Origin of the sequence: Mycolicibacterium tokaiense (genome assembly GCF_010725885.1) — a bacterium.
Lineage (GTDB): Bacteria > Actinomycetota > Actinomycetes > Mycobacteriales > Mycobacteriaceae > Mycobacterium > Mycobacterium tokaiense.
Window position 1 is genome coordinate 2,792,156 of sequence record NZ_AP022600.1, and the last position, 57,072, is coordinate 2,849,227.

52 protein-coding genes and 1 pseudogene (2 of these 53 only partly in view) are annotated in these 57,072 nt (G+C 67.7%); 26 read left to right on the top strand and 27 right to left on the bottom strand.

Annotated features, from left to right (window positions below):
* Together G6N58_RS13550 and G6N58_RS13555 are read right to left on the bottom strand one after the other, a co-directional pair.
* Positions 1-61, bottom strand: partial view of a hypothetical protein gene (locus G6N58_RS13550; RefSeq protein ID WP_068915187.1) — the beginning only. Its footprint begins 185 nt before the window's first position; only the first 61 of its 246 coding nucleotides appear in the window; the start codon lies at positions 59-61; the stop codon falls past the left edge of the window.
* An 86-nt stretch (positions 62-147) separates the two neighbouring features.
* A complete protein-coding gene (locus G6N58_RS13555; RefSeq protein ID WP_115278352.1) occupies positions 148-939 on the bottom strand; it encodes an SDR family oxidoreductase in 792 nt (263 codons plus the stop codon).
* Between the two features lie 166 nt (positions 940-1,105).
* Here G6N58_RS13555 and G6N58_RS13560 point away from each other — a divergent pair, with 166 nt between their 5' ends.
* Genes G6N58_RS13560 through G6N58_RS13570 form a run of 3 tightly spaced genes read left to right on the top strand, consistent with a single transcriptional unit; the run spans position 1,106 to position 3,697 of the window.
* On the top strand, positions 1,106-2,164 hold the full coding sequence (locus tag G6N58_RS13560) for a type III polyketide synthase (RefSeq protein WP_115278351.1): 1,059 nt from the start codon (positions 1,106-1,108) through the stop codon (positions 2,162-2,164).
* Between the two features lie 4 nt (positions 2,165-2,168).
* Positions 2,169-2,684, top strand: coding sequence for an isoprenylcysteine carboxyl methyltransferase family protein (locus G6N58_RS13565; RefSeq protein WP_115278350.1), 516 nt, complete (start codon positions 2,169-2,171; stop codon positions 2,682-2,684).
* Positions 2,681-3,697 (top strand): NAD(P)/FAD-dependent oxidoreductase, encoded by a 1,017-nt coding sequence (locus G6N58_RS13570; RefSeq protein WP_115278349.1) that lies wholly within the window; start codon positions 2,681-2,683, stop codon positions 3,695-3,697. The genes G6N58_RS13565 and G6N58_RS13570 overlap by 4 nt, the downstream gene beginning before the upstream one ends.
* Here G6N58_RS13570 and G6N58_RS13575 read toward each other — a convergent pair.
* The 8 genes from G6N58_RS13575 to G6N58_RS13610 all read right to left on the bottom strand — a co-directional run bounded on the left by G6N58_RS13575 (position 3,694) and on the right by G6N58_RS13610 (position 12,188).
* On the bottom strand, positions 3,694-4,809 hold the full coding sequence (locus G6N58_RS13575) for a CaiB/BaiF CoA transferase family protein (protein ID WP_115278348.1): 1,116 nt from the start codon (positions 4,807-4,809) through the stop codon (positions 3,694-3,696). The genes G6N58_RS13570 and G6N58_RS13575 overlap by 4 nt on opposite strands.
* Positions 4,806-6,278: an aldehyde dehydrogenase family protein gene (locus G6N58_RS13580; protein WP_115278347.1), complete on the bottom strand. Its 1,473-nt coding sequence runs from the start codon at positions 6,276-6,278 to the stop codon at positions 4,806-4,808. The genes G6N58_RS13575 and G6N58_RS13580 overlap by 4 nt, the downstream gene beginning before the upstream one ends.
* A 15-nt stretch (positions 6,279-6,293) precedes the next feature.
* Positions 6,294-7,487: an acyl-CoA dehydrogenase family protein gene (locus G6N58_RS13585; RefSeq protein WP_115278346.1), complete on the bottom strand. Its 1,194-nt coding sequence runs from the start codon at positions 7,485-7,487 to the stop codon at positions 6,294-6,296.
* Between the two features lie 404 nt (positions 7,488-7,891).
* Positions 7,892-8,839: an alpha/beta hydrolase gene (locus G6N58_RS13590; RefSeq protein WP_115278345.1), complete on the bottom strand. Its 948-nt coding sequence runs from the start codon at positions 8,837-8,839 to the stop codon at positions 7,892-7,894.
* Positions 8,840-8,903: 64 nt separating this feature from the next.
* Positions 8,904-9,917 carry a PDR/VanB family oxidoreductase gene (locus G6N58_RS13595; RefSeq protein ID WP_163908162.1) on the bottom strand — a complete coding sequence of 338 codons (1,014 nt, stop codon included), beginning with the start codon at positions 9,915-9,917 and terminating at the stop codon, positions 8,904-8,906.
* A complete protein-coding gene (locus G6N58_RS13600) occupies positions 9,917-10,729 on the bottom strand; it encodes an MOSC domain-containing protein (RefSeq protein ID WP_163908163.1) in 813 nt (270 codons plus the stop codon). The genes G6N58_RS13595 and G6N58_RS13600 overlap by 1 nt, the downstream gene beginning before the upstream one ends.
* A 168-nt stretch (positions 10,730-10,897) precedes the next feature.
* Entirely contained in the window at positions 10,898-11,650 is a 753-nt protein-coding gene (locus G6N58_RS13605) for an SDR family NAD(P)-dependent oxidoreductase (RefSeq protein WP_115278342.1), read from the bottom strand.
* Between the two features lie 13 nt (positions 11,651-11,663).
* Entirely contained in the window at positions 11,664-12,188 is a 525-nt protein-coding gene (locus G6N58_RS13610; RefSeq protein ID WP_163908637.1) for an LLM class flavin-dependent oxidoreductase, read from the bottom strand.
* Here G6N58_RS13610 and G6N58_RS13615 point away from each other — a divergent pair.
* A pseudogene (locus G6N58_RS13615) lies at positions 12,187-12,795 on the top strand (aldehyde dehydrogenase family protein); the annotation flags it as partial. The gene G6N58_RS13610 and the pseudogene G6N58_RS13615 sit on opposite strands and share 2 nt — an antisense overlap.
* 128 nt (positions 12,796-12,923) lie before the next feature.
* Positions 12,924-13,592 carry a GntR family transcriptional regulator gene (locus G6N58_RS13620; protein ID WP_115278330.1) on the top strand — a complete coding sequence of 223 codons (669 nt, stop codon included), beginning with the start codon at positions 12,924-12,926 and terminating at the stop codon, positions 13,590-13,592.
* 5 nt (positions 13,593-13,597) lie between these two features.
* On the opposite strand, the gene G6N58_RS13625 is transcribed toward G6N58_RS13620, so the two are convergent.
* The 4 genes from G6N58_RS13625 to G6N58_RS13640 are packed head-to-tail and all read right to left on the bottom strand — an operon-like array spanning position 13,598 to position 18,023.
* Entirely contained in the window at positions 13,598-14,698 is a 1,101-nt protein-coding gene (locus G6N58_RS13625) for a transporter substrate-binding domain-containing protein (RefSeq protein ID WP_115278329.1), read from the bottom strand.
* Between the two features lies 1 nt (position 14,699).
* Positions 14,700-15,656, bottom strand: coding sequence for a non-homologous end joining protein Ku (gene ku, locus G6N58_RS13630; protein ID WP_115278328.1), 957 nt, complete (start codon positions 15,654-15,656; stop codon positions 14,700-14,702).
* Between the two features lie 38 nt (positions 15,657-15,694).
* Positions 15,695-16,624, bottom strand: a complete 930-nt coding sequence (locus G6N58_RS13635; protein WP_115278327.1) for a carbohydrate kinase family protein — start codon at positions 16,622-16,624, stop codon at positions 15,695-15,697.
* Positions 16,614-18,023 (bottom strand): mannitol dehydrogenase family protein, encoded by a 1,410-nt coding sequence (locus G6N58_RS13640; protein ID WP_115278326.1) that lies wholly within the window; start codon positions 18,021-18,023, stop codon positions 16,614-16,616. Before G6N58_RS13640 ends, G6N58_RS13635 begins: the two co-directional genes overlap by 11 nt.
* A 148-nt stretch (positions 18,024-18,171) precedes the next feature.
* Between G6N58_RS13640 and G6N58_RS13645 the strand changes: the two genes are divergently transcribed.
* From G6N58_RS13645 to G6N58_RS13680, 8 genes are all read left to right on the top strand, one after another.
* Positions 18,172-19,182, top strand: coding sequence for a sugar-binding transcriptional regulator (locus G6N58_RS13645; protein WP_068919545.1), 1,011 nt, complete (start codon positions 18,172-18,174; stop codon positions 19,180-19,182).
* An 8-nt stretch (positions 19,183-19,190) separates the two neighbouring features.
* Positions 19,191-20,573, top strand: a complete 1,383-nt coding sequence (locus tag G6N58_RS13650) for an ABC transporter substrate-binding protein (protein ID WP_068919544.1) — start codon at positions 19,191-19,193, stop codon at positions 20,571-20,573.
* Positions 20,573-21,538: a carbohydrate ABC transporter permease gene (locus G6N58_RS13655; protein ID WP_115278325.1), complete on the top strand. Its 966-nt coding sequence runs from the start codon at positions 20,573-20,575 to the stop codon at positions 21,536-21,538. The genes G6N58_RS13650 and G6N58_RS13655 overlap by 1 nt, the downstream gene beginning before the upstream one ends.
* 3 nt (positions 21,539-21,541) lie before the next feature.
* Positions 21,542-22,411 carry a carbohydrate ABC transporter permease gene (locus tag G6N58_RS13660; RefSeq protein ID WP_068915200.1) on the top strand — a complete coding sequence of 290 codons (870 nt, stop codon included), beginning with the start codon at positions 21,542-21,544 and terminating at the stop codon, positions 22,409-22,411.
* Positions 22,412-22,419: 8 nt separating this feature from the next.
* A complete protein-coding gene (locus tag G6N58_RS13665) occupies positions 22,420-23,499 on the top strand; it encodes an ABC transporter ATP-binding protein (RefSeq protein ID WP_115278324.1) in 1,080 nt (359 codons plus the stop codon).
* A 79-nt stretch (positions 23,500-23,578) separates the two neighbouring features.
* Positions 23,579-24,232 (top strand): cysteine hydrolase family protein, encoded by a 654-nt coding sequence (locus G6N58_RS13670; RefSeq protein ID WP_115278323.1) that lies wholly within the window; start codon positions 23,579-23,581, stop codon positions 24,230-24,232.
* Positions 24,232-25,953, top strand: coding sequence for an MOSC and FAD-binding oxidoreductase domain-containing protein (locus G6N58_RS13675; protein WP_115281531.1), 1,722 nt, complete (start codon positions 24,232-24,234; stop codon positions 25,951-25,953). Before G6N58_RS13670 ends, G6N58_RS13675 begins: the two co-directional genes overlap by 1 nt.
* Before the next feature lie 24 nt (positions 25,954-25,977).
* Positions 25,978-28,245 carry an ATP-dependent DNA ligase gene (locus tag G6N58_RS13680; protein ID WP_115278322.1) on the top strand — a complete coding sequence of 756 codons (2,268 nt, stop codon included), beginning with the start codon at positions 25,978-25,980 and terminating at the stop codon, positions 28,243-28,245.
* Between the two features lies 1 nt (position 28,246).
* Here G6N58_RS13680 and G6N58_RS13685 read toward each other — a convergent pair whose 3' ends face one another.
* Positions 28,247-29,239: an NAD-dependent epimerase/dehydratase family protein gene (locus G6N58_RS13685; RefSeq protein WP_115278321.1), complete on the bottom strand. Its 993-nt coding sequence runs from the start codon at positions 29,237-29,239 to the stop codon at positions 28,247-28,249.
* A gap of 72 nt (positions 29,240-29,311) precedes the next feature.
* Here G6N58_RS13685 and G6N58_RS13690 point away from each other — a divergent pair, with 72 nt between their 5' ends.
* Positions 29,312-29,782 (top strand): MarR family winged helix-turn-helix transcriptional regulator, encoded by a 471-nt coding sequence (locus G6N58_RS13690; RefSeq protein WP_232067852.1) that lies wholly within the window; start codon positions 29,312-29,314, stop codon positions 29,780-29,782.
* A 15-nt stretch (positions 29,783-29,797) separates the two neighbouring features.
* Here the strand turns inward: G6N58_RS13690 and G6N58_RS13695 are convergent, their stop codons facing one another.
* Positions 29,798-30,517, bottom strand: coding sequence for a hypothetical protein (locus G6N58_RS13695; RefSeq protein WP_115278319.1), 720 nt, complete (start codon positions 30,515-30,517; stop codon positions 29,798-29,800).
* A gap of 54 nt (positions 30,518-30,571) precedes the next feature.
* Entirely contained in the window at positions 30,572-31,015 is a 444-nt protein-coding gene (locus tag G6N58_RS13700) for a winged helix-turn-helix transcriptional regulator (protein WP_232067853.1), read from the bottom strand.
* 56 nt (positions 31,016-31,071) lie between these two features.
* Between G6N58_RS13700 and G6N58_RS13705 the strand changes: the two genes are divergently transcribed.
* Together G6N58_RS13705 and G6N58_RS13710 are read left to right on the top strand one after the other, a co-directional pair.
* Positions 31,072-33,825, top strand: a complete 2,754-nt coding sequence (locus G6N58_RS13705; RefSeq protein WP_115278318.1) for an ATP-binding protein — start codon at positions 31,072-31,074, stop codon at positions 33,823-33,825.
* Positions 33,826-33,873: 48 nt separating this feature from the next.
* Entirely contained in the window at positions 33,874-34,890 is a 1,017-nt protein-coding gene (locus G6N58_RS13710; RefSeq protein ID WP_232067854.1) for an alcohol dehydrogenase, read from the top strand.
* A 6-nt stretch (positions 34,891-34,896) separates the two neighbouring features.
* On the opposite strand, the gene G6N58_RS13715 is transcribed toward G6N58_RS13710, so the two are convergent.
* Complete coding sequence (locus G6N58_RS13715) at positions 34,897-35,733, bottom strand: alpha/beta fold hydrolase (RefSeq protein WP_115278316.1); 837 nt, start codon at positions 35,731-35,733, stop codon at positions 34,897-34,899.
* Positions 35,734-35,786: 53 nt separating this feature from the next.
* Positions 35,787-38,537: a helix-turn-helix transcriptional regulator gene (locus tag G6N58_RS13720; RefSeq protein WP_115278315.1), complete on the bottom strand. Its 2,751-nt coding sequence runs from the start codon at positions 38,535-38,537 to the stop codon at positions 35,787-35,789.
* Positions 38,538-38,718: 181 nt separating this feature from the next.
* On the opposite strand from G6N58_RS13720, the gene mdlC reads away from it, so the two are divergent.
* From mdlC to G6N58_RS13750, 6 genes are all read left to right on the top strand, one after another.
* A complete protein-coding gene (mdlC, locus tag G6N58_RS13725) occupies positions 38,719-40,335 on the top strand; it encodes a benzoylformate decarboxylase (RefSeq protein ID WP_163908164.1) in 1,617 nt (538 codons plus the stop codon).
* A gap of 4 nt (positions 40,336-40,339) precedes the next feature.
* Positions 40,340-40,747 carry a tautomerase family protein gene (locus tag G6N58_RS13730; RefSeq protein WP_115278314.1) on the top strand — a complete coding sequence of 136 codons (408 nt, stop codon included), beginning with the start codon at positions 40,340-40,342 and terminating at the stop codon, positions 40,745-40,747.
* 1 nt (position 40,748) lies between these two features.
* Positions 40,749-42,602 (top strand): FAD-binding oxidoreductase, encoded by a 1,854-nt coding sequence (locus G6N58_RS13735; RefSeq protein ID WP_115278313.1) that lies wholly within the window; start codon positions 40,749-40,751, stop codon positions 42,600-42,602.
* Between the two features lie 167 nt (positions 42,603-42,769).
* Positions 42,770-43,060 carry a hypothetical protein gene (locus G6N58_RS13740; RefSeq protein ID WP_068915208.1) on the top strand — a complete coding sequence of 97 codons (291 nt, stop codon included), beginning with the start codon at positions 42,770-42,772 and terminating at the stop codon, positions 43,058-43,060.
* 97 nt (positions 43,061-43,157) lie between these two features.
* Entirely contained in the window at positions 43,158-44,732 is a 1,575-nt protein-coding gene (locus G6N58_RS13745; protein ID WP_115281529.1) for a S53 family peptidase, read from the top strand.
* On the top strand, positions 44,732-46,669 hold the full coding sequence (locus G6N58_RS13750) for a zinc ribbon domain-containing protein (protein ID WP_115278312.1): 1,938 nt from the start codon (positions 44,732-44,734) through the stop codon (positions 46,667-46,669). The genes G6N58_RS13745 and G6N58_RS13750 overlap by 1 nt, the downstream gene beginning before the upstream one ends.
* Here G6N58_RS13750 and G6N58_RS13755 read toward each other — a convergent pair.
* A complete protein-coding gene (locus G6N58_RS13755; protein WP_115278311.1) occupies positions 46,666-47,604 on the bottom strand; it encodes a DUF5996 family protein in 939 nt (312 codons plus the stop codon). The two genes, G6N58_RS13750 and G6N58_RS13755, sit on opposite strands and share 4 nt — an antisense overlap.
* Positions 47,605-47,681: 77 nt before the next feature.
* Here G6N58_RS13755 and G6N58_RS13760 point away from each other — a divergent pair, with 77 nt between their 5' ends.
* Positions 47,682-48,260, top strand: coding sequence for a TetR/AcrR family transcriptional regulator (locus G6N58_RS13760; protein WP_115278310.1), 579 nt, complete (start codon positions 47,682-47,684; stop codon positions 48,258-48,260).
* Between the two features lies 1 nt (position 48,261).
* Here the strand turns inward: G6N58_RS13760 and G6N58_RS13765 are convergent, their stop codons facing one another.
* The 4 genes from G6N58_RS13765 to rnhA form a co-directional block, all read right to left on the bottom strand.
* Positions 48,262-49,083, bottom strand: a complete 822-nt coding sequence (locus G6N58_RS13765; RefSeq protein ID WP_115278309.1) for a glycosyltransferase family 2 protein — start codon at positions 49,081-49,083, stop codon at positions 48,262-48,264.
* Positions 49,080-50,057 (bottom strand): glycosyltransferase, encoded by a 978-nt coding sequence (locus G6N58_RS13770; RefSeq protein ID WP_115278308.1) that lies wholly within the window; start codon positions 50,055-50,057, stop codon positions 49,080-49,082. Before G6N58_RS13770 ends, G6N58_RS13765 begins: the two co-directional genes overlap by 4 nt.
* Complete coding sequence (locus G6N58_RS13775) at positions 50,054-51,145, bottom strand: glycosyltransferase (RefSeq protein ID WP_115278307.1); 1,092 nt, start codon at positions 51,143-51,145, stop codon at positions 50,054-50,056. The genes G6N58_RS13770 and G6N58_RS13775 overlap by 4 nt, the downstream gene beginning before the upstream one ends.
* Positions 51,146-51,355: 210 nt before the next feature.
* Complete coding sequence (gene rnhA / locus G6N58_RS13780) at positions 51,356-51,814, bottom strand: ribonuclease HI (RefSeq protein ID WP_435406144.1); 459 nt, start codon at positions 51,812-51,814, stop codon at positions 51,356-51,358.
* Between the two features lie 73 nt (positions 51,815-51,887).
* Between rnhA and G6N58_RS13785 the strand changes: the two genes are divergently transcribed.
* Complete coding sequence (locus G6N58_RS13785) at positions 51,888-52,685, top strand: DUF1206 domain-containing protein (protein ID WP_115281528.1); 798 nt, start codon at positions 51,888-51,890, stop codon at positions 52,683-52,685.
* A 1-nt stretch (position 52,686) separates the two neighbouring features.
* Here the strand turns inward: G6N58_RS13785 and G6N58_RS13790 are convergent, their stop codons facing one another.
* On the bottom strand, positions 52,687-54,558 hold the full coding sequence (locus G6N58_RS13790) for an acetate--CoA ligase (protein WP_068915216.1): 1,872 nt from the start codon (positions 54,556-54,558) through the stop codon (positions 52,687-52,689).
* A 24-nt stretch (positions 54,559-54,582) separates the two neighbouring features.
* Complete coding sequence (locus tag G6N58_RS13795; protein WP_115278305.1) at positions 54,583-55,176, bottom strand: ANTAR domain-containing protein; 594 nt, start codon at positions 55,174-55,176, stop codon at positions 54,583-54,585.
* Positions 55,177-55,315: 139 nt separating this feature from the next.
* Between G6N58_RS13795 and G6N58_RS13800 the strand changes: the two genes are divergently transcribed.
* The gene (locus G6N58_RS13800) at positions 55,316-56,107 is read left to right on the top strand and encodes an enoyl-CoA hydratase/isomerase family protein (protein WP_115278304.1); all 792 of its coding nucleotides are present in this window, start codon (positions 55,316-55,318) and stop codon (positions 56,105-56,107) included.
* Positions 56,108-56,117: 10 nt separating this feature from the next.
* On the opposite strand, the gene G6N58_RS13805 is transcribed toward G6N58_RS13800, so the two are convergent.
* Positions 56,118-56,957: a helix-turn-helix transcriptional regulator gene (locus tag G6N58_RS13805; RefSeq protein ID WP_068915218.1), complete on the bottom strand. Its 840-nt coding sequence runs from the start codon at positions 56,955-56,957 to the stop codon at positions 56,118-56,120.
* 102 nt (positions 56,958-57,059) lie between these two features.
* On the opposite strand from G6N58_RS13805, the gene G6N58_RS13810 reads away from it, so the two are divergent.
* Positions 57,060-57,072, top strand: partial view of an aldo/keto reductase gene (locus G6N58_RS13810; protein WP_115278302.1) — the 5' portion only. It continues 974 nt past the right edge of the window; only the first 13 of its 987 coding nucleotides appear in the window; it begins with the start codon at positions 57,060-57,062; its stop codon lies off the right edge, out of view.

A 57,072-nucleotide genomic window follows, 5' to 3' on the forward strand; every position in this document is an offset into this window, starting at 1 on the left:
TGATGGCCCCGGCAGCACCAGCGGCTGCGAGCAGTGCGGCGACGGTCAGACGAGACTTCATCCCTGGGTCCTTGTCCTCGAAGGCATCAATGATGTCCAGAGCCTACAGCGCTTTGCCAGCAAGTACCGGGATGTCGGCAATCGGGCTCACAGGTCCGGGATGGGCAGGTCCAAGTTGGGAAACGTCAGTCCGCCGTCCACCTCGAGGGTCTTACCGGTGAGGTAGCTCGCGGCAGGCGAAGCCAGATACACGGCCGCCGCCGCGATGTCGTCGGGATCGCCGAGGCGGCGCATCGGCGTGGCCCGCTCCATGGGGGTCCGTAGCTCGTCGTTGGACGCCACCACCTCGAGCGCGGAGGTCAGGATGGAGCCCGGCGCGATGGCGTTGACGCGCACCCGCGGGGCCAGGTCCAACGCGGAGAGCCGGGTGTAATGAGCCAGCGCCGCCTTCGCCGTACCATAAGCGGCAAACCCGCGCCCGGCCAGACGTCCCATCGTCGACGTGATGTTGATGACGCTGCCGCCGCCGCTGTGCTCCAACATCAACGGCACCGCAGCGGAAGTCAGCGCGTGCGCCGTCATCACGTTGAACGTGAATGCATTCTTGAAGGCCTGGGTCGGGGTGTCCAGCAAAGCGCCTGGCATGGTGCCGCCGACGTTGTTGACCACGATGTCGAGTTTGCCGAACGTCTCGGCCGCGACGCGCGCCAGGCCCGCGGTGGTGTCCGGGTCGGCGAGGTCGCCCACCACGATGCGCGCGTGGCGGCCCGTCTCACGGACGGCGGCCGCGACGGTCTCCAGTTCGGATTGGGTGCGCGACGCGATCACCACATCGGCACCTGCCTGCGCGAATGCCACGGCGATCGCCGCACCGAGGCCGCGCCCCGCTCCGGTCACCACCGCCACCCGGTCGTCCAAGCGGAATTTGTCGAGGATCATCGCGGCAGACCGTAACAAGATCAACCCGCCTTGCGCAGGGCATTGCCGAAGCTTTCTAGAACTTGTTCCAATTGCCGATCCTGGCGATCTATCCTGAGGATCTGTCCAGGTGAGAGAGGCAAAACGTAGCCCCCAACCGCGAACCGAGGAGCCATAATCTGACGAGATGACCGACGCCCCAGCACTCTGCGCGGCCCCCGCAATCGCGGCAGCCGCAGTGGAATTCCCGCCGCACCGATACGCCCAGAAGGACGTGATCGGGGCGCTGGCCGACTTCGCCGGCCCGGAGTTCCACCGCTTCGCGACCGCCGCCGGTGTGGAGTACCGGAACCTTGCGCTGCCGCCGGAGCGGTACCCCACGCTGAACGGCTTCTCGGAGGCCAACGCCGCCTACCTCGAGGTGGCGCTGGACCTAGGGGAGCGGGCGCTGACGTCGGCCCTGGACAAGGCAGGACTGCAGGCCTCCGACGTCGATGTCATCTTCTCCACCACCGTCACCGGCCTGGCGGTGCCGACCGTGGAGGCGCGTCTGGCCGGTCGCATGGGACTGCGTGCGGACGTCAAACGGGTGCCGCTGTTCGGGCTGGGCTGTGTGGCCGGCGCCGCCGGAGTGGCCCGGATGCACGACTACCTCCGGGCCTACCCGGATCAGGTGGCGGTTCTATTGGCCGTCGAGCTGTGCTCACTGACAGTGCAACGGGACGACATGTCGGTGGCGAACCTGGTGGCCTCCAGCCTGTTCGGCGACGGCGCCGCAGCCGTCGTGGCCACCGGGGCCCACCGCACCCGCACCGGACCGCAGGTGCTGGCCAGCCGCAGCCGGCTCTATCCGGACACCGAGGCTGTGATGGGCTGGGACATCGGCTCACAGGGCTTCAAGATCGTGTTGTCCGCCGAGGTGCCCGACATCGCCGAGAAGTACCTGGGCGAGGATGTCGCGCTGTTCCTGTCCGAATTCGGGCTCACCCCGGCCGACATCTCCACCTGGGTGTCGCACCCCGGCGGGCCGAAGGTGATCGACGCGATCCAGGACGTCCTGGATCTGCCTGCCGATGCGTTGGACCACACCCGGAGGTCGTTGCGCGAGAACGGGAACCTGTCCTCGGCGTCGGTGCTCGACGTGCTGCGGGCCAACCTCGCCGAGCCGCCCGCCGCGGGCAGCTACGGCCTGATGATCGCCATGGGCCCGGGGTTCTGCTCCGAGCTCGTGCTGCTGAGGTGGTGACGGCGTGTATTACCTGCTGATCCTGGTGGTCGCCCTCGAGCGACTGGCCGAACTGGTGGTCTCGAAGCGAAACGCCTCGTGGGCATTCGCCAATGGCGGCAAAGAATTCGGCCGCGGGCACTACCCGGTGATGGTGGCCATCCACACCGCCCTGCTGGTCGGGTGCGTGGTCGAGGTGTGGGCGCTGGACCGGCCCTTCATCCCATGGCTGGGCTGGACCATGTTCGTGGTCGCGGTGTTGAGCCAGGTGCTGCGCTGGTGGTGCATCACCACCCTGGGTAAACGGTGGAACACCCTGGTGATCGTCATTCCCGATGCGCCGCTGGTGAAGACGGGCCCGTACAAGTACACCTGGCTGCACCACCCCAACTATCTCGTTGTGGTGATCGAGGGCATCGCGTTGCCGATGATCCACACCGCGTGGATCACCGCGATCTGCTTCACGCTGGCCAACGCCTGGTTGCTCAGTGTGCGGCTGCGGGTGGAGAATGAAGCCTTGGGTTACACCGTGAAGTCATGAGTGGCTTCGACACCGACGTTCTGGTGGTGGGTGGCGGTCCTGGTGGACTGGCCACCGCCCTGCATGCCCGCGCCCGCGGGTTGTCGGTGATCGTGGCCGAGCCGCGGGATTCCCCGATCGACAAGGCATGTGGCGAAGGGTTGATGCCCGGGGGGTTGGCCGAACTGGCCGCCCTGGGAGTGGACCCGGCCGGTATGCCGTTTCGCGGCATCGCCTATTCCGACGGCAAGCGCCGCGCCCAGGCGCTGTTCCGCGACGGGATGGGACGCGGAGTGCGTCGCACCACGCTGCACGCCGCCCTGGCCGCGCGGGCCAAAGAACAGGACACCGAGTGGGTGTCGGCGAAGGTGACCTCGGTCAGCCAGGACGCCGACGGTGTGACCGCAGGCGGGATCCGGGCCCGCTACCTGGTGGGCGCCGACGGGCTGCACTCCGCGGTGCGCCGCTCGGTGGGCATCGATGCAGCGGTCGGCAGTCCGCGACGGGTGGGGCTGCGCAGGCACTTTCACGTCCCGGTCTGGTCGGAGTTCGTCGAGGTGCACTGGTCACCGTTCGGCGAGGCCTATGTGACGCCGGTGGAGCCGGACCTGGTGGGCGTGGCGATCCTGAGCACCCACCGTGCCGACCTCAGCCGCTTTCCGTGGCTGCAGGAGCGGTTGCGCGGCGTCGAGTCCACCAGGGAGCGCGGTTGCGGACCGCTGCGGCAGGTGGTTTCGCGGCGGGTGGCCGGGCGGGTGCTGCTGGTAGGTGACGCCGCGGGCTACGAGGACGCGCTCACCGGCGAAGGCATGAGCCTGGCGGTCAAGCAGGCCGCGGCGGCTGTTGCGGCCATCGCCGCCGAGCGGCCGGCGGATTACGAGAAGGACTGGCAGCGCATCACCCGCCGCTACCGACTGCTCACGCGCGGGCTGGTGCTGGCCACCGCCACCCGGTTCGGCAAGAACGCGATCGTGCCCGCCGCCGCGTCCCTGCCGCCGGTGTTCCGGTTGGCGGTCAACACACTGGGGCACTAGTCGCTGGACTGCCCCAACCGCGGTGGGGGACAACGGTAGGTCGGCGGTGTCGCCGACAGCGTGATGGGGTTCGCCACCTGCGGTGTGGGGCTGCCGGGGATCGTCACCGTCGGCTTCAGTCCCAGCGCGTCGGCGAAGGCGAAGGCTTCGGCCATGTCGTTGATGGGTCCGGCCGGGACGCCGAGCCCGGTCAACACTATGTACCAGTGGTCGGCGCCGCGGGTACGCAGCACAGCTACCAGCTTGTCGCACAATGCCTCTCGATTTGCGACACGCAGGGCGTTGGTGCGGAAGCGGGGGTCGTCGGCCAGGTCGTCGAGTTCGAGGGCGCGACACAGCAGTGCGAACTGTTTGTCGTTGCCCACTGCCAGGGCAATCGGCCGGTCAGCGGTGTCGAACGTCTGATACGGGGTGATGCTGGGATGGCGGTTGCCCATGATGGCAGGTACCGCGCCGGCACCCAGAAATCCGGAGGCCTGGTTGACCATCGACGAGAGCAGCGTCGAGAGCAGAGTGGTCTCCACGCGCTGGCCTTCCCCGGTGCGGTTTCGATGGGACAGGGCAGCCAGGATGCCGACGGTGGCGTGCAGCCCGGCAAGCACGTCGACAACGGCAACCCCGACCTTGGTGGGCTGCCCGGCCTCGGGGCCGGTGACACTCATCAACCCGCCGACGGCCTGGATCAACAGGTCATAGCCGGGCAGTGCGGCGCCGCCGCCGTGGCCGAACCCGGTGATGGAGCAGTAGATCAGGCCGGGGCGAAGCTCGCAGAGGGTGTCATAGCCCAGGCCCAGTTTCTCCATGGTGCCGGGGCGGAAGTTCTCGACCACGACGTCGGCGGTGGCCACCAGCTCGCGGGCGCGGGCCACGTCGCCGGCATCGGTCAGGTCGAGCACCAGGGACCGCTTGTTGCGGTTGACGGCGTTGAAGTAGGTGGCTACCCCGTCGGTGTCATAGGGCGGTCCCCACTCGCGGGTGTCGTCGCCGAGCCCGGGGCGTTCGATCTTGATGACGTCGGCGCCGAGGTCGCCGAGCATCATGGTGGCGTAGGGACCGGCCAGGACGCGGCTGAAGTCGAGGACCACCAGGCCGTCGAGAGCGGCGGCGCTCATACGCTCGGCGCTCCGCCGCGCAGGTACACGGTGGTGGTGTGGGTGAAGAACTCCCGCGCCGCCGAGCCCTGCTCCTTGGGTCCCAGCCCGCTCTTCTTCGCCCCGCCGAACGGCACATGCGGGTCGGCCCCGGCCGACTCGGAATTGATGTGCAGCACACCGACATCGAGATGTTCCACGGCTTCCAGCGCACGGGTCAGGTCCTGGGTGAACACCGCTGCCGAGAGCCCGAATTCGCTGTCGTTGGCCAGCGTGAACGCCTCGTCGGCGTCGGCGGCGCGGCGCACCGCCAGCACGGGCCCGAACAGCTCGTCGGTCCAGAGATCGGCCTCGGTGCCGGGCAGCTCCAGCACGGTGGGTGCGATGAAGTACCCGTCAGCCAGCGGTCCCTCGGTGTAACGGGCCCCGCCGGTCAGCACGGACGCACCCTGGATGGTGGCGGTCTCGATGCCGCAGGTGATTGTCGTGTGCGCGGACTCGCTGACCACCGGGCCCATCTCGGTGCTGCCCTCGGTGGGGTCGCCCACCCGCAGTGTGGCGGCCCGCTCGGTCAACTGCTGCAGGAACCGGTCAGCGATACCGTCGGTGAGGATCAATCGTGATGTGGCGGTGCACTTCTGGCCGCTGGACCGGAATGCCCCGAGCATCACCTGCTCGACCGCGAGGTCGAGGTCGGCGTCGTCGAGGACGACGGCGGCGTTCTTGCCGCCCATCTCGCATTGTGCCGGGACCCCGCGCGTAGCGGCGGCGGCCGCGATCCGCCGACCGATGCCGGTCGAGCCGGTGAACGTCACCGCGTCCACCCCGGCGTGGCCGACGATCCCGTCGCCGAGTCCTGATCCGCCGATGAGCAGGTTGAGCACCCCGGGCGGTAACCCGGCCTCGTGCAGCGCCGAGGCCAGATGCATGGCCAGCAGCGGCACGGTGGATGCCGGTTTCCACACCACCGCATTGCCGTAGATCAACGCAGGCGCGATCTTCCAGGCCGGGATGGCGATGGGGAAGTTGAACGGGGTGATGACAGCAACTACGCCGACGGGTTTGCGGGTGACCAAAATCTGTTCCCCGGCACGCGGCGAGGAGTAGATGTCGCCGGCATGCCGGTCGCCTTCGTTGCCGTAGTACCGCAGGATCTGCGCGGCGCGGCGGACTTCCCCGACACCTTCGGCCAGCGTCTTGCCCTCCTCGGCGGCCAGATCACGACCCCAGGCCTCGGCGTTCCGGTCGACGATGGTGGCGGCTTGCAACAGCACCGTGCCGCGCTGGTGGATCGGGGTGCGCGCCCAGGTTCGCTGAGCGGCTGCGGCGGCCGCGACAGCAGTGTCGAGATCGGCGTCGGTGGCGCAAGCCCCGGCGGCCAGCACAGTGGTGGGCCGGGCGGGATTGAGGCTGCGCACCTCGGTGCCGCTGCCGGTGATCCATTCTCCGGCGACAAGGTGCTGCAGCGCAGCGTGGGTGGTGGCGGTCATCAGGTCCTCAGGCGGTCAGCGGAACGCGGCGTGGCCGGTGAGGGCCTTGCCGATGGACAGCATGTGCATCTCGGAGGTGCCTTCATAGGTGAGCACCGACTCGAGGTTGTTGGCGTGGCGCAGGGGCGAGTACTCCAAGGTGATACCGCTGCCGCCCAGCAGGGTGCGGCATTCCCGGGCGATGGCCAGGGCTTCGCGGACGTTGTTGAGCTTGCCCAGGGAGACCTGCTCGGGGCGGATGGCGCCGGCGTCTTTGATGCGGCCCAGATGCAGCGCCAACAGCACGCCCTTGCCCAGTTCGAGGGTCATGTTGGCCAGCTTCTCTTGCGTCAGTTGGAAACTGGACAGTGGCCGTTCGAACACCTCCCGGGACTGGGTGTAGGCCAGGGTGGTCTCCAGGCTGTCGCGAGCGGCGCCGAGCGCACCGAAGACGATGCCGAAGCGTGCCTCGTTCAAGCATGACAGCGGGGCACCCAGACCTCGGGCGTGCGGCAGTTCAGCAGATGCCGGCAGTCGCACGTTGTCCAGGACCAGTTCGGAGGTCACCGAGGCGCGCAGGGAGAGCTTCTTGTGGATCGGATTGGCGGTGAAGCCGGGGGTGTCGGTGGGCACGAGGAAGCCGCGCACACCGTCGTCGGTGTGGGCCCACACGGTCGCCACGTCGGCGAGGTTGCCGTTGGTGATCCACATCTTGGTGCCCGACAGGATCCAGTCTGAGCCGTCGCGGCGGGCGCGGGTGCGCATGCCGGCGGGGTTGGAGCCGAAGTCGGGCTCGGTGAGGCCGAAGCAGCCGATCGCCTCGCCGGCCGCCAGCCGGGGCAGCCACTCGTTCTTCTGCTCCTCGGAGCCGTAGCGGTGGATGGAGAACATCGACAGCGAGCCCTGCACGGAGACAAAGCTGCGGAAGCCGCTGTCGCCGGCTTCGAGTTCCAGACAAGCCAATCCGTAGGACACGGCGCTGGTACCGGCGCAGCCGTACCCGTCCAGGTGCATGCCGAGAACCCCGAGGTCGCCGAACTCCTTGGCCAGTTCCCTGGGCAGCGTGGCGGATTCGAACCAGTCACCGACGTGGGGTTTGAGCCGGGTGTCGACGAACTTGCGCACGGTGGCGGCAATGTCGCGTTCGTCGTCGTCGAGCAGGCGGTTGATGTCGAACAGCTCCAGCGGCGCGGTGGTGGTTGCGTCTCGCCGGGCAGTGGCGGCAGTCATGGCGGGCTCCTTTGGCGTGTCAGCAACCAGGATCTTAGAAATTCTAAAATTAGTCAAGACGAAAGCCGAGGTCGTTGAGGGAGGCTCAGCAGGGTGTGTCCAGATCAACTGTGCAGCAGTGGATCTGGACTGCACACTCCTACTCGAAAGTGAGGTGTTCGCCTGGGACCGTCACGGCGATCGGCGGCATGTCGAGCACCCCGGGATTGTCGAGGCGTCGCGCGGCAAAGAGGACGATTGCGCGAAAGCCGGACACCGCCAGCCCCATAAGCGCGCCGTAGTGACCACATCATTGTGCGCGGGTCTATGCGGGCGAGAAACTCGAACACAATGTGAGATCGCGGATTGGCGGGTTCGGGCTTGATGTCGTCTCGGCGTTCCGTAGCCCGCAACGCCCACCGACGCTAAATCTCAGTGATGACGCGGATACGATCGGCGTTGCATCGGGCGCCGAGTTCCGTGGAGCCGATCCACTCGTGCCCGTGGGGCGACCCAGGGTGAACGTGGAGTTCGGTGTCCACGCCCGCCTGCATCAGGCTCTTGGCGTAGCGGATGCTTTCGTCACGAAAAATGTCGAGGGTGCCGACTTCGATGTAGGCGGGTGCCAGTCCGTGGTGGTCGGTCAACCTCGCAGGTGCGGCCACCGGGGACACTCGATCGGTACCCACGGCGTCGCCGAGGAGCGCGTGCCAGCCGGTGTAGTTCATGTCGTATGTCCATGTTGCCAACGGTGCGATGTGCGGATCTGGAGTCGTATTCCGGTCATCCAGCATGGGATAGATCAGGATTTGCGCGGCAAGCTCGACGCCCGCATCGCGCGCGAGAATGGCGGCCCCTGCACCTACCCCGCCTCCGCCCGAGTCGCCCATGATCGCAATACGGTGCAAATCAACACCTAGCGATTCGGCGTGCTCACGTAACCATTTCAACGCTGCCAGAACGTCGCGCGCGGGAATTTCGCCGGGGTGCTCGGGGGCGAGACGGTATTCAACCGCAAGGAAGGGGACTCCGGTCCACTGCACGTACTGCCGCACCACGGGGTCGTAATTCTCCAGTGATCCGCAGATCATGCCTCCGCCGTGCACGTAGACCAGTGCCGAACCAGGCGAGCTACCCGCCTTGGTGTACCACCGAAGTTCCAGACTGGCGTCGTCTCTCGTGAGAACGCTGTGCCGTTCATAGGTGACGTCCGGTGCAGGCGCTGCGTTCGCGAAATCCACTTCGATCGCCATATTGGTCAGGTTGCGAAGCGTGCGCCAGTCTCCGCGGGCGGGCGGCGCGGGTAGGTCGGCGGGTGGATCCACTTGACTCGCCAGTGCGGCGGTGATGTCGGGATGAAGTTTCATACTCATGGGAGCTCCGTCTCGATCGGTCGGGGGAGGTGAAAAGCGTTCTGGCAATCCAATCGGTCGGAGCTCAGGTGAGCTGCTCTGTTGAGGGAAACCCGGTGTTGTTGTCGGCGTAGGGTGCGATCGTGATCGTAGAATGACCTCTCGAGACACACGATGTCAGCTGCGTCTCGCGTTGCGCGTCGTCGAGAATCACGTCGCGGTGGTCGGCATCTCCGGAAACGATTCTTACCCGGCACGTTCCGCAGGTTCCGGCGCGACACGATACTGGCACGGAGATTCCGGCAGTAGTCAAGGCGTCGTGCAGGCTGCTATCGGCCGGAACATGTATCACTTGCCCGGTGGGCTCCCAGACGGCGGTGAACGGCGAGGCGTCTCCGCCGAGCGGATCCACACCAGCGAAGTCTTCGAAATGAACTCGGGAGGCGCGCCAGTGGGCGGTCAGCGACCGAACGGCCTCGATCACCGTGGGCGACGCGCAGCAGTAGACGCGGCCGGCTGAGGGCTCTTTCAAAACCGACCACAGGTCGAACCGTTCACCGGCGTGTTCGTCCGTGGCATGGACAAACACGTGGGCCATCCCATCGGCGGCGGCGAGCAGCTCCTGCATGTACGGCGCCTCCGAGCGGCTGCGAACCAGGTACACCAAAGTGACAGATGCGTCGCCACGAGCCTGAATCGCGTAAAACATCGATCGCATTGCAGTGATGCCGATACCGCCGGCGATGAGCAGATACTGCGATGCGGGGCGAAGCGGAAAAGCGTCGACCGGTGGGGAGATCTGCATGAACATACCCACCTCCGTCGAGGTGTGCATGCTCACCGAACCGCCGCGGCTCGCGGGGGCGAGCGCCACCGCGATCACGAAGTTGCCACCACGTGCCTGCGGCCCGCCGATCAACGAGTAGCTGCGACGCTCCCCGGAGGGAGTGAGGACTGTGATGTGCGCGCCCGGGGCGGCGGGGGGGTGGACGCGTCCCGCCTCGGAATGGAAGCTGAACTCGTAAACACCTTCGGCGACGAGACGTTTCGCCATCAACCGAGCCGTGATGAAGGTGCCAGGATTCGTCGTCGCTGTCATCAATTGACATCGAGGCCGAGCGCCGCTGTCGGCTCGCACCTCAGTTCCATTCCAGACGTCAGAGAGCCAGCGGTCACAACGTTTGCGTAGATACCCATCTCGGTATGGCCGTAATGCTGTTTGAGGAGTCTCGGTATCGGGATGTCACGGATTGCGTTGTCGGGGTTGACCTCTGTGGCTGCGCATCTGGTCGACGACTGAATGCACTCGAACTCGACTTCGCCGATCGTGAATCGGCGGCCCACCCAGTTGCGCTCCACCCAAGGCTCATGGAGTTCGACATACATATTCGCCCGGAATCGTCGCGGATCGACGCGCCGGCCGCTCTGTGCTTCGAGGTCGCGGACCGATGCGAGATTCACCAGGTGGCACGCCCACATGTTGCGGGTGTCTTCCAGCCCCGGCCAGCCGTAATTGTATTGCGGTGCAGCGCGAACGAGCACTGGCCGGTCAGCTGGCTCGACGTCGAGCACATTGGCGAAGACAGCGATGGCATCCTCGACTCCTGAATCGCTGTCGAGGTGACATTCGAGAATCGAGTGCCCTTGCACTTTGACCACGAAATGTTCGGTTACCGGGTCGAATTCGGTGACGACACCGGCCAGTCGCGCATGGGTATCCAGGGCATACAGCTCGAAGAAGGACTCCAGCGTGAGCGGGGAATCGACCACGCTGCCGTAACTTCCATTTCGCCGTGCCAGGGCGATCAACCGGTCGAACGGGAAACCACGCTCGGTGACCTGGATCCGTTGTACACGTTGGCCGGTGAGCCCCTTAATCGGATAGATGAACAAGTCGATCAGAGAGTTCACGTTTCCCCGAGTCATATCTCGCTACTCGCTCCGCCTGTGCGGATCACAGTCCACCCTTCCGTAAAACCCGATTGACAACTGTGTGGCACCGAGTCAGCGCCGCCCGGTGAATGTGAGAATGATTCCGGACAGTGGTGATCGCAGATCGCGCTGACCCGTGCTCTCCGGTCACATCGCGGTGTAGCCACCATCTGCCATGACCGCCGAACCTGTCATACTCCTGGAGTCGTCCGAAGCGAGAAAGCAGGCGACCCGTGCAATGTCCTCGGGCAATCCGATTCCCAAAGGCTGGAATTTACTGACTTCCGTCAGCATCTGGTCCCGATCGCCGAACTGGGCAATCGTGCCCGCGACCATGGGTGTGTCCACAAAGCCAGGACAGATCGCATTGGCGCGGATGGCGTCCCTTGCGTGCTCAACTGCGATCGCCTTCGTCAACATCAGAACGCCGCCTTTGCTTGCGCTGTAAGCGGTTTCACCCGGGGAGGCGACCATGGAGTTGGCGGACGCCAGATTGATGATCGAACCCCCACCGGCGCGCTGCATCGCCGGAACGGCAGCTTTGCACGCGAAATACACACCGCTCAGGTTGATGTCGACTGTCCTTCGCCAGCGTTCCTCGGTGAGTTCGAGGAAAGGCACGTTGTCGTAGACGCCCGCGCAGTTGCAGATGGTCGTGAGCAGGCCGAACTCCTGCTCGGCTCGTCGAACCGCAGCGGAGAGATCGTCTGCGGTCCGCACGTCACCCGGGTGGATCAAGACGCGGTCGCCGAGCTCATCAGCGAGTCGGCGGAGATCGTCCTCGTTGAGGTCGAATGCGACGACCGCGGCGTCCTCCGCGGCGAACCGCCTCGCGACTTCGCGACCGATCCCAGAGGCGGCACCCGTGACGACCGCGACCTTGCCGTCCAACCTGCCCACGTTCTGTCCCCCGCTACTTCTGCGCGCCGACCGAACCGGTCAGCGCGCTGAGCCTCGGCGCCACCTCGGTTCCCATGAGCTCCACGGAACGCCGCCACGCACCGCCATCATTCTGGTCGCCGACCGGGATAGTGAGCATTGTCCCGAATCCGCCGGTCGTCTCATGGAGCTGCGCCACTTTCTCGGCCACAGTCTCCGGCGAACCGACCAACCATCGCTCCCGGGCCATGAAGTCGAGGATCTCCTCCTTTGACCAGGCCTCGTCGATGCCGATCATGCCGAGCGCACCCCACTGGCGGGAGACCTCCACTTCATAATTCAGCCAGACGTCGGCCAGGGGACTGTCGACCGCGTAGGCGAGGGCCTCTTTGTCCGTCTCCGCGACGAAGACGTGGGCCGCGATGCGCCAGTCGCCACGGTCTGCCGGGTGTCCGCCCTTCGCTGCGCCTTCGGCGAAGGCGTCCCAGTGACCAGCCAGGTACTCGGCGTTGTAGCAGAGGCTGAGGGGGAAAGCCCCGATCTCTCCGGCGGTCCGCAGCGTCGACGCCCGCCTCTACAACGCCGGCCAGTCGTGCAACGCTCCCAAGCGATTCATCGTCATCGACGAACTCTATGAGCCGTTCGTCGAGAAGTTGGCTGCGGCGCTCACAGCGGTCAAGGCCGGCGATCCGACGTCGTTCGACACGGCGATGGGGCCGCTGTCCTCGGCAGCCGCGACCGAGCGCCTTGACCGTCAGGTGAAGCGGGCGGTGGCCCAGGGAGCCACTCTTGTCATGGGTGGTGAGCGCGACGGGAACTTCTTTTCCCCCACGCTGCTCACCGGCATCACCCCGGACAACGATACGTACTACGAGGAGCTGTTCGGACCCGTCGCTGTGGTCTATCGCGTGTCCTCGGAGGATGAGGCAGTGGAGCTCGCCAACGACACCCCGTACGGTCTGGGCTCATTCGTGATGACGGACGATCAGGCTCAGGCGCTACGCGTCGCCGACAGAATCGACGCCGGGATGGTGTACATCAACGTGGTGGGTGCCGATGCGGTCGAACTGCCCTTCGGCGGCGTCAAGCGATCGGGATTCGGCCGCGAACTCGGTCGTTACGGTGCCGATGAGTTCGTGAACAAGAAGCTGTTCCGAATCGGTTAGCCGCCGATTCTCAAGCCACGTAAGCGTAAGAGCCGGCGGGGATTCAGTTCCGACCTGAATCCCCGCCTGTCGTGTGTGTGAGCGTCCGGACTCTGCGGGGTGGCTCGCGGCGGTATAGTTCGCACACCATGACCGCGCAATCGCCCGCCCCACGACGGCGGGAGACCGCTCAGCAGGTCGTGCTGGATCACGTGCGGCAACTCATCTCCACCGGCACGCTCAAACCCGATGACCGGATTCGGCAGGAGCAGTTGGCCGAGGAGCTTTCGACCAGCGTGGTTCCCGTCCGTGAAGCCCTGAAGATCCTCGAAGCCGAAGGAATGGTGCAGTATGTCCCGCACCGGGGGTACAGCGTCACCCGGCTCAGCCTTGCTGAGCTGACGGAGACCTACCTGGTGCGCCGGTTGCTCGAGGATGAGGTGGTGCGCCTGGGGGCGCCCAAGCTGACCGCCGGTGACTTCGCGGCGTTGGAACAGGCCATGGAGGTCATGGAGTCAGCCGGTGCTGCCGGCGACCTCGGAACCATGATCGAGGCCAACAAGAGTTTCCACTTCCTGATCTTCGCCGCGGCGCAGATGCCGTTGATGGCCAACTACATTCGAATGTTGTGGCAGTCAACCGACGCCTACCGCGCCTTCTACTACGCCGAGGGCGCGGCCCGCGACCGGGTGCACGCCGAGCACCGCAGTATTGTCGACGCTCTGCGGGCCGGCGACGTCGAGCGTGCTATCACCGAACTGCATCAGCACCGCGAGCACGCCGTGAGGGCACTGTCGGCCCGGTTGGGCGGGCAGTAGCGCGGTCAGTCGATGCCGTCGTCACCGAACCAGCGCTGGAAGATGACGTCGTAGGTACCGTCCTCGCGCATGCCCAGCAGGGTCTGGTCCACCGGCTTGCGCAGCTCACTGCCCAACGGCAGGACCAGGCCGTAGTCCTCCTCCTGGAAGATGGGGCCGGCCATCACCGCGACGCCTGCGCCCTGGTGGGCGACGTAGTGGTGCAGCACGGGAGCGTCGAACACCACGGCGTCGAGCTGCTTCTCCCGTAATGCGCGGTAGCAGTCCTCGATGCTGGGCATCTCGGTGGCGGCGATGCCCATCCGGCGCAGGTACGCCGAGGACGTCGTGTTCGAGACCGTGGCCACCGTCTTGTCGTACAGGTCGGCGGGACCGCGGATCGCCGATTCCAGCTTGGCCACCGTCAAGGCCGCGGTCAGGTTGGCGGTGTAGAACGCGACGAAGATGACGCTCACCAGGGCCCACAGCGTGGCGATCAACCGGGCAGCGCCGTGCCGGGGGGAGGCGTCAACACGGGCGGCGAGCATCCCGAGGCCCCACCCGAACGCCTGGAAGATACCGGGGAAATAGGTCCTGGCCATGGTCGAGTCGGCGTGCCGGCGTTCAACGAGCCAGAGGATGTGCGCGGGCAGCAGCGTGATCACCAGCGCAGCAAGCAGATACAACAACATCAGCTTGGAGAACAGCAGCTCGAGGAACCCGGTGAGTCCGGGGCTGGACACCTCGGTGCTGCGTGCGGGGACGATGATCTGCAAGCCGGCGTCGAGAATGGGCTGGGAGAAATCGAAGTCCTGCTCGCGGGCCGCGGTGATCGACACCCCGCTGGCTCCGACATCGGCCCGGCCGGCGGCCACGGTCTCCAGCATGGCTGGAACATTCTCGACAACAACAAGATTCGTGGTCCAGGCCTGCCGCTGCGCGATCTCGTTCCACAGGTCGACCGTGAAGCCGGTCCACTGATCGCCGTTGCTCACCACAAACGGGCTCACCACATTCACCGCCACGGTGACCGTCCTCGGGGCGGCGCCGGCGGGACCCGCGGGAATCCCCGCGCACAACACCAGCAGTGCCACGACGCCCAGCAGGGCCCGCAGTCGCGGTGTCACCTCAGCTGGACTTCTTGGCGGCTGACTTTCTGGCCGGAGTCTTCTTGGCGGCGGCTTTTTTGGCCGGGGCTTTTTTGGCCGCTGCCTTCTTCGCCGGGGCCTTCTTGGCGGGCGCCTTCTTCGGCTCGTCGTCGTCGCCGCCGTCGTCATCGGCGGAGGATTCGCCGCGGCGCTTCTTCACGCTGGCTTCCAGCTTGGCCAGCAGGTCGGACACATCCTCGGTCTCGTCGAGGTCCTCGGGCTGCTGCTCCTCGACGGTGAAGGCCTCGCCGCCCTCGAGCTTGGCCTCGACGAGCTCCCGCAACTGTTCCTGGTAATCGTCATGGAACTGGTCGGGGTTGAAGTCGTCGGCCATCGAATCGACCACCTGGCCGGCCATCTTGAGCTCGGCGGGTTTGATGTCGACCTTCTGGTCCAGCACCGGGAAGTCCGGGTCGCGGATCTCGTCGGGCCACAACAGGGTGTGGATGGTCATCACGTCGCGCTTGTTGATGTCCATCACCCGCAGCGCTGCCAGCCTGGTCTTGTTACGCAGGGCGAAGTGCACGATCGCCAGCCGATCGGTGTCCATCAACGTCTTGGCCAGCAGCACGTAGGACTTCGACGATTTCGAGTCCGGCTCCAGGAAGTAGCTCTTGTCGTACATGATCGGATCGATCTGGCTGGCCGGGACGAACTCCAGCACCTCGATCTCGCGGCTGCGCTCCTCCGGGAGCGTGGCGATGTCCTCGTCGGTGATCACCACACTCTGGCCGTCGTCGGACTCGAAGGCCTTCGCGATGTCGCGGTACTCGACCACCTCACCGCAGACCTCGCACACACGCTTGTAGCGGATGCGCCCGTTGTCCTTGGCGTGCACCTGGTGGAATTTGATGTCGTGGTCCTCGGTGGCGCTGTACACCTTGACCGGCACATTCACCAGGCCGAACGCAATCGAACCCTTCCAGATGGACCGCATGGAGCCCAGTATGGCCCAGGAAAGCCGCGAGCAAACGTCTAAACGCGTGAGCCCGCGGCGTCCAAGGCGGCCCGATCGGGCAGTTGGGCGCCGGCCTTGGCGACCGTGAGCGCCGAATTGAGCGTGGCGGCGCTCAGCACCGAGTGCATCTGGTCGGTGGTGATCGCCTGCAGCGCGTGCCGGTTCTCTGCTCCCAGCAGGCCCAGTGACCACAGGGCGTCGAGCAAGCCCGTCATGAACGAGTCGCCCGCGCCCACCGTGTCCACCACCTGTACCCGCCGCGCCGGCACCGAGACCGCACCCGCCTGCGACACCGCCAGCGCACCGTCGCCCCCGCGGGTCACGGCCACCAGCGACGGGCCTGCCGACAGCCAGCGTCGCGCCACCTCTTCGGGTTCGACGCCAGGCTCCAGCCACCGCAGGTCCTCGTCGCTGGCCTTCACCACGTCACTCTTGGCGACCAGTCGTTCGATGCGCTCGCGCGCCAGGTTGTCGTCGGTGATCAGGTCGGTGCGCACGTTGGGGTCGAAGCTGACCGTCGCCGAGACCCGGTAGGTGTCCAACAGTGCGGCCACCGCGCGGCAGCCCGGTTCCAGCACCGTGGCGATGGAGCCGGTGTGCACCACCGTCGGCGGGCTCACCTCCGGGGTGCCCGAGAGCTGCCAGGTCAGGTCGAAGGTGTAGGTGGCCGCGCCGGAGGCATCGAGACTGGCGTGTGCCACCGGTGTCTTCTCGGCGCTGACACTGCCGGCCACCAGGTTCACGCCCGAGGACGTGACGTGATCGGCGATGCGCCGGCCGTGTTCGTCGTCGCCGATGTGGGTGAGGAAATCGACCCCGCGCTGAAGCCGGCCCAGGCCGACGGCCACATTCAGCGGACTGCCGCCGACGTGTTCACCGACGGTCGCACCGTCGCGCTCCACCACATCGATGAGGGCCTCACCGATGACCAGAGCTCTACTCGTCACGCAGCGACTCCAGCGTCGCCTTCGCCCCGTCACGGTGCAGCGAGTCCAGCGCCCAGGTGTAGGCCTCCACGAATCGGGGCTGCTGGGCGAGATCGCCGAAGAGCGCGGTGTTCTCGATGAACGCCAGCGGGTTGTCCTTCTGCGACCTGGCCAGCGGGATCAGCTGGTCTTTGAGCTGATCGACGACCTCGATGGGTTCCCCCTGCTCGTCGACGCCTTCGGCGTAGCGCGCCCAGCTGGCCACGATGGCCGCCGAGAGCCGAACGTCGCCGTCGTTGTCCAGGTTCTTGCGGATAACGGGCACAAGCCATTTCGGAATGCGATCGGAGGAATCGGCGCACAGCCGGGCCACGGTGTCGCGCACACCGGGATTGGCGAACCGTTCGATGGCGGTGCGTTTGAAGTCGGGAAGGTCGATTCCCGGCACCGGCAGCAGCGTCGGGGTCGCCTCGGAATCCCAGTAGCGGATCAGGAAGTCGGCGATCAGCGGGTCCGAACACGCGTCGGCCACCAGCCGGTAGCCCATCAGATGCGCGAAGTAACAGAGCCCCTGGTGGCCGGCGTTGAGCAGGCGCAGTTTCATCAGCTCATACGGCGTCACGTCGTCGACGGTCAACACACCCACATCCTCGTAGGGCGGGCGGCCGTCGACGAAGTGATCCTCCAGCGCCCAGGAGGTGAACGGTTCGGCCACCACCGGCCACCGGTCCTCCACGCCGTCCTGCTCGGCCAGCGTCTCGATGACATCCGGGGTGGTGACAGGGGTGATGCGGTCGACCATGGAGTTCGGGAATGTGGTGTGCTCGGCCATCCACTTCGACAGGCCGGGGTGGTGCTTGTCGGCGAAGTCGGTGAACGCCTGCTGCGCGACGTGGCCGTTGCCCTCGATGTTGTCGCACGAGACGATGGTGAACGACGGGACGCCGCGGTCGCGCCGGCGTTCCAGGGCTGCGGTGACCAGACCGAACACCGAACTCTCGTCGGCATCGCCGATGTTGTAGCCGCCCTCGGTGATGGTCAGCTCCACGATGCGGGTGCTGGGCGCAGCCAGCAGCTCGATGACGGCGTCGGGATCGTCGGGTGCGAACTTGTAGTCGACGATCGAACCGATGACGCGGACGTCGCGGGTGCCATCCGGGTTGACCAGGATCAGGGTGTAGAGCCCGTCCTGGGCCGTCAGCGCGTCGCGCATCTTGGCGTCGTGCGGCAACACCCCGACACCGCAGATGCCCCACTCCTGCGCCTTGCCCTGTTCCAGCAGCTTGTCGATGTAGTAGGCCTGATGTGCCCGGTGGAAGCCACCGACACCGAAATGCACTATGCCGACGCTGATCTGGCTGCGGTCGTAAGTCGGCGTGGCGACGGTGAGCTGGGACAGGGTCTCGTTGTTCAGTTTCATGAGCACATCACCTCCGCGACGTTACCGCTGCCGACAAGATCGGAGAACAGTGTTGTGTGCGTCACATTCCCTATGTTAGCGTAGTGAGCAAGTGCACGCACCCATGAGCAAATGCTCACGGGTGTAGGAAGGGTGGGGATCCGTGACGGTGGCCAACCGCAGAGCGTCCGGCGCTCGGGTAGCCGTGCCTGCGGACCCGAAACCGGAGGACCTGCGACTGGCGCTGCGGGCGGCCACCATGTACTACCTGGACGGGCTGACGCAGGCCGAGATCGCGCAGCGGCTGGGCGTCTCCCGCCCCACGGCCGGTCGGCTGGTGGCCCGCGCCAAGACCCGTGGCCTGGTGCGCATCGACATCGTGGTGCCCAGCGATCTGCGTGACGACCTGCACGCCGAAGAGGAGCGTGCGCTCGAGGAGCGCTTCGGTCTGGTCGAGGCCGTGGTCGCCGGCCACGGAGTCGACCTCGGCTCGCCCGGCCGCCCGGAGACCTTTGCCAGCGTGGGACGCGCAGCGGCTGCCCTCCTGACGCGGCGACTCGCGCCGGAGGACACTCTCGGATTCACCTGGGGACCGGAGAATGTCGCGATGGCACAGGCGCTGCCCACCGGGGTGGCCAGCTGCCGGGCGGTGGTCCAGCTGGACGGATCGATGAGCACCGCGGTGTATCAGACGGGTACCGAATACATCCTGAGCCGCTGCGCCGAGGTGCTGCACGCCGACACCTACCGGCTGCCCGCGCCCCTGTACGCCGACCCGGCGACCGTCGACTCGATCCGCAACGACTCGGGGATGTCGCGCACGCTGGAAGCCGGCCGCTGCGCCCGGGTGATGATCTTCGGCATCGGTGCGGTGTCCACGTCGACCACCCTGTTCGAAGGCAACTTCCTGGACACCGGAATGCTGGACGAACTGGAATCCCTCGGCGCGGTCGGCGAGATCGGCGGGCGGTTCTTCGATGCCGACGGCCAGGCGATCGACAGTGAACTGCAGCGCCGCGCGGTATCGGTGCCGCTGGAGGACATCAAGGCGTGCCCGGCCACCATCCTGGTGTCCAGTGGCGCCACCAAATATCAAGCCACCCTGGGTGCCCTTCGGGGCGGACTGGCCCGATTCCTGGTTTGTGACATCGACTGCGCCCGTTGGCTTCTGGAGCAGTGAACAAAGAGATGAGGTTCAAGGTGAAAGCACAACGACGAGCGCTGCACCGGCTGGCGGCATGCATTTCCGCGGTGGCCTTGACGTTCGTGGCAGGCTGCTCTGGTGCGGGCAGCCTGGGCGCCTCCGACAACGAGGTGACCATCGCCTTGGTGTCGAACTCGCAGATGACCGACGCCCAGGAGCTGTCGTCACGCTTCGAGGCCGAGAACCCGGGCACCAAGCTGAAGTTCATCACCCTCTCGGAGAACCAGGCCCGCGCCAAGATCACCATGTCGACAGCCATGGGCGGCAGCGAATTCGATGTGGTGATGATCAGCAACTTCGAGACCCCGCAGTGGGCCAGGGACGGCTGGCTGCTCAATCTCTCCGACTACGCCCGCGAGACTCCGGGATACGACGAGGGCGACTTCATCTCCTCGCTGCGCGACTCGCTGTCCTACGAAGGCAACATGTACGCCGTCCCGTTCTACGGGGAGTCGTCGTTCCTGATGTACCGCAAGGACCTGTTCGAGCAGGCCGGTATCCAGGTCAACCAGAGTGCCGACTACCAGCCGACCTGGCAGGAGGTCCGCGAGTGGGCCCGCCAGCTCAAGACCGATGACCGGGCCGGGATCTGCCTGCGCGGCAAGCCGGGCTGGGGCGAGGTGCTGGCTCCGCTGGACACCGTCATCAACACCTTCGGCGGACGCTGGTTCGACGAGAACTGGAACGCACAGCTCAACAGCCCGGAGGTCAAGGAGGCGGTCAACTTCTACGTGGACACCCTGCGCGAATCCGGTGAACTGGGCGCCGCCTCCACCGGCTTCCAGGAGTGCGCCAACCTGTTCGGCCAGGGGCAGACGGCCATGTGGTACGACGCCACCTCCGCGGTGTCGGTGCTCGAAGACCCCAACTCCTACCCCGAACTACAGGGCAAGATCGGCTACCTGCCCGCACCCATCGTCGAGAAGCCCAACTCGGGCTGGCTCTACACCTGGGCCCTGGGCATTCCCAAAGCGGCCAAGAACCCCGACGGTGCCTGGAAGTTCATCTCCTGGATGACCAGCAAGGACTACATGAAGCTGGTGGGCGAGGAGCTGGGTTGGGCCCGGGTGCCACCCGGCAGCCGCACCTCCACCTACACCGAACTGCCGGAGTACGAGGCCATCTCGCAGTCCTACGGGCCGCTGACCCTGCGCTCCATCGAGGGTGCGACCCCGAACCAGCCCACCGTTGATCCGGTGCCCTACACCGGGGTTCAGTTCGTCGGCATCCCGGAGTTCCAGGACCTCGGTACCCGGGTCAGCCAGCAGATCAGTGCCGCCATCGCCGGACAGAAGTCCGTCGACGACGCACTGGAGCAAGCCCAGGTGTACGCCGAAGTGGTCGGCAAGACCTACCAGGAGAACTGATGACCGTCACCGCTGACACCGCCGCCGGCAGCGACCAGGCCGAGCGGGTACGAAAGATCAGAGAGAACCAGGACTTCGGCGTCTCGAAGGCCGAAGGCTGGCGCCGGCGCGGGCCGCTGCTACCCGCGCTGATCTTCATGATCGTGGTCACCCAGATCCCGTTCCTGTTCACGCTCTACTACTCCACCCTGTCCTGGAACCTGGTGCGGCCCGGGTCGCGGGAGTTCGTCGGGCTGAACAACTACATCGCCGTGGTGCAGGACAGCCAGTTCTGGTCGGTGGCCGGCAACACCGTCATCCTGATCGTCGTGGTGGTGCTGGTCTCGGCGTTCTTCGGCCTGCTGCTGGCCCTGCTGCTGGACCGGGCGTTCCTCGGGCGCGGCATCGTGCGAACGCTGCTCATCACCCCGTTCCTGGTGACACCGGTTGCGGCGGCGCTGATCTGGAAGACCACCATCCTGGATCCCACCAACGGCATCCTCAACTGGGTGCTGTCGCTGGTGGGAGTGGGCCCGGTGGACTGGATTGGCCAGTTCCCGCTCACCATGGTGATGGTGGAACTGATCTGGCAGTGGACACCGTTCATGATGCTGCTGATCCTGGCCGGCCTGCAGTCCATGCCGCGCGACATCCTCGAGGCCAGCGGGGTCGACGGGGCCACCGCATTCCAGTCGTTCCGTGAACTGACCCTGCCGCACCTGCGGCGGTTCATCGAACTGGGTGTGGTGCTGGGCGCCATCTACCTGATCAACACCTTCGACGCCATCTACATGATGACCCAGGGCGGACCGGGTATCGCGAGTGCCAACCTGCCGTTCTACATCTACCAGCGCGCGTTCCTGGGCTTCGATATGGGCCAGGCGGCGGCCATGGGTGTGGTGGTGGTGATCTTCACGATCGTCATCGCGAACTTCGCGTTGCGACTGATTTTCAAATCGTTCTCCGGCAAGGAAGAGGCGGCGTAGGACATGACTGCCACGATCGAACAAGACACGGCGGCATCACAGCCCACCGTCGCTCCGAAGAAGAAGAGCCGTAAGCTCAGTCCATGGGGCGTGGTCGCCTGGCTGGTGGGCCTGGGCTTCTTCTTCCCGGTGTTCTGGATGGTGCTGACGTCCTTCAAACAGGAAGGCGACGCGGCCACCAGCCCGCCGAAGCTCTTCTTCACCCCAACGCTGGATCAGTACGGTGCGGTGTTCAGCCAGGGCATCGGCCCGGCCATGCTGAATTCGCTGTTCGCCACCGGTCTTTCGACCATCCTGGTGTTGCTGCTGGGCACCCCCGCGGCTTTCGCCTTGTCCCTGCGGCCGGTGCGCAAGACCCAGGACGCGCTGTTCTTCTTCATGAGCACCAAGATGTTGCCCATCGTGGCGGTGATCCTGCCGCTGTACGTGATCGTCTCCAATGTCGGTCTCCTGGACAACATCTGGGCCCTGGTGATCCTGTACACGGCGATGAACCTGCCCATCGCGGTGTGGATGATGCGGTCCTTCTTCCTGGAGGTGCCCGCAGAACTGCTCGAGGCTGCGAGCCTCGACGGCGCGAGCCTGTGGCGCTCGGTGCGGGAGGTGATCCTGCCGCTGGTGTCACCCGGTATCGCGGCGACCGCGCTGATCTGCGTGATCTTCGCCTGGAACGAATTCTTCTTCGCGGTCAACCTGACCGCGGTGAATGCCTCGACCATGCCCGTGTACCTCGTCGGCTTCATCGCCGGTGAGGGCCAGTACTGGGCCGTGCTGTCCGCGGCCGCCACCATGTCCGCCCTGCCCGTGATCCTCTGCGGGTGGTTTGCCCAGAACAAACTCGTCCGCGGCCTGTCCTTCGGCGCCATCAAATAGGAGAAACCATGGCATCCATTGCTTACAAGAACGCCACCTGCATCTACGAGGGCTCCGACAAGCTGGCGGTCGACTCGCTGAACCTCGACATCAACGACGGCGAGTTCGTGGTGCTGGTCGGGCCCTCGGGCTCGGGCAAGAGCACCGCGCTGCGCATGCTGGCCGGCCTCGAGGAGATCGACGAGGGCACCATCGAGATCGGCGGCAAGAACATGGTGGGCGTGCCGTCGAAGGACCGCGACATCGCGATGGTGTTCCAGAACTATGCGCTGTACCCCAACAAGACCGTCGCCGAGAACATGGGCTTCGCGCTGAAGCTGCGTGGGGTCTCGGCCGACGAGCGCCGCCGCAAGGTGGAGGAAGCGGCGAAACTGCTGGATCTCAGCGAGTTCCTGGACCGCAAGCCCGCCAAGCTGTCCGGCGGTCAGCGCCAGCGCGTGGCCATGGGCCGCGCCATCGTGCGTGAGCCGCAGGTGTTCTGCATGGACGAGCCGCTGTCCAACCTCGACGCCAAGCTGCGGGTGCAGACCCGTACCCAGATCGCCGCCCTGCAGCGGCGCCTGGGGACCACCACCGTCTACGTCACCCACGACCAGGTGGAAGCCATGACGATGGGGGACCGGGTGGCGGTGCTGCGCAACGGAACCCTGCAACAGTTCGCCTCGCCGTCGGATCTCTACGACAACCCCGCCAACGCGTTCGTCGCGGGATTCATCGGCTCGCCCGCGATGAACCTGCTGACCCTGCCCATCGTGTCCGACGGGGTGCGCATCGGGGAGAACTCGACGCTGCAGCTCGAACGCGACCAGTTGAGCAGGCTGCACGACGCCGGCCTGTCCGAGGTCACCGTCGGCGTTCGGCCCGAGCAGTTGGAACTCTCGGACTCCGGCACCATCGAGGTGGTGGTGGACCTGGTGGAGGACCTCGGCAGCGAGGCCTATCTGTACACGCACGCCGGCCCGGACGTGCAGCTGGTGGCCCGGTCGCTGCCACGTACCCCGGCCCGGCTGGCCGAGACCGTGAAACTGCGCAAGACGAGCGACGGCGTGGTGCATCTGTTCCATCCCGAGAGTGGGGAACGCCTCTAGGGCGCCATTCGGCGGACTGGCCTGCCGGAGGTGGCCGGACCTGACAGGATCGGCGGGGAACCAAGAGAAGGGGTCCTCGATGCAGTATCACCCGTCGACCACCGCCGTGCTGGTCATCGATCCGCAGAACGACGTGCTGAGCCCGGCCGGTCGCAACTGGGAGGTGCTGTCGGCCAGCATCACCGAGAACAACACGGTGGGCAACCTCGTTGCGCTGCTGGGTGCCGCCCGCGCCGGCGGCTACCCGCTGGTGGTCTCGCCGCACTACTTCTACCCGGTCGATCACGCGTGGGAGTTCAACGGTCCCCTGGAAACCGATGAACTGAACAGTGACACCTTTGCGCGCCAGGGTCCGCTGACGCTCGCCGGATTCGCCGGATCCGGGGCGGACTGGCTCGACGAACTCCGGGAGTTCATCGAGGACCCGGCCACCGTGGTCGCCAGCCCGCACAAGGTGTGGGGCCCGCAGACCAACGACGTGGTGCTGCAACTGCGCAAGCGCCGCATCACCACGGTGATCCTGTGCGGCATGCTGGCCAACATCTGCGTCGAGTCGCATCTGCGTGATCTCCTGGAGCAGGGCTTCGAGGTGACCGTGGTCCGTGATGCCACCGCCGGCCCGCGCCACCCGGTCCGAGGCGACGGGTACCAGGCCGCGCTGGTCAATTTTGCGTTCCTGGCCCACGCCGTGGTGTCCACGGACGAGGTCACCGCGAGCATGAAGAGCCGGTGATGGCCACCCTGGTCTCGGTCAACGTCGGCCTGCCCGCCGACGTCGACTGGAACGGCCGGACCGTCCACACCGCGGTGTACAAGACCCCGGTGGTCGGGCCACAGATGGTGCGCCGGCTCAACATCGACGGGGACGGCCAGGGCGATCTGGGCGGCCACGGGGGCGAACAGCGGGCGGTACTGGTCTACCAGCTGCAGTCCTATGAGTACTGGGCGCGCGTGTTGGGGCGAGATGACCTGCAGCCCGGGCACTTCGGAGAGAACTTCACCGTCGACGGGCTGCCGGATCACGAGGTCTGCATCGGCGACCGGTACCGGGTGGGCGAGGTGGTCCTGGAGGTGACGCAGCCGCGGGTCACCTGCTACCGGGTGGGACTGCGCCTGGGGGAACCGCAGATGCCGGCCCTGCTGGTCTCGCACCGGCGCCCCGGGTTCTACTGCAGGGTCATCGAGGAAGGCTCGGTTCAGGCCGGCGACGAGATCACCAGGATCGTCACCGGACCCGAGCAGATCTCCGTCGCCGACATCGACGCGCTGCTGTATCTGCCCGGGCATCCGCGCGATGACCTGGCGCGGGCACTGCGCATCCCGGCGTTGAGCCCGGGGTGGCAGGAATCGCTGCGCGCGCTGGCCGCGGCCGGTGACGGCAGCGGCAACGTCGGCCTGAATTCGGCTGCAGCCGCAACACCTCCGGCCTGGCCCGGCTTCCTGGCGCTGCCGGTGACCACACTGCACCGCGAGAGCCGAGATGTCCTGTCGGTGACCCTGCGTTCGCCCGGGGGCGTACCACCGTGGTTGCCCGGTCAGTCCGTCACGGTGAGGTTGCGCCCCGACGACACCACGACGATCGTGCGGAGCTACTCGCTGTCGAACCTGCCGGGCTCGGATGGCCTGCGGATCAGCGTCAAACGGGAACCGCACGGCCGCGCGGGTGACTACCTGCACAGCCGGGTGCAGGTGGGCGACACCCTCGACGTGGCCGCACCGCGTGGGGTGTTCGTACTCGGTGATGCGGACAGCCCGATCGTGTTGTTGTCCGCGGGAATCGGCGTGACACCGGTGCTGGCGATGCTGCATGCCCTGGCGGATCAGGGTTCCACGCGCGAGATCTGGTGGGTGCACGGCGCACGCAACCGGGCCGAGCACAGCTTCGCCGAGGAAGCGCAGTGCCTGCTGAACCGCCTGCCGCACAGCCACCGCCACGTGGCCTACAGCGATCCCGGCGCAGGCGACTCGGACTTCGACGCCACCGGCAGGCTCTCGGCGCAGATCCTCACCGAACTCGGGGTGCCGACTTCCGCGGACATTTATCTGTGTGGTCCCGACCGGTTCATGGCGGAGATGACGGCCGGGCTGGGCCCCGCGCATCTGCATGCGGAGACCTTCGGCGCGGGACCGGCCATCACCCCGGGACTGGCTGCGTCGGCCCCGGTCGCGCCGCACGCTCCCTCAGGGCCGGCCGGAGCCGGTCCCGGGGTGTCGTTCGCCCGCAGCTCGCTGACCGTGCCCTGGGATGACCGTTTCGACAGCCTGCTCGAATTCGCCGAGGCCTGCGACGTGCCCACCCGGTGGTCGTGTCGCAGCGGCGTCTGCCACACCTGCGAGACGGTGCTGCTGGCCGGGCAGGTCCGCCACGATCCGGAACCGCTGGAGCCGCCGGCGCCCGGCAATGTGCTGCCCTGCTGCGCTCGTCCGACCGCCGACGTGGTGATCGATTTGTAGTGGGGCCGGGTATACCGTGCAGTCATGGAGCGCCTGGGACGGGTCCGGCTGACCAACGCCGACAAGGTGCTCTATCCGGAGACCGGAACCACCAAGGGTGAGGTCTTCGACTACTACGTGGCGATCGCCGAGGTGATGGTGCCGCACACCGCGGGCCGGGCCACCACCCGCAAACGCTGGCCCAACGGGGTCGCGGAGCCGGCGTTCTTCGAGAAGCAGTTGGCCTCCTCGGCGCCGGACTGGTTGACGCGGGCCTCGGTGAAGCACGGCTCGGGGACCATCACCTACCCGATCATCGACAGTCAGGAGTCACTCGCCTGGATCGCGCAGCAGGCGTCGTTGGAAGTGCATGTGCCGCAATGGCGTTTTGATTCAGGGATCATCGGCCCGGCCACCCGGCTGGTGTTCGACCTGGACCCCGGCGACGACGTGCCGATGAGCCAGCTCTGTGAGGTCGCCCGCGCGGTACGTGACCTGATGGACGACGTGGGCCTGACGGTGTACCCGTTGACCAGTGGCAGCAAGGGACTGCACCTCTATGCTCGCTTCGACGAGCCGGTGAGCTCCCGCGGCGCCGTCGTGCTCGCCAAACGTGTTGCGCAGCAATTGGAGCAGGCCATGCCGAAGAAGGTGACCTCGACGATGACCAAGAGCCTGCGCACCGGCAAGGTGTTCGTGGACTGGAGCCAGAACAGTGCGTCGAAGACCACCATCGCCCCCTATTCGCTGCGGGGCCGCGAGCGACCGACGGTCGCCGCGCCGCGCACCTGGGAGGAATTGGACGCCCCGGATGCGCTGGAGCACCTGACCTATGCCGAGGTGCTGGCGAGGGTGGCGCGCGACGGGGACCTGCTGGCGGCACTGGATCCCGACGCGCCGGTGTCCGACAAGTTGAGCACCTACCGCAGCATGCGTGACGCGGGCAAGACGCCGGAACCGGTGCCCTCGTCCAGACCTGCTCTGGGCCACGACAATACATTCGTCATCCAGGAACACCATGCGCGCCGTCTGCACTACGACTTCCGGTTGGAACGCGGCGGCGTGCTGGTCTCCTGGGCCGTGCCCAAGAATCTCCCCGACACGCCGTCGGTGAACCACCTGGCCGTGCACACCGAGGATCACCCGCTCGAGTACGCCACCTTCGAAGGGGAGATCCCCAAGGGCGAGTACGGCGGTGGGAAGGTGATCGTCTGGGACTCCGGGAGCTACGAGGCGGAGAAGTTCCGCGATCCCGGGGTGGACGGCGAGTCAGTGGACGGCAAGAAGGGCGAGGTGATCGTCACCCTGCACGGCACCCGGATCACCGGCCGCTACGCACTGATCCAGACCGGGGGCAAGAACTGGATCGCGCACCGGATGAAGGAGCAGGACCAGCCCGGGGTCGGCGATTTTGCACCCATGCTCGCCACCCACGGTTCAGTGGAGCGGCTGAAGTCCGGCCCCTGGGCGTTCGAGGGCAAGTGGGACGGTTATCGAATGCTGGTGGAGGTTGACCACGGTGACCTGAGACTGCGTTCGCGCAGCGGCCGCGACGTCACCGCGGAGTTTCCGCAACTACGTTCGCTGGCAGCCGATCTGGCTGATCACCACGTGGTTCTCGACGGCGAGGTGGTGGCTCTGGACTCCAACGGGGTGCCCAGCTTCGGGGAGATGCAGAACCGCGCCCGCTCCACCCGGGTCGAATTCTGGGCCTTCGATCTGTTGGTGCTGGACGGCCGATCCCTGGTGCGCGCCAAGTACTCCGACCGCCGCCGGTTGCTGGAGGCCTTTGCCGACGGAACCGATCTCATTGTCCCCGAACAGATTCCCGGCGATGGTCCGCAGGCCTTGGAGTACGCGCGCGAGCAGCGGTGGGAGGGGGTGGTGGCCAAGAAGCGTGACTCCACCTATCAGCCGGGGCGGCGCTCTGCGTCGTGGATCAAGGACAAGCTGTGGAACACCCAGGAGGTGGTGATCGGCGGCTGGCGCCAAGGCGAAGGCGGGCGCTCCAGCGGCATCGGCGCCCTGCTGATGGGCGTTCCGGGCGACGGCGGCCTGGAGTTCGTCGGGCGGGTGGGCACCGGTTTCACCGACAAGGAGCTGGCCAAGCTGAAGACGTTGCTGACCCCCGTCGACGAATCACCCTTCAATGCAACCCTTGTCGGCCCTGATGCCCGCGGGGTCACGTATGTGGAACCGGTGCACGTGGGCGAGGTGCGTTACAGCGAGCGGACTTCCGACGGCCGTCTGCGGCAGCCGAGTTGGCGGGGCCTGCGGCCGGACAAGTCGCCGGACGAGGTGGTGTGGGAGTAATTCAGCGGGCGAGGGACTCGGCCATCTCCGCGAGTCCGTCAGCCAGGGTGACGGACGGGATGTAACCGAGTTCGCTTCGTGCAGCGGTGATGTCGTAGCTGCGGTCACGGCCCATGAAGGTGGTGATCCAGTTTGTCAGCATCGGTGGTTCGGGCCGGCGCAACAGGCGTGCCCCTGCGTCGAGCATCGCAGCGAGGGGGGCCGCCACGGCAAGCGGCACACTGCGCGCGGCGCTCACGTCGACACCTCGGGTGGCCAGCAACGGGCTGAAGAAGTCGCGGGCCGACATCGGCGTGCCGTCGGTGACATAGTACGCGTGGCCGGCACGGCCGCGGCTGAGCGCAAGGCGGATGGCCTCGGTGAGGTTGTCGACATGAACGAAATCGACTGTGTGCCGGCCATCGTCGATCCAGCTGAACCGGCCGGTGTCCACGGTGGCGACGAAGTCGTCCAGGGTGGACATGCCCGCGCCCCAGATGAACGGCGGACGCAGGGCCACTGTCGTCATCGTCGGTGTGCCGGCGCCGAGCAGGGAGCGCTCGGTGTCGAGCTTGACGCGGCTGTAGGCAATGTTGGGCCGGCCCTCATCGGTGCGCTCGTCGACGACCGGCGCACGTTGGGTACCGCTGGCCACGCTGGCGGCGCTGATCAGGACGAACCGTGTGACCCCGGAGGCCGCGGCGACCCGGTGTAGGGCGACGCTGGGCTCGAGGTTGGCCCGCCGGAAGAAAGCATCGGGACCCCAGAACGCCATGTGGGCGGCACCGTGCACGACGGCCTCGACCCCGTTCAACTCCGCGGTCCACCGTGGCGCGCGGTCGCTGCCGATCAGATCCGACAGGTCGCCGAGCACCGGCACCGCTCCCTCCCGACCGACCAGGTCGGCGGCGCTGTCCGTGCGGGCGAGCGCGTGCACCTGGTGCCCCGTGCCCACCAGCCGCCGGAGCAGATGTCGCCCGACGAATCCACTGCCACCCGTGACGAAGATCCTCATCGGTGTCCCCATTCATTCTGTATCAAATCATTTGACGTCAAACTATATGGGTGCTGATAGTCTTTCGTCAACGTGAAAAACACAATGGGTGGGCTGGGTGCATCAGGTGCATCGGCGCAGCGCGCCGGGCGGCTGGCCGATGCCTTCGGGCGTGCCGGCAAGTCGGTGGTGCGAGCCTTCGACGACCGCCTGGGGGAGCACGGCGTCTCGACTCCGAGATCCAAACTGCTCGCAGAGGTGGCCCGGATGCAACCGGTGCGGCTCGCGGATCTGGCCCGTGAGGTGGGAATCAGCCAAGGCACTGCGTCGACACTGGTGGAGGCGCTGGTGCGGGACGGCCTGCTCGCCCGCGGTGTCGACGACAAGGATCGCCGCGCGATCCGCCTGACGACCACGCCGGAGGGGGAGGCGCAGGCGCGCAATTGGCTCCGCGACTACCTCGTCGCAGCGGGGGAGATCTTCAGCTGCCTGACGTCTGAGGAGCAGCGCGAGCTGACCCGGCTGCTCGACCGGATCGGCGAGTCTGTGGACCCTCCGGCGTAGTCGAGTCCCTACGTGTCAACCGATCTCGATGTCCGTCAGCTCGATGGACACCACGAGTTGGTCCAGGACGGCATGTCCGGAAACGTCGCGCACGTAGATCATCCGGTTCGCGGGAACGCCGATGCCGTCGACGCAGCGGAAGTCCGAGACATAGTGTGCCGCCGGTGATCCACCGGCGATGTCGACCTGATAGTCCCGGCGCCGGATCAAACCCTGTTGGTCGACATAGAGCACCTGCGACGGGCTGTGGGTGGCGATGTGGGGCGGGTAGTCCACGTGCAGCCGCCGCCACGTCTGGCCCTCCTCGACCCAGGGCGCGCCTTCGGTCAGCGTGATACCGGGCAGTGTCAGGTGCAGCGGTTCGGTGAGGTAAGTCCACATGGCATAACCGGTGAAGTACGCCAATTGCAGAGTGTTCCAGGGTGTGTGCAGGTCGTGGCCGGCGAACGAGTCACGGGGGTGGTCGAGTTCGTCCACCGTGGCGCCGCCCGTGGTCGTGACGGCGACCCGCTGGGGCGTGTAGGCACTGGCGCGGTCGGCGGCGGTGAACGGATGCAGTGAGGTGCGCTGTTCCTGGACCCACACCGTGACATCGCCGTCCTCGACGACACCGTTGACCTGCTTGAGGTCCCAGATCGCGCCACCGAACCGCTTGTGTGCCCGGATGGTGTTCACGTCGTTCCACCGAGCCGTCCCGCCGTAGGCGTCCAGAACCTCGTCGATCAGTCTGCTCATGGTCGCCAGGATCGCGCGGCTGTCACGTCGCCCGGTATAGGTCGGTTGACTGCTTCAGCGTGGGCGCGGCACCAACACCACGTCGGCGGGGTCGACGACGGTACCGTCGCGGCGGCGCAGCACGGCGCTCACCGTTCTGCTGGTGGCAGTCTCGACGAAACGTAATCCGCTGTCGGTGGCCGACGGCAGATGCCGCCGCCCCCATTGCCCCAACGCAACCAGCACCGTGCCGGCGTCGTGGCCGGCTGCGGTCAGCTGGTACCTGTGGCGGCGCCGGTCGCCGGGTTCCTGATAGTCGACGACCTCGAGGACGCCGGCGGCGACCAGTGCAGACAGTCGGCTGCTGAGAATGTCGGGAGCGATCCCGAGTTCAGCGCGGAAGTCGGAGAACCGGGACCGCCCCTGCATGGCCTCGCGCAGAATCAGCATCGACCAGCGTTCCCCGAGCACGGCCATGGCGCGGGCGATCGGGCAGTCGTCGTTCACGTTCTGTGGCATGTGGCTCCCGCTCTGCTGAGTAGGAATATCATACTCAGCGGTGCTACGGTTGGGCCATGACCCGGGGACGCGGGCCTGCGGTGCCGTTGCTCGGCCGCAACCACGAATTCGCCACGCTGACGTCGGTGCTGGCGAACACCAGCCAGGCGGGAAGCGCTCTGGTCGTGGAGGGTGAAGCCGGGATCGGCAAGACGACCATGCTTGCGGCAGTCGGACAGTGGGCCGACAGGTCGGGTTTTCGCGTGCTGTCGTGTGCCGGGGTCCAGTCCCAGACCAGGGTGGGCTTCGCTGCCGTCCACGAACTGGTGCATCCGCTGCTGCACCACGCGGACGAACTACCCACTCATCAGCGGGCAGCGCTGTACGCAGCCTTCGGCATGTCCCAGGATGGCCCGCCGGATCCACTGACCATCGGGGTGGCCATCCTCGGGCTGGTCGAGGAAGCCGCGGCGCGACAGCCATTGCTGTTGATCGTCGACGACGCCCAGTGGCTGGACGGGTCGTCCCTGCACGTGTTGACTTTTTTCGGCCGCCGACTGACGAATGCGCCGGTGATGCTGCTGTGCGCCGCCCGCCCGGGCTACGACGGCCGGCCGGGGCGGCTGGCATCACTGCCCCGCCTCTTCCTGGGCCCGGTCGATGACAGCACGGCCCGCACGCTGCTGGCGGACGCGGTGAGCGCCACCGGTGAACGTGCTCTCGGCGAGGGAACCCGGCGTCGTATTCTTGCCGCCGCTGCCGGCAATCCGCTTGCAATCCAGGAACTCGCCAAGGCGATTGCCGCGGCGGGTGAGCAGAACGTGCTCACCTCCTCGGCGCCCCTGCCGACCACGCGCCGTATCGAGCAGATCTTTCTCGAACAGCTGGAATTGCTGCCCGAGACCAGTCGTCGGTTGCTGGCCCTCATCTCAGCCGCCGACGATGCCGGCGCCGGCGAAATCCTCGACGCTGCCGGGCGACTGGGCCTGTCCGAGGATGCCCTGGATCCACTGGAACGCTGCGGGCTCATCGCCGTGGACAACGGCCTGGTGAGGGTCAGGCATCCGCTGATCCGGTCCGTGGCCTACCGCGCCGCGCCGTTGTCGCAACGCCGGGCCTTCCACCGCTGCCTGGCCGAGGCGGCGACGGATCCCGTGCGAGCGGCCTGGCAGCGCGGTGCGGCGGCCTACGGTCCGGATGAGGCGCTGGCCGCCGAACTGGAGGCGGTGGCAGCCCTGGCCCGGGACCGCGGTGCGAATGGTGAAGCGGCGGCGGCCTTTCGGCGGGCAGCGGAACTCTCGCCGGCACCGCAGGACCGGGTTCGCCGGTTGGCGGCTGCGATCATGCCGGCCTACCGGGCCGGTTCGACCGCCGAAGCCGTCGACCTCCTGACTGCTGCCGAGCCGCTCGCGGACGACCCCGTGGACCTCTTCGAACTGAGTTTTGCGCGCTTCACGCTGAGCATCAGCGCCGGCATCCCCGCACCGCCGCTGCCGGCTCTGCTGGCGCTGGCGGACCGGTTGGGTGGGGCGGGCGCGCAGTGCCAGCAGATCCGCCTGCTCGCGGCCGCCGCGGCGCAGTGCCGCATGCACGGTATGAGCGCCGACGACCGGCACGCGGTGGCCCAGAGCCTGCACGCGCTGGAGCCGCTCGGCGACGCCCGGGTGGACATCGCCTTGGCCACGGTGGAAGACGCCAAGTACGCCAGGGATTTCCGAACCCGAGCTGACGAGCTGCGTGCGCAGATCGACGGCGACCTCACGGCGTTGATGTCGATGGGGCTGGCAGCGGAGTCGGTCTCCGATCTCGCGGTGGCGCAGAACTGCTGGGACGCTGCCATCCGGGTCGCCCACGGGGCCGGTGCACCGGCCCTCGAGTGCGAGGCGCTCCGTGGTGCGGCGCGGGCCCAGATCATCGCCGGTCATCTCCAGGAAGCAGCCATCAGTGCCCAGGCTGCGCGGCGCATCGCCACCGATGTCGGCCTCGGTGTGAGCGCCGGCGCCGCGGCGGCCCTGCTGTGCCGGATACACGCCTGGAAAGGTGAGTGGTCCTGCGCGGCAGACGCTCTGGCGGTAGCGCGCGAGCACCTACCGACGGACACCACACTGATGTGGCGCGACGAACTGGCCTGGGCCGGCGGCCTGTTGGAGCTGGCTCGACGCAACCAACGGGAGGCATTCGGCGAGCTCGCGCAGATGACGCGCGACCGCGGGGCTCGCCGGTGGGCGCTCGCCGACCTCGCCGAAGGCGCCGCGGCCAGTGGTGATACCGCGGCGGTGGCGCAGGTGGTCGATGACATTGCCGCACAGGCAGGAACATTGGGCTCGCCACACGTCGCCATGCTGGTGCACCGCAGCCGCGCTCTGCTGGCCACCGACGGTCACGAAGTCGAGCACCACTTCCTGTCCGCGCTGGCAACCGACGTGGCCGAGCAAGCGCCGCTGGAGTATGCCCGCACCCAACTCTGCTACGGAGAATGGCTGCGGCGCCGCCGCCGCATCGTCGATGCCCGCGCTCAGCTCTCCCCGGCGCTGCGGACATTCGAGGTCCACGATGCACACCCCTTCGCCGAGCGCACCCGTGCCGAGCTGCGCGCGGCCGGCGTCCAACTGCCGGGCCAGGTCGCCGGCGACGATCCGGGTATCGAGCTGACACCGCAGGAACTGCAGATCGCCCGGCTGGCCGCGACCGGTCTCAGCAACCGGCAGATCGCCGACCGCATCTATGTGTCGCACCGCACCGTGGCGGCCCACCTGTACAAGGTCTTCCCCAAGCTCGGCATCACCAGCCGAAACCAACTCCGCGACGCGCTCGGCGAGGTCCTGCCCTAGGTCAACATGCGGATACCGGACTGCCCGCCCATGCGCTGTCCTGGTGATGTGAGTACATATCGGGCCTATCAGGTCACCGGGCAGCGACACTTCGAGATGGTCGAACGGGAGTTGCGCGACCCCGCGCCGGGACAGGTGCGCATCCGCACGGCGTCGTGCGGGGTATGCCACAGCGACGTCCTGGCCGTGGAGGGGCAGCGCGAAGATCCTCTGCAGCCCGTGGTGCCCGGCCACGAGGTGGTCGGGACGATCGACGCGGTGGGACCGGGTGTGGACGAGCGCTGGAGTGTCGGCGACCGGGTGGGGCTGGGTTTCCTCGGCGGTCACTGCGGGCAGTGCGAATTCTGCCGCTACGGCGACTTCGTCAACTGCACCGACCAGCCGCTACCGGGAACCACGATCGACGGCGGGTACGCCGAGATGGTCTACGCGCGGCCGTCAGGTCTGGTGCGGGTCCCCGATGGTTTCGACGCGCTGACTGCGGCGCCGCTGTTGTGCGCCGGGGTGACAGTGTTCAACGCCTTGCGCGCCGCGCAGGCGCCGCCCAACACCCTGGTGGCCGTGCAGGGCATCGGTGGACTGGGCCATCTGGGTGTCCACTACGCGAAGGCACTGGGGTACCGGGTCGCCGCCGTGGCCCGGGGCACCGAGAAGGCCCCGCTGGCACGAGCTCTGGGTGCCGATCACTACATCGACAGTTCTGCCGAGGACACGGCGCAGGCGTTGCGCGACCTCGGTGGGGCCACCGCAATCGTCGCCACGGCGGCCAACGGAGCATCGATGGCAGGGCTGGTGGCCGGGTTGCGCCCACGCGGGCGATTGGTGGTGGTGGGCGCCTCACCCGAACCGATTCCGGTACAGAGCTCCGACCTGATCTTCGGCGGCCGCAGCATCCTGGGCAGCTTGACCGGATCGGCGATCGAGAACGAAGACAATCTGGGGTTTGCTCTCACGCACCAGATCGCTCCGATGATCGAACCGATGCCGTTCGTCGAGGCGCCCGCGGCCTATGAGCGCATGATGTCAGGCCGCGCGCGCTTCCGGGTGGTCTTGGACTTCCACTAGAAGGCCTCACGACAGGAAGTGCAGCACCTCCCCGGCGAAATCGTCGATGTGCTGGAACAGGAAACCGTGGCCGGCGTCGCTGTAGAGAACCGCCTTGGCGTCGGCCAGCCGACCGGCCATCGCATAGGTGGCGTAGGAGTCGATCATGCGATCGTGCGCCCCGTTGGCCACCAGCACGGGAATGCTGATCTCGCTCAGGCGATCCCACACGCTCGATCCTGTGGAGGCGATGACGGCCAGTTGTGCCTGCATCGTCTCCAGCGACACGGGCGTGTGCTCGTCGGTGAGGACACGCGGGTCCAGCCTGCGCAACGACTGCACTCCGAGGGCATGGCCCACACCGTCGTCCGGGAAGAAGAGGTAGAGAAAGTCACCGTCGTCGTTGACCGGCTTGGTGGCGACCTGCCAGACCCGCGGGTCCGGTGCAGGCATACCGGGAACACCGCCGCCGGGGGAACTTCCGGCGACCACCAGCCGACGCACCAGGTCCGGACGCGCAAGGGTGGCGGCCTGCACCACGATCCCGCCCAGCGACCACCCCAAGAGGTCGATCTCCGTGAGCCCCAGCGCATCGACGAACTCGATGAGTCCACCGGCCAGCGCCTCCATCGTGGTGGGTGCGGTGCCGCTGCTTTTGCTGTGACCGATGTTGTCGAAGATGATCACATCGCGCTCGCCGGCCAGCTCGTCCAGGAACGCCGGATCCCAGTGGTCCATCGTTCCACGGAAACGCAGGGCGAGCACCAGCGGTACCCCTGCGGGCGCACCGAAGCGACGGTAGGCGAATCGGGCATTCGTCGATTCGACGAACTGGGTCGGGGCGTGTGCTGACAGAGATGGCATACCCCACTGTGGGGCGACGTCGGATGGTGAGTCCATACGTAGGTTGACTGCACTCAGTCGCGCCGGCGCAACTCGCGCCGCGAGGACACCCCGAGTTTGGTGAAAATGTTGCTCAGGTGCCATTCCACCGTGCGTGGGCTGATGAACAGGTGGCCGGCGATCTCGGAATTGGTGTAGCCGTCGCCGGCCAAGCGGGCGATGTACTCCTCCTGCTTGGTCAGCGCCGGCGCGGAGCTCGCGCCGCGCCTGCGCGGCGAGGTGTCGCCCGCCGCGTGGAGCTCGCGACGGGCCCGCTCGGCCAGGCCGTCCGAACCCATGGCCACGAACATCCCATGGGCGGTGCGTAACTCGTCGCGTGCGTCGCCCCGCCGATTGGCCCGGCGCAACCACTCCCCGAAGATCAGGTGGGTGCGCGCGGTCAGGACTGTCAAGGGCGAACGGTGCAACGCTGCCAGGGCGCTGCGGTACTCGACCTCGGCCGCGGCGGTCTCGGCGATCAGTGCCCTGGCCCGCGCTGCATAGCCGAGTGCCGTTGGCGTCGGCGTGGTTTCGGCCCACAGGGCCAGCTGCTGCGCGGCCGCAGCGGCCCCGTCTGCGTCACCGGACCGCGCCGCCGCCTCCACCATCTCGTTGAGCAGGTGACCGTGCATTCCCACGTCCTCGTACTCCAGCGCTTCGGTGCAGGCTGCGTGCGCCTCGTCGTAGCGGCCCAATCCGTTGCCGAGCACTGCCATGGAGAACAGCACGACGGTGATCTCGCTGCCCTCGCCACGTTCGGTCGCGTCGCGGATGGTGGCATCGGCGAGTGTCCGGGCGAGGTCGTGCTGTCCCCGGCAGGCGGCGAGATAGGTCTGGATGGAACGGTGCGGCGGTGCGCCGGTGGCCGCCGAGATGGCCTCCGACCGGTCCAGCAGGTCGGCGGCCCGGACGAAATCGCCTGCGGTGACGCACTGACCCGCGGTGGTGGTCAAGGCCGCCGGCAGCACCGTCAATTCCCCTGCTGCACGCAGGAGTTCGAGCTGGCGCTCGTTGACGGCATTGTAGGTGTCCTGATCGAACAGATCCAGCAGCACGCGCAGGGTGACGTCGTGGAAGCGGGGGTCGGCAGCACCGGCCTTGTCGTCGTCGAGGTAGCGCGCGATGGCGCGCTGCAACACCGGCGCCGCGGCAGTCCGGCCCTGGGTGAGTCGCAGGGCCAAGCCGTCGAGAAAGAGGTCGGCGGCGGTGACCGGCCCGGGTGGTGCGGGGGCTTGGCGGGCGGCCGCCGCGATCGCCGTCGCCGAGGACTGCTCGTCGGCGAACAGGCGCCCGACGATCGCCGCTGCCACCAGTGCATCGAGGTAGGCCGTCCGCGCCAGCGCGGCATCGAGGTCGTGTAACCGGCGTGCCGCCGCCAGCAGCAGGGGTGGGGCGTCGCGGCCGCGGTGGGCGGCGAAGGCGATCTTCGCGCGCAGCACGTCCCCCTTGGCCTCGAGTAGCTGGTCGCCGGACCCGGTGGCCACCGTCAACAGCTGCGACGCGGCATCGTGGTCTCCGGCATCCACTTTGGCGGTGGCGGCCTGCAGGGCCCTCGTCGCCCGGAGCAGCGGGTCCGGGGTCAATTCCACGGCATAGGTCAGGAATGCGGCCGCCGCGGCGGCGCCACCTCTCCGCCGCGCGCGCCCGGCGGACTCCACCAGCTGAACCGCGGCCGACTCCTGGGGTGCAGCCACCGAGTGGGCCCGGTGCCAGGCGCGGTGCTCGTCAGCGCCCGGTCCCGCGACCACGTCGGCGAGGGCGCGGTGCGCCTGCCGGCGTGCCACGGCACTGGCGTGGTGGTAGACGGCTGAACGAACCAGCGGGTGGCGGAAGCGGATTCGAGGTTCGACGCTGATCAGACCCGCGCGTTCGGCGGCGACGGAGGCATCGGGGTCGATGCCCAGTTGTGTCGCCGCGGCCCAGAGCCACGCCGGGTTGCCGGTGGGCTCGGTGGCCGCCAGGAGCAGCAAGGTCTGCGTCGCCGGGGGTAGGTCGCGCAGACGGTGACCGTACTGCTGTTCGATGCGCGCGGCCACCGGTTTGGCCGCGGTGACACCGTACCCGCCCGCTAGGCGCGCGGGTGCCAGAGCACGGCGAAACTCGAGTATTGCCAGAGGGTTTCCCTCCGCCTCGGCCAGGATGTTCTCGCGCACATCCCGGTCCAGCCGTCCGGGCAGCACCGCGGTGAGCAGCGCGTCGGCATCGCGGTGGGGCAGGCTGTCGAGCCTCAGCTCAGGCAGCCCGTCCAGTTCCCGATCGGCATTCGGGGTGCGGGCAGCAAACAACATCACCACCGGATCTGCCTGCAACCTCCTGGCGGCGAAGGTCAGCGCCTGCAGGGACGCGCGGTCGATCCATTGGGCGTCGTCGACGACGCAGACGGTGGGCCGCTGCGCACCGGCTTCGCCGAGCAGTGTCAGCCCGGCCAGGCTCACCAGCAGGCGATCCGGTGGGGGGCCCTCGCGCAGGCCCAGTGCCACCCGCAATGCATTCTTCTGCGGGTCCGGCAGCTGGTCGATGTGCCCGAGGATGGGGCCGCAGAGCTGCTGCATCCCCGCGTAGGTGAGCTCGAGTTCGGATTCCGCGCCGCCGATCCGGATAAAGCGGAACTCACCGTCGACGGCGGTGAGGACGCTGGTGAGCAGCGCGGTTTTGCCGATCCCCGCCTCACCACGGATGACCACCACGCCGCTGTGGCCGGTGCCGGCTCGGCCGCACAGCTCGATCAGCTTCTGCTGTTCGGCCTGTCGGCCGATGAGCGTGATGTCGCCCGCTGTCGAGCCCATGGCGGTGATCTTGGCACGCGCGCCCGCCCCCGGTCGACCGAACTTGTGGGACAGACCTGCTGCGACGGGGCCACCCGGGATTCGGCAACCCCGTGGTTTTCCCGGGGTCGAAGCGACCGTCAGGCGGTGTGTGATCGCTGCGTCGAGTTCTGATGTGTGACCGAGGAAGGACTTTCCCGCGATGAGCACTGCCACAACCGTCCACGAGGTCACCTACGACCTGCTCCGCGCCCTCGGGCTGACCACCGTATTCGGTAACCCGGGGTCCACCGAACAGACCTTCTTACAGGACTTTCCGGACGACTTCACCTACGTCCTGGGTTTGCAGGAGGCGTCCGTGCTGGCCATGGCCGACGGCTACGCGCAGTCCACCGGCCGTCCCGCTCTGGTGAACCTGCACACCGCGGCCGGCACCGGCAACGCGATGGGCAGCCTGGTGGCCGCCTACCGGGCGAACACGCCGCTGATCGTCACCGCCGGCCAGCAGACCCGGGAAATGTCGCTGTACGACCCGTATCTGAACAACCCGGACGCCGCGCTGATGCCGCAACCGTGGGTGAAGTGGGCCTATGAGCCGGTGCGGGCCGAGGACGTCCCCGCGGCGTTCATGCGCGCGTACGCGGTGGCAACCCAACCGCCGGCCGGACCGGTGTTCCTGTCGATACCACTCGACGACTGGAACAAGCCGGCACTCGGCCCCGCCGTGGTGCGCTCGGTCAGCACGAGGGTGCAGCCCGACGCAGAGCGACTGCGCGCATTCGCGGCCCGGATCAGCCAGGCGGAGCGCCCGCTTCTGGTGCTGGGACCCGAGGTGGACCGCGCCGGCGCCTGGGACGCCGGCATAACTTTCGCCGAGAAGCTGCGGGCATCGGTGCGTGGCAGCGGGCTCTCGGACAGGTGCTCGTTCCCCGAAGACCATCCGTTGTACGGCGGCCCGCTGCCGTTGACCATCGCCGGTGTCAGCGACGCGTTGTCCGGCTTCGACCTGGTGATCGTCATCGGTGCCCAGGTATTTCGCTACTACCCCTTCGTGGCGGGGGAGTACCTGCCGGCGGGCACCGAGGTGCTGCACATCACGGGGGATCCCCACCTGGCCGCCACCGCGCCGGTGGGCGACAGTCTGCTCGGTGACATGGGCACCGTGCTCGAGCAGCTGGCCGATCTCGTCGAGGTGCCGAATGACCGGCTGTCCCCGGCCGGGCTGCGCCGCGATCTCGACCCCGACCTGCCCGCGGCCACGGCGCCGCTGGCACCCGGTGACGTCTACGCGGCGCTGAGCACGGTCAAACCCGACGATGCCGCGGTGGTCATGGAATCCACCTCCACCCTGGCCGATCTCATCACCTGGTGGCCCACGCGACGCCCGGGCAGCTTCTTCGCCACCGGCAGCGGCGGCATCGGATGGGGAGTTCCCGCCGCCGTCGGCATCGCCCTCGGTGACCGCGCGCGGGGGGTGAAGCGCACCATCGTCGCCTCGATCGGCGACGGGTCGTTCCAGTACTCGATCCAGGCGATCTGGACTGCCGCGCAGCACAAGCTGCCGATCGTGTTCGTGGTGCAGCGCAACGGTGAATACGCGGTCCTGAAATCGTTTGCGCTGCTGGAGAAAACACCGGCCGTACCCGGTATGGACCTACCCGGACTCGACATCGCCTCGCTGGCAACGGGTTACGGGTGCCGCACCGCGACGGCGGGCAGTACCGACGACCTGGTTCGTGAATTCAAGGCGGCGCTGGCCGCCGAGGGACCCACCGTGCTGGTGGTACCCACCCAACCCCGACTTCCATTCCTGGGCTGACATCATGCCGGTTTACACGTGCATCACCGTGCAGGGCGCCTTGTCGCCTGAGACCAAAGCAGACCTGGCCGCCGAGATGACCCGGGTCCATTCGATGATCAACCACGTGCCCGGCACGTACGTCAACGTCGTCTTCCACGAACTGCCCGACGACGACGTCTACACCGACGGCCGCCCCGCACAACCACTGTTGATCAACGGCTGGGTGCGCACCGGCCACCCGGAGGCGCAGAGCAGTCAACTGGTGGCCGAGATCGCGGCCGCCGCGACGCGGGTCACCGGCATCCCCGCCAGGCGGGTTCTGGTGGTGATCCAGAACAGCCCAGCTCATTTCGCCATCGAAGGTGGCCGGGTGTTGCCGGCGCCAGGGGAAGAGGAAGCCTGGTTCCGGGCCCAGAAGGAGGTGGACTGACGTGGCATCGATCCTGCCGCAGGTCCGGGGGTTCGCCGAGGCGGTGGCCCCCCACGCCGAGGTGTGTACCGATTCGGCGCTGCTGGCCGAACGCGGCCGCGACTACTGGGGAGTCGGCGGCGTGGCCAGTGCGCTGGTGCGCCCGCGCAGCTGCCAGACCATCGCCCCGATCGTGGCCCTGGCCGCGGCGCACGGCGTGGCGATCGTGCCGCGCGGCGGTGCGTCGAACTGCTCGGGCGGAATGCTGCCCGCGCCCGGACAGGTGCTGCTCGACCTGTCCGGCCTGAACCGGATCCTGGACATCGACGCTCAACGGCGCTGCGCGCGGGTGGAACCCGGAGTCATCAACGCCGATCTACAGACCGCGACCGCCCCCTACGGGCTGTGTTTCTCACCCGATCCGGTCTCGGCACCGTTGTCGACGGTGGCCGGCAACATCATCGAAAATGCCGGCGGACCACATGCCCTGAAATACGGTGTCACGTACAACCATGTGCTCAGCGTCGAGGTGGTCCTGCCCGACGGGTCGGTGCGCACGTTCGCCGCCGACGACGAGGGCCCCGATCTGCTCGGGCTGTTCATCGGTTCGGAGGGCACGCTCGGCATCATCACCGAAGCCACGGTCGCTCTGCGCCCGGTCGCGGCCGTCACACACAGTCTGATGGGCGCCTTCGCCACAGCGCGCGCCGCCGCAGACACCATCGCCGCCATCATCGCCACCGGGGTGGTCCCCGCGGCGCTGGAATGGCTGGACCGGGCCGGGATCGCCGGGCTGGAACAGTTCTACGACACCGGATATCCGCTCGACGCCGACTCCATCGTCCTCATCGACGTCGACGGTACCGCGGCCGAGGTACGTCGGGACCAGGCGGTCGTGGAACGAGTGCTGCGGCAGCGGGCGACCGAGGTGCGGATCGCGGAGACGGCCGACGACCGTGCGGCCCTGTGGTTCGGGCGGCTGAACGCACCCAACTCCGTGGTGCAGAGCGGAAAGGGCTTCTTCATCGGGGATGTCACCGTGCCGCGCGACCGGATACCCGAGATGCAGGAGGCCATCCAGGCCACCGCCGAACGTCACCGCGACGGTCTGCTGTTCATCGCAGTCTGCGGACATGCCGGTGACGGCGACCTGCACCCCACCACATTTTTCGACAAGGACAACCCGCTTGCGCCCGGGGCATTGGTGGCAGCCAACAACGAGATCATCGATGCCGCATTGAGACTGGGTGGAACGATCACCGGTGAACACGGTGTCGGCACCGAGAAGATCGAGTTCATGAGCAAGCGGTTCACCCCGGTGGAGATTGCCGCGCAACGCGCGGTCAAAGCGGCCTTCGATCCGGCCGGGCTGCTCAACCCCGGGGTGATGCTCCCCGTGCGCGCCGCCGGTGAACCGGACACCCCGGTCTTCGGTGCGGCCGTGTATGACGCACTCACCGGCCGGTTGCCCCACAACACCAGCGCCGCGTTGACCACCGGCGGGAACACCGACATCAGCGTCAACCTCGGCAATCTGAGCCTGGTCGTGGGCGCTGAAGCCACCGTCGCGTCGGTCGGTTCGTTCCTGCGTGAGCACGGCGCCAGCTGCGCCGCGATTCCGCCGACCGGAGGTGAACGCACTGTCGGAGCGCTGGTGGCCACCGCTGCCGGTGCTGAACGCGACGCCATCAGACACGCGTTGCTGGGGATTGACGTCGCGATCATCGACGGCGGCCGCCCTGCCCGGTTCGGCGCCGAGACCAGAAAGGATGTGGCCGGATATGACGTCAAACGGCTCTTCGTCGGTGCGCACGGTGCCTACGGCGCATTGGTGGCCCTGATCTTCACGATCACCGTGCAGGTTGCAGACATTTGAATTCATCCCCGGTGGCGCAGGTTCCGGCACGTGACAGGGGGCCAAAGCCTTGACGCGAGACGGACCGACTCGTTAACGTAGGCGTCTATAACGTCGCTGCGGACTCGCTGTGGACGTACTAGGTTCTTGTTCTGTCTGATCTGCCTCGCCGAAGGAGCATCCACACCATGTCGAAGACCGATCTCGCGCGGCCCTTCAACCGTCGCCTCTCTGTTGCGATCGGTGGTGGCGCCATTCTCGCGATGATCGGCTTCACCGCGGCGTGCAGCAGTGAGAGCGAGGCTCCCGAAGAGTCCACCACCACGACCACCACGACGACGACCACCACGACGTCTGCGGAGCCGACGGTGAGCCCCACCGAGAACATGCCCAACCCCAATGTCTCGGGTGTCTTCACGCCGCCGGTCGTGGCGCCGCAGCCGACCCTCGATACAGACCGTGACGATTACGGCAACTAGGCCGCGTCTCGCGGGGCCGGCCGGCTCCACGGAAGTATCGAAGCGGCGCCATCTCTGAGCCGTGAAGAATCGTCTGGTTCCCGTGTCGGTGCTGGCGATGTTGGTGGTGATCGCAACGTTGTCCGGTGGTGCGGGTCGGTTTCACGACACCGCCCCCGGCGGCGTCCGCCTCATCGAGGGCCCGTACGCGTCGCTGCTCGGTGCGTCCACTGACCTGGGGCCGGCGCGTGAGCACAGCATCGAGCTCACCGCGGGCCTCACCGGCCGCGTCGAGCCGACAGGGCTGATCGACTGGGCGCAAGACCGTGCCCTGTCGGTGCGGTGGCGCCCTGGCGACGACTGGGCGGTGCTCGAAGGGGCTCCCGACGCCGTGGCAGCGGCGTTCGACGTGGCCGTGCACGACTACCGCGGCAAGCAGGGCCAACTGTTCTACGCGTCCCCGCACCAGCCCGCGGTGCCCGAGCACCTGCGCGACGAGGTGTTCGGGCTGGGCCGGATCCTCAGCTACACACCGCATCACGTGTCGGTGCCCGAGCACTTCCCGCTCGATGTGCCCGACCGGGGCCTCGGGCCGGACACCTTGCTGCGGGCCTACAACGCCGACGAACTCGCCCGCAACGGCGCCACCGGCAAGGGCGTCACCATCGTGATCTTCGGCTTCGACGGATTCCGTCAGTCCGATCTGGATATGTTCACCACGATGTTCGGCCTGCCCCCGCTGGTCCCCGAGGTGGTGGGCGGCATGCCCGATGAGATCCGCAGCGAAACATCGATGGATCTGCAACTGGCCCATGCGATTGCCCCCGATGCCCGCAAGGTCGTGGTGAATGCGCTGCCCACCGTCGAGGGCGGTGGCGGATACCGCAAGATCGGCGAGATGCTCGAAGACACCGATCGACGTTTCCCCGGTGCGGTGTGGAGTCTGTCCATCGGATGGGGCTGTGACAAGCTGCTCACCGCGGCCGATCTGGCGCCGGTGCGCTCGGCGCTGCGCGCGGCGCAGGCCAACGGCACCACCGCCTACAGCGCCACCGGCGACCTGGCCGGCATGGAATGCCGTGGCGGCCGGGACTGGTCGTCCGCGCCGGCGGAGCAGGATGTGGGTCTCGGCTCGGTGGCGTCGGTCCCCGAGATGACCAGCGTCGGGGGCACCACACTGTCCACCGCCGCAGACGGCCAATGGGTCTCGGAGCAGACCTGGTTCGACGTGCCGCTGTCGCAGGGCACCAGCGGCGGCACCTCGGCGCTGTTCGACCTGCCCCCCTGGCAGCGCACTGCCGCCGAGGCCGTCCCGTCGGAGCGCCGCACCGGGAAGCGCATGACCCCCGACATCGCGGCGGTGGCCGACCCGTTCACCGGCGTGCGGATCGTGCTCGACGGTCAGGTGCTCGCCGGCGGCGGGACCTCGCAGTCCGCACCGATCTGGGCGGGACTGACCGCGGTGATGAACCAGTACCTGCTGGACAACAACGGCAGCCTGATCGGCGACATCAATCCGCTGCTGTACCGCATCGCCGAGGGGGCACCGCGACCTGCGTTTCGCGACGTCACCCTGGGCGGCAATGCTGTCGACGACGCCGGGCCGGGCTATGACCTGGTGACCGGGCTCGGCACCCCGGACATCGACAACCTGGTACGCAACATCGCCATCGCCCAGCAGGTGCAGGGCTGATGACTGCACCCAGCGCGCCGGGCATGATGGAATGTCAGGTCTGCGAAATGGACGTGCCCGCAGGCGAATACTGCGGGCAGTGTGGTGTGCCGCTGGACGAGCACCGCCGCGGCGACGGCCCACACTGGCTGCGGGCGCGCGCCTTCAGCGCCGCCTCCGGACAACGGTTGTTGACGCCGTCGCTGACCAGCTCGCTGTTTCCGCACCTGACACCGCGGGCCCGCATCGTGTTCCTGATGGGACTGGGGATGCTGGTGGCGGCGTTGGTGATCGTCACGGTGCTGCGCATGCCGGCCGGGTTGATCGCGGTGGCCTCCTTCGGCCTGCCGTTGTTGTTCGGCCTCTACCTCCGCGAATCCGGTGTCTCCCGCGACATCCCGCGCAGCACGCTGCTGGTGACGACCGGGCTGGGCATCATCCTGGGCGTGGGGTGGGCCGTGCTCACCGGCGCCGTGGTGGCCCGCGCCTACGGCGTACCGCTGGGGGCCGGCATTGCCGGTGCGCGGATCCTGCGCGACGGCCTCGGCGTGCCGGTGGGCAGCATGCTCCTGATGTTGGTCCCTGCGCTGGTGGCGCGGTTCTCCTGGCGGGGCGGCGACCGGGAGGCGCTGGACGGCTACGCCATCGGTGCGCTGGGAGCTCTGACCTTCACGGCGGCGGCCACCCTGACCCGGCTGGCGCCGCAGTTCACCAGCGGCCTGATCAACCGCGCCCGGCCGCTGGACGGGCTGCTGGTCGAAGCCGGTATCCGCGGGATCGCCATGCCGTTGACCGCCGCCGCGGTGGGCGGTCTGATCGGTACCGCGCTCTGGTTCACCCGCCCACCGAGCAAGCAGGGCACCCATCGCGGGTTCCTGCGGGGCGTGTTGGTGGCGATCGCGGTGGTGGTCATCGTGATCTATGCGTCACTGGGTGTGGTCGACGTCGCCCGGTTGCCCCAGTTGTGGCTGTTGGTAGTCCATCTCATGCTGAGCGCGCTGGCGTTGTTCGCGTTGCGGGTGGGCTTGCACCTGGCCCTGTTGCACGAGGCGCAGGACACCACCAGCAGTGACGATCCGATTCTGTGCGTCGAGTGCAACCACGTGGTGCCGGATGCGCCATTCTGCGCGAACTGCGGCGCGGCCATGCGGGCCTGCTCGCGGGGGTCCCGCCGGACCCGGCGGGAAGAGCGTCCGATCCAGGTGGTCGAGGATTCTGCCGCGGCCGCCGGAGACATCAAGGTCGGACTGCTGCCCGGGTATTCGATCCATCCGGGCGCCTTCGAGGCGGCGCGACCTGCGTCGGCGCAGTTCCACACCGTGGCGCTGGCCGTCGGAGTCGCGATCGTCGTGGTGGCCGGCGGACTGGTCGGGCTCTCGGGCCTGATCTCCCGGCCCGCCCCGAAGTACGTCTGCCCGCCCGAGTGCGGCAGTCCGCCGCTGTCGCGCGCGGTGGAGGTCAATCCCCGGTTCACCGCCGCGGACGGCGCGTTCTCCGTGTCGTATCCGGCCCCCGGCGCGGCGTATGCGGTCTCCCAGCGTGACGATGGGGTGACCGCCGTCCTGCAGGCCGGTGATGGCGGCACCATGCAGTTGGTGAGCCGCCCTGCTGCGGGCCGCGACGCCCGGCAGGTGGCGTTCGATCTGCTGAACGAGACCTACCCGGACACCAAGACCGCCTACGAGATTCCCAACACCATGGTCGGGTATCAACCCGGGTACGGCTTGGCGGCCGACGTCTGGCCGCAGGGTGCGATGAGCAATTCCACCCGGATGCGCATCATCGTGATGGTCGCGGTGAAGAACGACCTGGCGCTGATCGCCGGCGCGGTGGGGCCCTACCGCGCCTTCGGTCCGGACTTCGGGTCCGGCAAGCCGTCGGCTGCGGGCCTGCAACTGGCCCTGGACATGGGCAAGTACGTCAACAGTTTCACCTGGCGCGGCGATCCGCCCCGTTAGGGCAACAGGTGTTCGTCCCAGCGGTGCGGATCGAGCTCGAGCGCAGCGCGGTCCCACCCACCCAGTTCGGCGGCCGCATCGTAGGTGTACTGCAGAAAGTCCAGCACGCACTGATCCGGATCTGCTGCGGCGCGGGCGGTTTCGTACGGGAGCAGGTACTGCCGTAGCTCGGGGTGGTAGAACACGCCTTCGGGAAGGCCGGGGAATTCGGCGAAGCCCTCCGGTTCGGGATAGGCGTAGGAGTAGAACGCGCCCTCCTCGCCCCCACCGGGCCAGAATCCGCAGCTGCTCAGCTCGTGGGAGTAGGCCTCGACCATCACCCAGTCGGCGCAGTTGGGCGTGCCGCCGGGATGCTCCGGTGCGGGGCGGCCCGAGAACCGGCTGCAGGCCATGTCGAAGGAACCCCAGAAGAAGTGGACGGGGCTGACCTTGCCGGCGAACCGGGACCGGAACGCTGTGATCACCCGGTCGGCCTGGATGAGCTGCTGCCAGAACGTGCGGGCGGCTGCGGGGTCGTAGCCGATGTGGTGGTCCTCGGCGAAGGGAATGGCGGGGTCGACTTCGTTGGGCCGCTTGGTGATCTGCGCCGCGATACCCACGCGGTCGAGCATGGCCACGGTGTCGTCGTGGAACTGCGCCACCGTCCGGTTGCCGAGTTCCAGTCGGCCGGAGCTGCCGTCGTTCACCCGCACGGCCAGCACGTGGTCGACGAAGTCGAACTCCAGGTCGAACACCCGGGTGTCCACCGGGATGGCCGAGGTGGTCAACCCCCGCGAGGAGACGTAGAGCGGAGCCTGCCACCAGTGATTGACCAGCGGCGCGTGGGCCAACCTGATCTTGCCGACGATCTGGGACCACATGTGGAGCGTGCGGCGGGTGTCCGCCCAGTCGTCGACGCGCAGAGCCGGCCATCCAGAAGGCGGGGAAGAGGTCATACCCGGGAACGGTACGAGTCGGTCCGTCTCGCGTCAATGGCCCGGGTACGCCCGGGTTCGTCGGCTAGTGTTTTCAGATGCCTGCCAACGCTCCGGACCCGGGGCGGCGCAACGAACAATCGCGTCGTGCCATCCTCGACGCGTGTATCTCGCTGGTCGGCGAGGCCGGTTATGAGAACGTCTCCATCGAGGCCATCGCACGGCGGGCGTGCGTGGGCAAGCAGACCATCTACCGCTGGTGGCCGTCCAAGGGCGCGGTGATCCTCGAGGCTGCGATGCAGAGCCTGGATCCGGTGGTCACGTTTCCGGACACCGGCAACATCATCGCCGATCTGCGCACTCAGATGTGCAAGATCCTGGAGGTGATCACCACCACCGGCTACGGCGCTGCCTACCAGGGGCTGATCGCCGCGTGTCAGTCCGACCCCGACCTGATGCGTGCCGTCTTCGACCAGATCATCAAACCCAGCATCACGCAGTTCGGGGAACGGGCAGCGCTGGCGCAGGCCCGCGGTGAGATCCGGGCCGACGCCGACGTGGAGACCCTGCGCGACGTGCTCTACGGGTTCATCGAATACCGGCTGATCCACGGTATGCCCCTGGAGCTCCGCCACATCGACGCGAGCCTGGCCATCGCGTTCCACGGCGTGTGCTGAATCACCCGGTGGTCAGCGTGATCCGGTCACCGTCGCGCACCAGCAGGCCGTCGTTCTCGAAGCTGTCCAACCAGCCGGGCATCGGCCAGCGACCCCAACGGCGCCGGAAGACAGCGGAATTGGCCACGATGTCGCGGAGATGCTCCACCGGCGGGTTCGAGACCGGATGGTGTTGGTGATAGGCGTGGGCGCCACCCACCCAGAGCAGCGGAACGCCCGCCGCGCGGGCCACTGCCGCGAAATCGGTGTCCTCTGCGCCGTACCCGGTGTACTCCTCACAGAAGCCACCGATGCGCTGCCAGGCAGACGCGGACACCGCGAAGCTCAAGGACCAGAACAGGTCGTGATCGTCGGCGGCCAGCAACTCGCCCGGCGCGGGCACCGGCCGCGCCGGATGCGGGTCGGTCAGCTCATCGAGGGTGTCCAGGTCATATCCGTCCGGCGCCGGCGGAAGGTAGGTCACCGGGCCGCACAACAGCGCGTCGCGCCCGGCGCGGTGGTGGGCGTCGAGGTAATCGGTGATCAGCGACGGCGATGGGATGCAGTCGACATCGAGAAAGATCAGCAGTTCGGCGCCACCATCGATGGCCTGGCGCGCGCCGGCATTGCGGGCTCGCGCCAAGGGCAATGCCCCTGTGCCGCAGTCAAGATCGAGAACCTCGCTGCCCCGGCGGGCCAACCTGCCGATGTCCGGGTCGCCGACAGCCACCAGTACCCGGGTATCCGGCGGCCGGTGCATCCGGGCCAGACCGGCTTCCTGGCGGGCCAGATGGGTGTGCCGACCGCGCGCCACGGTGATCACTGCACACCGTTGCCCGGTCATGCGGCCAGCACCTGCGCCGCCCGTGCGGCGGCTCCGTCGACCCGCGCAGCGCACCAGCGGTCCGGGTTCAGAGTGCCTGCAGCGGAAGCCAATTCGGGCCACTGTGTCGGTGTGGGCCACGACGGCGCGCAGACCGCCAGCCCGGCCGCGTGCAGTGCGGCAGCCGAGGTGTGCTGCTCGTCGAAGGGCCGCGGCTGGGGCAGCACGATCGTGGCCGTGGCCGCCGCCGCGGCGTCGGCCAACGCGTTCTGTCCGGCGTGCGTGACGATGAGGCCGGCGTGGCGCAACGCACTCCACGGGTCATCGGTCCACGACCGGCCGCCCAGCGCCGTCCACCGGTAACCGGGCAGCGCCGCCTGCAGCTGCGTCACCGCGTCGTCGGGCACCTCGGTGCCGCCGGCGCCGCTGAGCAGAACCGCGTTGTCGCCCTGATGGGTTCCGGACTCCCGGGACAGCCCCTCGAACCTGCTGATGTACCCGACGAAGTGGGTGCGCCCGGCGTGCTCGGCCAGCCACGTCGGCCGGTACACCTCATCTGACCACGGCGCGATGATCTGGTCGGCGAGACGGTAGGCCAGTTGATGCGGCGGGTCAGTGCGCTCACCGGGCATGGCCATCACCGTCACCGGCACCCCCGACGTCCGCGCCAGCACGGCGATTTCGACCGACACGTCCACCACCAGACGCCGCACCCCGGTGTCGGCCAGGGTGCACAGCAGCTCGGCGGAGCGCCGCAGCAGGCCGTCGACATTCAGGGGAGCCCAGTGCAGACGGCCGTTGGCCGTGGGCTCGCGTGCCGTCATGTCTCCCGGGGGCACGTCCATCGACAGGCGCACCCACCGGTCGCGCGGACGCAGCCCGCCCGGGGTGGGCAGCGAGGAGAAGAACACCACGTCCTCGTCGAGGTGGGCGGAGATGGCCAGCGCGCGGGTGAGGTGTCCGCGGCCGTGATGGTGGACGTAGTAGCCGATCACGCCCGCAGCGGTTCGGCCATCGGTGCGGCCGGGTAGGCGCCCAGCTCGAAGAGCAGCTGCTCGTAGTCCGCGATCATCCGCGTCAGCGAAAAGTCGCGGCGCGCCCGCGCGGCGACGGCCCGGCGGTCGGTGGAGACCACCCAGTCGATGGCCTGGGCCAGCCCGCCGATGTCGTCGCCCTCGGTGGCCACCAGACGGCCGCCGACGCCGCTGACCACCTCCGGCAACCCTCCGCGCCGGAAACCCACCACCGGTGTGCCGCACATCTGCGACTCCACCGCGACCAGGCAGAACGGCTCCTGCCACCGCGGGGTCACCAGGGTGGCCGCACTGCTGCCGTAGAGCGCGGCCAACTCGTCGCCGCTCAGCGCCCCCAGGTAGGTCACCGACCCGCCGAGCTGGGGAGCGATGACGGCGTCGAACCAGTCCGGGTCACTGATGGGCCCGGCGATGCGCAACTCCATCCCGGCCTCCGCGGCGATGCGGATCGCCAGGTCGGTGCCCTTCTCGGGGGTCAGGCGCCCGGCCCAGGCCAGTCCGTCGCCGCCGGGGCCGAGAGGAAACCCGTCGGGGTCCACCCCGTTGTGCACCACCCGGCTGGTCACCGTCCCGCTCCACTGGCGGCGCACGGCGTCGCTGACGGCAACGAAGTGCCCACTGCCCCCGGACAGCCAGGCACCCATCTCCATCCAGGCCAGCGGAGGGGTGTGCAGGGTGGTCACCATGGGCACCTGCAGCAGCGAGCTCATGGCCAGCGGCAGCTGATGCAGGCTCTCGTTGAGCACGGCATCGATGTCACGGCGTCGCAGCAGGTCGAGAAACGCCGAGACGTAGAAGGTCTGGGCGTACAGGAAGTTCGGGTCCGGCAGGTCCGGGTCCGCCGCGGTGAGGGCCGACAGCGGCGGCAGGTCGGGCATCAGGTGCACCTGGTCGGCCAGCGTCACGTCGGTGCCCTCCCGGGCCCACAACTCCACGTGGTGTCCCCGCCGGGTCAGCCCGCGGGCCAGGTCTGCAGTGAATCGTTCCTGGCCACCCTGGAAGGGCGCGCCGACGTAGTTGCGCGACGGCCCCAGAATCGCTAGACGCATGCAGAGCCTCCGGATCCGTTCTCAGAACAGACCACTGCGGATGAAGGCGTATGGGTATTACCGCGCGCAGGAAGCATTGCCAACTTTCCGGAAAGAGGGTGAGGCGTTGCACCCGCGGGGCTGGCGTGGTGCCGATCCAGTGGGGGGTCTGTACCCGGTGTCGACGCCGTAAAACGTCACGATCGTGACGTGTTTGTGGCCGGTGGTGCGTCAGATCGAGGCGCTCAAGGCCTGCTGGAGTCCGCGGGTGGCCAGCTGATCGGCCAACTCGTTGTCGCCGACGCCGGAGTGGCCCTTGACCCAGAACCATTCCACCTGGTGGCGGCGGCAGGCCTGCTGTAGCCGCTGCCAGAGGTCGACATTCTTGACGGGTTGTCTACCCGCCGTCATCCAGCCGTTGCGTTCCCAGCCGTGCACCCACTTGGTGATGCCGTTGCGCACGTAGGTGCTGTCTGTGTAAAGGTGCACCACCACGGGTCTGGTCAGCGCTTCCAGCGCCATGATGGGCGCGGTCAGTTCCATGCGGTTGTTGCTGGTCTCCCCGGGTTCGCCGCCGCACATCTCCCGGACGTGCCGGCGGTGGCGCAGCACCGCACCCCAACCGCCGGGGCCCGGGTTGGGGCGGCAGCCACCGTCGGTGTGGATGATCACGGGGTCGCCGGTGCTCACCCGCTGAGGATAGGCGCTGCCGCAGGCGCGGCCGCGGACCGACATCCCGGGCCGGTCACTACCATCGACGATGATGGTTGACGACTCCGTGGCTGACATCGTGCAGAACAGCGCGTTCGAGCGATTCGCCCGCTTCGGGTACGTGGTGAGCGGTCTGCTGCACATCGCCATCGGCTACCTGGCGATCCGGGTGGCCCAGGGCGGCCGGGGCGCCGTCGACCAGTCCGGTGCCTTGGCCGAGGTCGCCGCACACCGCGGCGGGAGCGTGGCCCTGTGGATCGCGGCCTTCGGCTTCCTGGCGATGGCACTGTGGCGGCTGGCCGAAACCGCGCTGGGTCGCTCCACCGACCCGAAATCGCAGCGCACGCTGCTGGAGATCTCCGACCGGGCCAAGGCCTTCGGCCTCGCGGCCATCTACGCAGCCCTGGCGTACTCCACCTTCGGCTTCGCCCGGGGTTCGGGAGAGTCTGCGAGCCAACAGAATTCGACGCTCAGCGCCCGGCTGATGGCCACCGGTACCGGCACCGTGGTGGTGGTCCTGACCGGTGTCGTCATCGTCGCCGTCGGCGCGTATCACATCTACATGGGCGCCAGCCGGACCTTCCTCGACGACCTGACCAACACCAGCGCGCTGGTGAGCCACCTGGGCGCGGTCGGGTACGTCACCAAGGGCCTGGCCATCCTCGGCACCGGCGCGGTGATCGTGGTGGCCGCCACCAGGGCCGAACCCTACAAGGTCACCGGGCTCGACGGCGCCCTGAAAACGCTTGCCGCGCAACCCTTCGGTCCGACGCTGGTGATCGCCGCGGCGTTGGGCATCATCATCTACGGTCTCTTCAGCTTCGCGATGGCCCGCTACACCAAGATGTGAGTCACCCTCGCAGGATCGGTCCCAGTGTCTCCAGCACCGACGGGTCCTCGATGGTGGACGGCACCGGCTCGTCACGGCCGGCCGCGATGCCGCGCAACGTCTTCCGCAGGATCTTGCCCGACCGCGTCTTCGGCAGCGCAGGCACCACGTCCACCAGCCGGAACGCGGCCACGGCCCCGATCTCGGCGCGTACCGAGGCGATCAGCTCCTCGGGCAGACTCTCGGCGCTGGCGCCGGCCTTGAGCACCACCAGCCCCCGCGGAACCTGACCCTTGATCTCATCGGGGACGCCGATCACCGCGCACTCGGCCACCGCGGGATGGGTGGCCAGCACCTCCTCGATCGCGCCCGTCGACATCCGGTGCCCGGCAACGTTGATGACGTCGTCGATGCGGCCCATCACGAACAGGTAGCCGTCGGCGTCGATGAAGCCGCCGTCGCCGGTCAGGTAAAAACCGGGGTGCTCGCTCAGGTAGGACCGCTGGAAACGCGCCTCATCACCCCAGATGCCGGCCAGGGTGCCTGGCGGCAGCGGCAACCGGATGCACACGTCACCTTCGACTCCCGGTGGGCATTCCCGGCCGTTGGGATCGAGGATGCGCACGTCGTACCCGGGCATCGGCAGTGTCGAGGAGCCCGCCTTCACCGGGAACTGTTCCACGCCCATGGGATTGGCCGAGATGGGCCAGCCCGTCTCGGTCTGCCACCAGTGGTCGATCACCGGGATGGCGAGCTTCTCCGCGGCCCAGTGCAGGGTGTCCGGATCCAGCCGTTCACCCGCCACGAACAGGTATCTCAGTGCGGACCTGTCATACCGCGCGACGAACGCGCCGGTGGGGTCCTCCTTGCGGATGGCGCGGATGGCCGTGGGCGCGGTGAACAGGACGGAGACGCCGTATTCGGTGATGACCCGCCAGAAGGCCCCGGGGTCGGGGGTGCCGACGGGCTTGCCCTCGTACAGCACGGTGGTGGCGCCCAGAAGCAGTGGCGCGTAGACGATGTAGGAGTGCCCCACCACCCAGCCGACGTCGGAGGCGGCCCAGAAGACCTCGCCGGGAGCGACGTCGTAGATGTGGCGCATGGTCCACAGCAGGGCGACGGCGTGGCCGCCGTTGTCACGGACGATGCCCTTGGGCTTGCCGGTGGTGCCGGAGGTGTAGAGCACGTACAGCGGCGCGGTGGCGGGCACCGGCACCGGGTCAACGGGCTCGGCCGTCGCCATCATGGTGGCGTAATCGAGGTCGCGGCCCTCGATCAGCTCGCAGCGATGGTGGTCGCGCTGCACCACCACGCAGTGCCGCGGCGGGTGTTCGGCGCGGGCGATGGCCGCATCCACCAGCGGCTTGTATTCCACGGTGCGGGTGGGCTCGACACCGCAGGACGCCGTCACGATCACGTCGGGGCGGGCGTCGTCGATGCGTACCGCCAGTTCGTGCGGGGCGAAGCCGCCGAACACCACCGAGTGCACCGCGCCCAGGCGAGCGCACGCCAGCATGGTGATGACGGCCTCGGGGATCATAGGTAGGTACACCACCACGCGGTCGCCCACACCGACGCCCAGGCCGCGGAGTACGCCTGCGAAACGTGCTGTCCGGTCCAGCAATTCGGCATAGGTGTAGACCCGCTTCGCGCCCGTGACCGGGGAGTCGTAGATCAGGGCGGGCTGATCACCGCGGCCGGCGGCGACGTGGCGGTCCAGGGCGTTGGCGCACGTGTTGAGCTCCCCGTCGGGGAACCAGCGGTACTGCGGCGGATGGGTGTCGTCGAGGACCTGCTGCGGCGCCTTGGTCCAGGTGACCGCCTCGGCGGCCTGCGCCCAGAAGCGCGCGGGGTCGGTGATGCTGGCTTGGAACAGCTCTGAGTATCCGGCCACTGCAGAACCGTAGCGCGTGGGTCGCTACCCGGTGTCGGGGATACGCAGATGCGCGGTCAGCAGGATCTCGTCGAACTGGGCGCGCGTGGGCAGGGTGTCGCCATAGTCCATGGCGACGACATCAGCCGTCAGCTGCGCGGCCAGATTCCGCAGCCGGGTGTTGGTTTCCTGCGAGCGCCACTTCAGCAGGTCGAACGCCTGGTCGGCGTCGAGTCGGTAGATCAGCATCAGCATGCCCTTGGCCTGCTCGATGGCCGAGCGATTCTCCGCGATCTCGGCCACCGCAGCGCTGATGCTCTGCTGGCGGATCGCGTCGGCCGGCGCGACATGCACGTAGACACCCTGGGTGCCCACCACCTTGCCGTCGTCGGAGAGAGGGTGTCCGACGACGGCGACATCGTGCACCTCACCGCGCTCGTCGACAATCCGGTCTCGGGCGGTGAACGGTTGCGTGGCGGTGCGCTGCCCGTCCAGTAGTCGGGTCACTCGTTCGCGGTCCACTGGTTGAGCTTCCGGCGACCAATCCCATCGCTCGTCGTCGGCGAAGAAGCGGAACCACCCCACGTGCATCTGCGGTGGCCCGGCTTCATCAACCGCGGGGCCATCACCATCCGGCATCCAGTCGTCCTTCGGAAAAACTCGGGGATAAAGAAGGCGGCTGGATGTTCAACCGGTTGCTAGGAAGAAAATTAGTAACCCGATCCTGTTCCGGTCAAGCGACGACGCCGGTGTCGCCTAGGGTCGTCGTGTGGCGGCTGTGGAACTCGACACCCTCGAACCTGGTATTGCGCGTGTCACGCTCAATCGTCCCGAGAAGCTCAATGCCATCGATGGCGCGCTGCTGGACGGCGTGGACGCCGCGCTCGACGAGCTGGAGTCCGGCGCGCACCGGGTGGCTATCCTGACCGGCGCGGGCCGCGGTTTCTGCGCGGGAGCGGACCTGTCCGGCACCGGTGCGCCGTGGGTCAAACCGGCCAAGGCGCCGTTCAAGACCAGCTACGACGGTCAGGTACGGCTGGCCGACCAACTGACCCGGCTCTACGAACTCCCCATCCCGGTGATCGCCGCCGTGCACGGGGCGGCGGTGGGCGGAGGGCTGGCGTACGCGCTGCACTGCGACATCCGCATCGGCTCCGAGGCCGCCCGGTTCGGGTCGGTGTTCATCAAGGCGGGGTTCTCGTCCCTGGACATGGGCACCAGTTACCTGCTGCCGAAGATCGTGGGCGCGGGTGTGGCCCGCGAGCTGATGCTGACCGGGCGGATCATCGACGCCGCCGAGGCGCTGCGCATCCACCTGGTGCACCAGGTGGTACCGGCCGATGAGCTGCTGGAAGCCGCGCTGCGCAAGGCCCGGGAGATCGCCGCCAACAACGCCTACGGGGTGTGGCAGACCAAAACCGGACTCAACGTCGCCCTGGACGCCTCCAGCCTGCGGCACGCCAAGGAACTGGAGAACCGCACGCAGATCCTCACCGGGTTCACCAACAACCCGGCAGAGGCGGCCATGGCGCTGCGGGAGAAGCGCCAGCCCGTGTGGGACGACCTCTGAGCGGTGGCGCTCAGCGCTGCTCCACCTCCTGCTGACCGACCACCCGCAGCAGGCGCAGGTCGTCCAGCGCCGTCGAGCCGGCGGGCGGGGTCAGTACCACCAGCGTCTGATTGTGTTCGGTGGCCAGCACCTCACAATCCAGCGTGACGGGCCCGATCCGGGTGGTGAACGACTTCTGCTGCATCCGCCGTGCCGCTACCTCATGGCGTTGCCACAACCGCGCGAACTCGGCGCTGTCGGTCAGCAGGTGGTCGATCAACTCCGCCATGTCGGCGTCGGAGCGCCGGCGCGCCCAGGCGAGGCGGAGGTCGGCGACGGTGATCTGGCTGTGCTCGTCGTGCAGGTCGACAGGAACGCCGACGCGGGCCTGCGGATCGGTGAACCACTGCCAGGCCAGGCTGGACCGGAAGCTCGTGTCCCCGGACACCAGGTCACCCATCAGCAGTCGGGCCAGCTCGTTCTGGGCCAGTACCTGATAGGTGTCCGAGCAGACGAAGGCGGCTCCGTCGCGCATCTGGTCCAACACGAACAGCAACGCTGGGCGCACGTGGGTGGACGGCCCCGTGCGGTCAGGGGCCGCGTGACCGGCCAGCCGGTGCAGATGGTCGGTCTCGTCGTCGGACAGCCGCAGTGCCCGGGCCAGGGCCCGCAGCATCTGCGGCGACGGCTGCGTGCTGCGCGCCTGCTCCAGCCGGCCGTAGTAGTCCACCGACATGCCGGTCAGCTGGGCCACCTCCTCACGGCGCAGCCCGGTGGTGCGGCGGCGTACCCCGTCGGGCAGCCCCACCTCCGCCGGCTGGATGGCCTCCCGGCGGCGGCGCAGGAAATCAGCCAGCGCGGCACGGTCCATGTCTGCCATTGTCGCTGCCCGGGGTCGATTCAGGCAGGGACTCCAGATCCCTGGTTGAACGCGTCCTAGTTACCGGCCGAAAACCGCTCGACACTCGACGGCATGGAAACCAAAC

What these genes read in the sequence shown, in the direction of transcription:
- G6N58_RS13700 (WP_232067853.1), bottom strand. Translation starts at nt 31,015, where the DNA reads ATGCCACAGAACGTGAACGACGACTGCCCGATCGCCCGCGCCATGGCC.
- G6N58_RS13775 (WP_115278307.1), bottom strand. Translation starts at nt 51,145, where the DNA reads ATGCGTCTAGCGATTCTGGGGCCGTCGCGCAACTACGTCGGCGCGCCC.
- G6N58_RS13650 (WP_068919544.1), top strand. Translation starts at nt 19,191, where the DNA reads ATGAGGTTCAAGGTGAAAGCACAACGACGAGCGCTGCACCGGCTGGCG.
- G6N58_RS13760 (WP_115278310.1), top strand. Translation starts at nt 47,682, where the DNA reads ATGCCTGCCAACGCTCCGGACCCGGGGCGGCGCAACGAACAATCGCGT.
- mdlC (WP_163908164.1), top strand. Translation starts at nt 38,719, where the DNA reads ATGAGCACTGCCACAACCGTCCACGAGGTCACCTACGACCTGCTCCGC.
- G6N58_RS13715 (WP_115278316.1), bottom strand. Translation starts at nt 35,733, where the DNA reads ATGCCATCTCTGTCAGCACACGCCCCGACCCAGTTCGTCGAATCGACG.
- G6N58_RS13750 (WP_115278312.1), top strand. Translation starts at nt 44,732, where the DNA reads ATGACTGCACCCAGCGCGCCGGGCATGATGGAATGTCAGGTCTGCGAA.
- G6N58_RS13805 (WP_068915218.1), bottom strand. Translation starts at nt 56,957, where the DNA reads ATGGACCGTGCCGCGCTGGCTGATTTCCTGCGCCGCCGCCGGGAGGCC.
- G6N58_RS13740 (WP_068915208.1), top strand. Translation starts at nt 42,770, where the DNA reads ATGTCGAAGACCGATCTCGCGCGGCCCTTCAACCGTCGCCTCTCTGTT.
- G6N58_RS13675 (WP_115281531.1), top strand. Translation starts at nt 24,232, where the DNA reads ATGGCCACCCTGGTCTCGGTCAACGTCGGCCTGCCCGCCGACGTCGAC.
- G6N58_RS13660 (WP_068915200.1), top strand. Translation starts at nt 21,542, where the DNA reads ATGACTGCCACGATCGAACAAGACACGGCGGCATCACAGCCCACCGTC.
- G6N58_RS13640 (WP_115278326.1), bottom strand. Translation starts at nt 18,023, where the DNA reads ATGAAACTGAACAACGAGACCCTGTCCCAGCTCACCGTCGCCACGCCG.
- G6N58_RS13765 (WP_115278309.1), bottom strand. Translation starts at nt 49,083, where the DNA reads ATGACCGGGCAACGGTGTGCAGTGATCACCGTGGCGCGCGGTCGGCAC.
- ku (WP_115278328.1), bottom strand. Translation starts at nt 15,656, where the DNA reads ATGCGGTCCATCTGGAAGGGTTCGATTGCGTTCGGCCTGGTGAATGTG.
- G6N58_RS13580 (WP_115278347.1), bottom strand. Translation starts at nt 6,278, where the DNA reads ATGACCGCCACCACCCACGCTGCGCTGCAGCACCTTGTCGCCGGAGAA.
- G6N58_RS13575 (WP_115278348.1), bottom strand. Translation starts at nt 4,809, where the DNA reads ATGAGCGCCGCCGCTCTCGACGGCCTGGTGGTCCTCGACTTCAGCCGC.
- G6N58_RS13555 (WP_115278352.1), bottom strand. Translation starts at nt 939, where the DNA reads ATGATCCTCGACAAATTCCGCTTGGACGACCGGGTGGCGGTGGTGACC.
- G6N58_RS13795 (WP_115278305.1), bottom strand. Translation starts at nt 55,176, where the DNA reads ATGCCGGATGGTGATGGCCCCGCGGTTGATGAAGCCGGGCCACCGCAG.
- G6N58_RS13665 (WP_115278324.1), top strand. Translation starts at nt 22,420, where the DNA reads ATGGCATCCATTGCTTACAAGAACGCCACCTGCATCTACGAGGGCTCC.
- G6N58_RS13655 (WP_115278325.1), top strand. Translation starts at nt 20,573, where the DNA reads ATGACCGTCACCGCTGACACCGCCGCCGGCAGCGACCAGGCCGAGCGG.
- G6N58_RS13695 (WP_115278319.1), bottom strand. Translation starts at nt 30,517, where the DNA reads ATGAGCAGACTGATCGACGAGGTTCTGGACGCCTACGGCGGGACGGCT.
- G6N58_RS13590 (WP_115278345.1), bottom strand. Translation starts at nt 8,839, where the DNA reads ATGAGTATGAAACTTCATCCCGACATCACCGCCGCACTGGCGAGTCAA.
- G6N58_RS13730 (WP_115278314.1), top strand. Translation starts at nt 40,340, where the DNA reads ATGCCGGTTTACACGTGCATCACCGTGCAGGGCGCCTTGTCGCCTGAG.
- G6N58_RS13785 (WP_115281528.1), top strand. Translation starts at nt 51,888, where the DNA reads ATGGTTGACGACTCCGTGGCTGACATCGTGCAGAACAGCGCGTTCGAG.
- G6N58_RS13720 (WP_115278315.1), bottom strand. Translation starts at nt 38,537, where the DNA reads ATGGGCTCGACAGCGGGCGACATCACGCTCATCGGCCGACAGGCCGAA.
- G6N58_RS13745 (WP_115281529.1), top strand. Translation starts at nt 43,158, where the DNA reads ATGTTGGTGGTGATCGCAACGTTGTCCGGTGGTGCGGGTCGGTTTCAC.
- G6N58_RS13560 (WP_115278351.1), top strand. Translation starts at nt 1,106, where the DNA reads ATGACCGACGCCCCAGCACTCTGCGCGGCCCCCGCAATCGCGGCAGCC.
- G6N58_RS13620 (WP_115278330.1), top strand. Translation starts at nt 12,924, where the DNA reads ATGACCGCGCAATCGCCCGCCCCACGACGGCGGGAGACCGCTCAGCAG.
- G6N58_RS13570 (WP_115278349.1), top strand. Translation starts at nt 2,681, where the DNA reads ATGAGTGGCTTCGACACCGACGTTCTGGTGGTGGGTGGCGGTCCTGGT.
- G6N58_RS13705 (WP_115278318.1), top strand. Translation starts at nt 31,072, where the DNA reads ATGACCCGGGGACGCGGGCCTGCGGTGCCGTTGCTCGGCCGCAACCAC.
- G6N58_RS13595 (WP_163908162.1), bottom strand. Translation starts at nt 9,917, where the DNA reads ATGACAGCGACGACGAATCCTGGCACCTTCATCACGGCTCGGTTGATG.
- G6N58_RS13585 (WP_115278346.1), bottom strand. Translation starts at nt 7,487, where the DNA reads ATGACTGCCGCCACTGCCCGGCGAGACGCAACCACCACCGCGCCGCTG.
- G6N58_RS13680 (WP_115278322.1), top strand. Translation starts at nt 25,978, where the DNA reads ATGGAGCGCCTGGGACGGGTCCGGCTGACCAACGCCGACAAGGTGCTC.
- G6N58_RS13755 (WP_115278311.1), bottom strand. Translation starts at nt 47,604, where the DNA reads ATGACCTCTTCCCCGCCTTCTGGATGGCCGGCTCTGCGCGTCGACGAC.
- G6N58_RS13685 (WP_115278321.1), bottom strand. Translation starts at nt 29,239, where the DNA reads ATGAGGATCTTCGTCACGGGTGGCAGTGGATTCGTCGGGCGACATCTG.
- G6N58_RS13670 (WP_115278323.1), top strand. Translation starts at nt 23,579, where the DNA reads ATGCAGTATCACCCGTCGACCACCGCCGTGCTGGTCATCGATCCGCAG.